This is a genomic window from Brachybacterium sp. SYSU DS0246 (genome assembly GCF_059391765.1).
In genome coordinates this window covers 1-54410 of the sequence record NZ_JBZXYT010000014.1, presented here as the reverse complement: position 1 = coordinate 54410, position 54410 = coordinate 1, and the positions used below count along the sequence as shown (strand labels likewise).

Annotated in this window: 57 protein-coding genes, 2 tRNA genes and 1 pseudogene (1 of these 60 running past the window's edge); 33 read left to right on the top strand and 27 right to left on the bottom strand. The window is 69.1% G+C overall.

What is annotated here, in order from left to right; translation table 11 throughout:
- The 3 genes in view from AC5020_RS08825 to AC5020_RS08815 are tightly spaced (at most 49 nt apart) and all read left to right on the top strand, a layout consistent with a single transcriptional unit that may run on beyond the window.
- On the top strand, positions 1-126 hold the end of the coding sequence (locus AC5020_RS08825; RefSeq protein ID WP_464988004.1) for a carbohydrate ABC transporter permease. It extends 681 nt beyond the left edge of the window; only the last 126 of its 807 coding nucleotides appear in the window; its start codon lies off the left edge, out of view; its stop codon occupies positions 124-126.
- Positions 127-175: 49 nt separating this feature from the next.
- The gene (locus tag AC5020_RS08820; protein WP_464988003.1) at positions 176-3289 is read left to right on the top strand and encodes a glycoside hydrolase family 38 N-terminal domain-containing protein; all 3114 of its coding nucleotides are present in this window, start codon (positions 176-178) and stop codon (positions 3287-3289) included.
- Positions 3286-4467, top strand: a complete 1182-nt coding sequence (locus tag AC5020_RS08815) for a glycoside hydrolase family 76 protein (protein WP_464988002.1) — start codon at positions 3286-3288, stop codon at positions 4465-4467. The genes AC5020_RS08820 and AC5020_RS08815 overlap by 4 nt, the downstream gene beginning before the upstream one ends.
- A gap of 1 nt (position 4468) precedes the next feature.
- Here the strand turns inward: AC5020_RS08815 and AC5020_RS08810 are convergent, their stop codons facing one another.
- Together AC5020_RS08810 and AC5020_RS08805 are read right to left on the bottom strand one after the other, a co-directional pair.
- On the bottom strand, positions 4469-5506 hold the full coding sequence (locus AC5020_RS08810; RefSeq protein WP_464988001.1) for a LacI family DNA-binding transcriptional regulator: 1038 nt from the start codon (positions 5504-5506) through the stop codon (positions 4469-4471).
- A 9-nt stretch (positions 5507-5515) separates the two neighbouring features.
- Positions 5516-6064 (bottom strand): TetR/AcrR family transcriptional regulator, encoded by a 549-nt coding sequence (locus AC5020_RS08805; protein ID WP_464988000.1) that lies wholly within the window; start codon positions 6062-6064, stop codon positions 5516-5518.
- An 89-nt stretch (positions 6065-6153) separates the two neighbouring features.
- On the opposite strand from AC5020_RS08805, the gene AC5020_RS08800 reads away from it, so the two are divergent.
- Complete coding sequence (locus AC5020_RS08800) at positions 6154-7311, top strand: FAD-dependent oxidoreductase (protein ID WP_464987999.1); 1158 nt, start codon at positions 6154-6156, stop codon at positions 7309-7311.
- Between the two features lie 10 nt (positions 7312-7321).
- Here AC5020_RS08800 and AC5020_RS08795 read toward each other — a convergent pair whose 3' ends face one another.
- Positions 7322-8113, bottom strand: coding sequence for an SDR family NAD(P)-dependent oxidoreductase (locus AC5020_RS08795; RefSeq protein WP_464987998.1), 792 nt, complete (start codon positions 8111-8113; stop codon positions 7322-7324).
- Positions 8114-8259: 146 nt separating this feature from the next.
- Between AC5020_RS08795 and AC5020_RS08790 the strand changes: the two genes are divergently transcribed.
- Complete coding sequence (locus AC5020_RS08790) at positions 8260-8874, top strand: TetR/AcrR family transcriptional regulator (protein WP_377018042.1); 615 nt, start codon at positions 8260-8262, stop codon at positions 8872-8874.
- Positions 8875-9057: 183 nt separating this feature from the next.
- Here AC5020_RS08790 and AC5020_RS08785 read toward each other — a convergent pair whose 3' ends face one another.
- The gene (locus AC5020_RS08785) at positions 9058-9660 is read right to left on the bottom strand and encodes a TetR/AcrR family transcriptional regulator (RefSeq protein WP_464987997.1); all 603 of its coding nucleotides are present in this window, start codon (positions 9658-9660) and stop codon (positions 9058-9060) included.
- A gap of 75 nt (positions 9661-9735) precedes the next feature.
- Here AC5020_RS08785 and AC5020_RS08780 point away from each other — a divergent pair, with 75 nt between their 5' ends.
- On the top strand, positions 9736-10566 hold the full coding sequence (locus AC5020_RS08780; protein WP_464987996.1) for an SDR family NAD(P)-dependent oxidoreductase: 831 nt from the start codon (positions 9736-9738) through the stop codon (positions 10564-10566).
- Here the strand turns inward: AC5020_RS08780 and AC5020_RS08775 are convergent.
- Together AC5020_RS08775 and AC5020_RS08770 are read right to left on the bottom strand one after the other, a co-directional pair.
- Complete coding sequence (locus AC5020_RS08775; RefSeq protein WP_464987995.1) at positions 10554-12056, bottom strand: FAD-dependent oxidoreductase; 1503 nt, start codon at positions 12054-12056, stop codon at positions 10554-10556. The genes AC5020_RS08780 and AC5020_RS08775 overlap by 13 nt on opposite strands.
- Positions 12053-14161 (bottom strand): molybdopterin oxidoreductase family protein, encoded by a 2109-nt coding sequence (locus AC5020_RS08770; protein WP_464987994.1) that lies wholly within the window; start codon positions 14159-14161, stop codon positions 12053-12055. Before AC5020_RS08770 ends, AC5020_RS08775 begins: the two co-directional genes overlap by 4 nt.
- Before the next feature lie 220 nt (positions 14162-14381).
- Between AC5020_RS08770 and AC5020_RS08765 the strand changes: the two genes are divergently transcribed.
- A complete protein-coding gene (locus tag AC5020_RS08765) occupies positions 14382-16001 on the top strand; it encodes an inorganic phosphate transporter (RefSeq protein WP_377018035.1) in 1620 nt (539 codons plus the stop codon).
- Positions 16002-16003: 2 nt separating this feature from the next.
- On the opposite strand, the gene AC5020_RS08760 is transcribed toward AC5020_RS08765, so the two are convergent.
- The 9 genes from AC5020_RS08760 to AC5020_RS08720 form a co-directional block, all read right to left on the bottom strand.
- Positions 16004-16780, bottom strand: coding sequence for a GvpL/GvpF family gas vesicle protein (locus AC5020_RS08760; protein ID WP_464987993.1), 777 nt, complete (start codon positions 16778-16780; stop codon positions 16004-16006).
- Entirely contained in the window at positions 16777-17103 is a 327-nt protein-coding gene (locus AC5020_RS08755; RefSeq protein WP_377018033.1) for a gas vesicle protein K, read from the bottom strand. Before AC5020_RS08755 ends, AC5020_RS08760 begins: the two co-directional genes overlap by 4 nt.
- Positions 17084-18013, bottom strand: a complete 930-nt coding sequence (locus AC5020_RS08750) for a gas vesicle protein (RefSeq protein WP_464987992.1) — start codon at positions 18011-18013, stop codon at positions 17084-17086. The genes AC5020_RS08755 and AC5020_RS08750 overlap by 20 nt, the downstream gene beginning before the upstream one ends.
- Positions 18014-18023: 10 nt before the next feature.
- Entirely contained in the window at positions 18024-18452 is a 429-nt protein-coding gene (locus AC5020_RS08745) for a gas vesicle protein (protein ID WP_377018031.1), read from the bottom strand.
- 30 nt (positions 18453-18482) lie between these two features.
- The gene (locus AC5020_RS08740; protein ID WP_464987991.1) at positions 18483-18821 is read right to left on the bottom strand and encodes a gas vesicle protein GvpO; all 339 of its coding nucleotides are present in this window, start codon (positions 18819-18821) and stop codon (positions 18483-18485) included.
- A complete protein-coding gene (locus AC5020_RS08735) occupies positions 18818-19072 on the bottom strand; it encodes a gas vesicle protein GvpG (protein ID WP_377018027.1) in 255 nt (84 codons plus the stop codon). The genes AC5020_RS08740 and AC5020_RS08735 overlap by 4 nt, the downstream gene beginning before the upstream one ends.
- A 5-nt stretch (positions 19073-19077) precedes the next feature.
- The gene (locus AC5020_RS08730; protein ID WP_464987990.1) at positions 19078-19821 is read right to left on the bottom strand and encodes a GvpL/GvpF family gas vesicle protein; all 744 of its coding nucleotides are present in this window, start codon (positions 19819-19821) and stop codon (positions 19078-19080) included.
- Between the two features lie 14 nt (positions 19822-19835).
- Positions 19836-20249 (bottom strand): gas vesicle protein GvpJ, encoded by a 414-nt coding sequence (gvpJ, locus tag AC5020_RS08725; RefSeq protein WP_464987989.1) that lies wholly within the window; start codon positions 20247-20249, stop codon positions 19836-19838.
- Between the two features lie 75 nt (positions 20250-20324).
- Entirely contained in the window at positions 20325-20999 is a 675-nt protein-coding gene (locus tag AC5020_RS08720) for a TetR/AcrR family transcriptional regulator C-terminal domain-containing protein (RefSeq protein WP_464987988.1), read from the bottom strand.
- Positions 21000-21110: 111 nt separating this feature from the next.
- Here AC5020_RS08720 and AC5020_RS08715 point away from each other — a divergent pair, with 111 nt between their 5' ends.
- Positions 21111-22088, top strand: coding sequence for an NAD(P)-dependent alcohol dehydrogenase (locus AC5020_RS08715; protein WP_464987987.1), 978 nt, complete (start codon positions 21111-21113; stop codon positions 22086-22088).
- Between the two features lie 106 nt (positions 22089-22194).
- Here the strand turns inward: AC5020_RS08715 and AC5020_RS08710 are convergent, their stop codons facing one another.
- Positions 22195-22560, bottom strand: coding sequence for a MerR family transcriptional regulator (locus tag AC5020_RS08710; protein WP_464987986.1), 366 nt, complete (start codon positions 22558-22560; stop codon positions 22195-22197).
- Positions 22561-22617: 57 nt separating this feature from the next.
- On the opposite strand from AC5020_RS08710, the gene AC5020_RS08705 reads away from it, so the two are divergent.
- Positions 22618-23343, top strand: a complete 726-nt coding sequence (locus AC5020_RS08705; RefSeq protein WP_464987985.1) for an SDR family oxidoreductase — start codon at positions 22618-22620, stop codon at positions 23341-23343.
- Positions 23344-23353: 10 nt separating this feature from the next.
- Here AC5020_RS08705 and AC5020_RS08700 read toward each other — a convergent pair whose 3' ends face one another.
- On the bottom strand, positions 23354-23626 hold the full coding sequence (locus AC5020_RS08700) for a DUF1905 domain-containing protein (protein WP_464987984.1): 273 nt from the start codon (positions 23624-23626) through the stop codon (positions 23354-23356).
- 5 nt (positions 23627-23631) lie between these two features.
- Complete coding sequence (locus tag AC5020_RS08695) at positions 23632-24267, bottom strand: maleylpyruvate isomerase family mycothiol-dependent enzyme (protein ID WP_464987983.1); 636 nt, start codon at positions 24265-24267, stop codon at positions 23632-23634.
- Positions 24268-24363: 96 nt separating this feature from the next.
- Between AC5020_RS08695 and AC5020_RS08690 the strand changes: the two genes are divergently transcribed.
- Both AC5020_RS08690 and AC5020_RS08685 read left to right on the top strand, forming a co-directional pair.
- Complete coding sequence (locus tag AC5020_RS08690; protein WP_464987982.1) at positions 24364-25050, top strand: winged helix-turn-helix transcriptional regulator; 687 nt, start codon at positions 24364-24366, stop codon at positions 25048-25050.
- A gap of 255 nt (positions 25051-25305) precedes the next feature.
- A complete protein-coding gene (locus tag AC5020_RS08685) occupies positions 25306-25692 on the top strand; it encodes a hypothetical protein (protein WP_464987981.1) in 387 nt (128 codons plus the stop codon).
- A gap of 195 nt (positions 25693-25887) precedes the next feature.
- Here AC5020_RS08685 and AC5020_RS08680 read toward each other — a convergent pair whose 3' ends face one another.
- Positions 25888-26484: a TetR/AcrR family transcriptional regulator gene (locus AC5020_RS08680; protein ID WP_464987980.1), complete on the bottom strand. Its 597-nt coding sequence runs from the start codon at positions 26482-26484 to the stop codon at positions 25888-25890.
- A gap of 165 nt (positions 26485-26649) precedes the next feature.
- Here AC5020_RS08680 and AC5020_RS08675 point away from each other — a divergent pair, with 165 nt between their 5' ends.
- On the top strand, positions 26650-27252 hold the full coding sequence (locus AC5020_RS08675) for a hypothetical protein (RefSeq protein WP_464987979.1): 603 nt from the start codon (positions 26650-26652) through the stop codon (positions 27250-27252).
- Entirely contained in the window at positions 27252-28730 is a 1479-nt protein-coding gene (locus AC5020_RS08670; protein WP_464987978.1) for a dihydrolipoyl dehydrogenase family protein, read from the top strand. Before AC5020_RS08675 ends, AC5020_RS08670 begins: the two co-directional genes overlap by 1 nt.
- Positions 28731-29265: 535 nt before the next feature.
- Here AC5020_RS08670 and AC5020_RS08665 read toward each other — a convergent pair.
- Positions 29266-29829: a MarR family winged helix-turn-helix transcriptional regulator gene (locus AC5020_RS08665; protein WP_464987977.1), complete on the bottom strand. Its 564-nt coding sequence runs from the start codon at positions 29827-29829 to the stop codon at positions 29266-29268.
- 65 nt (positions 29830-29894) lie between these two features.
- On the opposite strand from AC5020_RS08665, the gene idi reads away from it, so the two are divergent.
- Genes idi through AC5020_RS08620 form a run of 9 tightly spaced genes read left to right on the top strand, consistent with a single transcriptional unit; the run spans position 29895 to position 38595 of the window.
- Entirely contained in the window at positions 29895-31475 is a 1581-nt protein-coding gene (gene idi, locus AC5020_RS08660) for an isopentenyl-diphosphate Delta-isomerase (RefSeq protein ID WP_464987976.1), read from the top strand.
- Positions 31454-32338: a phytoene/squalene synthase family protein gene (locus AC5020_RS08655; RefSeq protein ID WP_377804245.1), complete on the top strand. Its 885-nt coding sequence runs from the start codon at positions 31454-31456 to the stop codon at positions 32336-32338. The genes idi and AC5020_RS08655 overlap by 22 nt, the downstream gene beginning before the upstream one ends.
- Positions 32335-33894: a phytoene desaturase family protein gene (crtI, locus tag AC5020_RS08650; RefSeq protein ID WP_464988050.1), complete on the top strand. Its 1560-nt coding sequence runs from the start codon at positions 32335-32337 to the stop codon at positions 33892-33894. Before AC5020_RS08655 ends, crtI begins: the two co-directional genes overlap by 4 nt.
- On the top strand, positions 33891-34214 hold the full coding sequence (locus AC5020_RS08645) for a lycopene cyclase domain-containing protein (RefSeq protein ID WP_464987975.1): 324 nt from the start codon (positions 33891-33893) through the stop codon (positions 34212-34214). The genes crtI and AC5020_RS08645 overlap by 4 nt, the downstream gene beginning before the upstream one ends.
- Entirely contained in the window at positions 34211-34537 is a 327-nt protein-coding gene (locus AC5020_RS08640) for a lycopene cyclase domain-containing protein (protein WP_464987974.1), read from the top strand. Before AC5020_RS08645 ends, AC5020_RS08640 begins: the two co-directional genes overlap by 4 nt.
- Positions 34534-35424 carry a prenyltransferase gene (locus tag AC5020_RS08635; protein ID WP_464987973.1) on the top strand — a complete coding sequence of 297 codons (891 nt, stop codon included), beginning with the start codon at positions 34534-34536 and terminating at the stop codon, positions 35422-35424. The genes AC5020_RS08640 and AC5020_RS08635 overlap by 4 nt, the downstream gene beginning before the upstream one ends.
- Positions 35421-36893 carry an SDR family oxidoreductase gene (locus AC5020_RS08630; protein ID WP_464987972.1) on the top strand — a complete coding sequence of 491 codons (1473 nt, stop codon included), beginning with the start codon at positions 35421-35423 and terminating at the stop codon, positions 36891-36893. Before AC5020_RS08635 ends, AC5020_RS08630 begins: the two co-directional genes overlap by 4 nt.
- Entirely contained in the window at positions 36890-37378 is a 489-nt protein-coding gene (locus AC5020_RS08625) for a pyrimidine dimer DNA glycosylase/endonuclease V (protein ID WP_464987971.1), read from the top strand. The genes AC5020_RS08630 and AC5020_RS08625 overlap by 4 nt, the downstream gene beginning before the upstream one ends.
- Positions 37375-38595 (top strand): ferrochelatase, encoded by a 1221-nt coding sequence (locus AC5020_RS08620; protein WP_464987970.1) that lies wholly within the window; start codon positions 37375-37377, stop codon positions 38593-38595. Before AC5020_RS08625 ends, AC5020_RS08620 begins: the two co-directional genes overlap by 4 nt.
- 598 nt (positions 38596-39193) lie before the next feature.
- On the opposite strand, the gene AC5020_RS08615 is transcribed toward AC5020_RS08620, so the two are convergent.
- From AC5020_RS08615 to AC5020_RS08605, 3 genes are all read right to left on the bottom strand, one after another.
- Entirely contained in the window at positions 39194-39601 is a 408-nt protein-coding gene (locus tag AC5020_RS08615) for a hypothetical protein (protein WP_377017988.1), read from the bottom strand.
- Between the two features lie 80 nt (positions 39602-39681).
- The gene (locus tag AC5020_RS08610) at positions 39682-41799 is read right to left on the bottom strand and encodes an FtsX-like permease family protein (protein WP_464987969.1); all 2118 of its coding nucleotides are present in this window, start codon (positions 41797-41799) and stop codon (positions 39682-39684) included.
- On the bottom strand, positions 41796-42590 hold the full coding sequence (locus AC5020_RS08605; RefSeq protein ID WP_464987968.1) for an ABC transporter ATP-binding protein: 795 nt from the start codon (positions 42588-42590) through the stop codon (positions 41796-41798). The genes AC5020_RS08610 and AC5020_RS08605 overlap by 4 nt, the downstream gene beginning before the upstream one ends.
- Before the next feature lie 143 nt (positions 42591-42733).
- Between AC5020_RS08605 and AC5020_RS08600 the strand changes: the two genes are divergently transcribed.
- Together AC5020_RS08600 and AC5020_RS08595 are read left to right on the top strand one after the other, a co-directional pair.
- A complete protein-coding gene (locus AC5020_RS08600) occupies positions 42734-43924 on the top strand; it encodes a sensor histidine kinase (RefSeq protein WP_464987967.1) in 1191 nt (396 codons plus the stop codon).
- The gene (locus AC5020_RS08595; RefSeq protein WP_464987966.1) at positions 43921-44556 is read left to right on the top strand and encodes a response regulator; all 636 of its coding nucleotides are present in this window, start codon (positions 43921-43923) and stop codon (positions 44554-44556) included. The genes AC5020_RS08600 and AC5020_RS08595 overlap by 4 nt, the downstream gene beginning before the upstream one ends.
- A gap of 86 nt (positions 44557-44642) precedes the next feature.
- Here AC5020_RS08595 and AC5020_RS08590 read toward each other — a convergent pair whose 3' ends face one another.
- The 4 genes from AC5020_RS08590 to AC5020_RS08575 form a co-directional block, all read right to left on the bottom strand.
- A complete protein-coding gene (locus AC5020_RS08590; protein ID WP_464987965.1) occupies positions 44643-45245 on the bottom strand; it encodes a MerR family transcriptional regulator in 603 nt (200 codons plus the stop codon).
- Between the two features lie 208 nt (positions 45246-45453).
- Positions 45454-45526: transfer RNA gene (locus AC5020_RS08585), tRNA-Ala, on the bottom strand.
- A gap of 32 nt (positions 45527-45558) precedes the next feature.
- Positions 45559-45735 carry a hypothetical protein gene (locus AC5020_RS08580; protein WP_464987964.1) on the bottom strand — a complete coding sequence of 59 codons (177 nt, stop codon included), beginning with the start codon at positions 45733-45735 and terminating at the stop codon, positions 45559-45561.
- A gap of 20 nt (positions 45736-45755) precedes the next feature.
- Positions 45756-45829, bottom strand: a tRNA-Ile gene (locus tag AC5020_RS08575).
- 272 nt (positions 45830-46101) lie between these two features.
- Between AC5020_RS08575 and AC5020_RS08570 the strand changes: the two genes are divergently transcribed.
- The 9 genes and pseudogenes from AC5020_RS08570 to AC5020_RS08530 form a co-directional block, all read left to right on the top strand.
- Positions 46102-46806 carry a fasciclin domain-containing protein gene (locus AC5020_RS08570; protein WP_464987963.1) on the top strand — a complete coding sequence of 235 codons (705 nt, stop codon included), beginning with the start codon at positions 46102-46104 and terminating at the stop codon, positions 46804-46806.
- A 91-nt stretch (positions 46807-46897) separates the two neighbouring features.
- The gene (gene sigK, locus AC5020_RS08565; RefSeq protein WP_464987962.1) at positions 46898-47524 is read left to right on the top strand and encodes an ECF RNA polymerase sigma factor SigK; all 627 of its coding nucleotides are present in this window, start codon (positions 46898-46900) and stop codon (positions 47522-47524) included.
- Positions 47521-48447, top strand: a complete 927-nt coding sequence (locus AC5020_RS08560; protein WP_464987961.1) for an anti-sigma factor — start codon at positions 47521-47523, stop codon at positions 48445-48447. The genes sigK and AC5020_RS08560 overlap by 4 nt, the downstream gene beginning before the upstream one ends.
- Positions 48447-50021, top strand: a complete 1575-nt coding sequence (locus AC5020_RS08555) for a molybdopterin-dependent oxidoreductase (protein ID WP_464987960.1) — start codon at positions 48447-48449, stop codon at positions 50019-50021. The genes AC5020_RS08560 and AC5020_RS08555 overlap by 1 nt, the downstream gene beginning before the upstream one ends.
- A 228-nt stretch (positions 50022-50249) precedes the next feature.
- The gene (locus tag AC5020_RS08550) at positions 50250-51020 is read left to right on the top strand and encodes a GVDTG sorting domain-containing protein (protein WP_464987959.1); all 771 of its coding nucleotides are present in this window, start codon (positions 50250-50252) and stop codon (positions 51018-51020) included.
- A gap of 43 nt (positions 51021-51063) precedes the next feature.
- Complete coding sequence (locus AC5020_RS08545) at positions 51064-51759, top strand: class F sortase (RefSeq protein ID WP_464987958.1); 696 nt, start codon at positions 51064-51066, stop codon at positions 51757-51759.
- Between the two features lie 466 nt (positions 51760-52225).
- Positions 52226-53179: a hypothetical protein gene (locus AC5020_RS08540; protein WP_464987957.1), complete on the top strand. Its 954-nt coding sequence runs from the start codon at positions 52226-52228 to the stop codon at positions 53177-53179.
- 76 nt (positions 53180-53255) lie between these two features.
- A complete protein-coding gene (locus AC5020_RS08535; RefSeq protein WP_464987956.1) occupies positions 53256-54044 on the top strand; it encodes a ferritin-like domain-containing protein in 789 nt (262 codons plus the stop codon).
- Positions 54045-54250: 206 nt separating this feature from the next.
- Positions 54251-54410, top strand: a pseudogene (locus AC5020_RS08530) (IS1634 family transposase); the annotation flags it as partial.

The window sequence follows — 54410 nt, the reverse complement described above, 5'->3', positions numbered from 1 at the left end:
GGTCAGTACGCCGGCCTCGGCCCGCCGGTCATCCTGGCGGCGGGGATCATCGCCTCGCTGCCGACGGTGATCCTGTTCCTGTCCTTCCAGCGGTTCTTCGTCGGCGCCCTGCGCCTGGCGCCCTGAGCACCGCTGGCCCCCGACCCACCGCACCTGACGACGATTGGTCCCCTCGATGACAACCGCACTGGTCAAAGACGAACCCTGGTCCCTCGACCGAGCCCGCGCCGGGCTCGTCGACCGCGCCGTGGCCGCCGAGGCCGTCCTCGGCGGCCGCCGCCTCCGCGCTCTCCCCGAGCCCCTGCTGCGTCGCGTCGACGGGCGCATGCACCAGTCGATCCGCCTGCTGATCGACGGCGAAGTCGACCCCGGACACATCCGCCAGGTCCGCCTGCGCGAGGCCGACGGGTCGTCGGTCCCCGTGCAGACCCTGCCCGGGCCGGCCGGCAGCGTCCGCGCGCTGGTCCCGGCCACCGAGGAGACCCGGCAGATCACCCTGGAACTGCCGGACCTGGGCGCCGACGCCGCCGTGACCCTCGAGCAGGCCCCGGTGCGCGAATGGTCCATCCACCTGGTCCAGCACTCGCACTACGACATCGGGTACACCGATACGCAGGGCATCGTGATGCGCGAGCAGCTGAACTTCTTCGACTCCTGCGTGGAGTTCGCCCGCGCCTCCCGCGACCTGCCCGCCGAGGCGCAGTTCCGGTGGACCGTGGAGGCGCTCGAACCGTTCGTGGCCTGGATCGAGTCCCGGCCCCGCGCGCACGTCGAGGCGTTCATGGATCTGGTCCGGGCCGGGCAGATCGAGCTGACGGCTCTGCCCTACAACCTGCACATGGACACCTGCTCCACCGATGAGCTGCACGAGCTGCTGCGCATCCAGCGCGACCTGCGCCGCGAGCACGGCGTGGAGATCCACTCCGCCATGCAGACCGACGTGCCCGGCCAGCCCGTCGGCCTGCCCGCGGCGCTGGCCCAGCAGGACATCTCCTACCTCTCGGTGGCGCACAACTGGGCCGGCCGCTCGGTGCCCCAGCTGATCGGCGGCCAGCATCTGCCGCGCCTGTTCCGGTGGGCCTCCCCCTCCGGCGAGAGCGTGCTGGTGTGGATGACCGACTCCCCGCACGGCCTGGCCTACATGGAAGGCGCGAACGTGGGCCTGTCCAGCGACTACGACAGCGTCGAGGAGTACCTCCCGGCCTACCTCACCTCGCTGGCGACCAACGGCTACCCCTACGCCCCGGGCGCCTTCGGCTGGCACGGCCCGGCGGTGGAGGACCGCGAGCCGTACCCGCACGACATCCTGCACATGCGGGTCCTGGGCCGGCACAGCGACAACGCCCCGCCCACGCTGCTGCAGTCGCGCATCGTGGAGCAGTGGAACCGGACCTGGGACTTCCCGCGGCTGCAGATGTCCACCCACACCGACTTCTTCCGCGCCGCCGAGGAGCGCGTGGGAGAGCAGATTCCCACTCTCACCGGCGACTGGGGCGACTGGTGGGTCGAGGGCATCGGCAGCGGCGCGCGCCCGCAGGCCATGGCCCGCCGCGCCCAGGCGCTGCTGACCGACGCCCAGCTGGTCAGCGCCGTCGGCAGCGAGCTCGGCGGCGAGTCGATCCCCTCCGAGCCCGAGCGTGCGCGCCGGCTGCACGAGGAGATCTCGCTGTTCAACGAGCACACCTGGGGCGCCTCGGATCCCTGGACCACCGCTGACACCGGGCGGAATGCCGGCGAGGAGCAGTGGCACTGGAAGTTCGCCCGGGCCCTGGAGGCCCGTGACGATGCTGAGCTGCTGCTGGACACGGCGGCCGCGCACGCCGGCGTCGGCCTCCGGGAGGACCCGGAGGCGATCGCCACGTTCGCGGCGATCAACCCCACCTCTCTGGTGCAGAGCGGCACCGCCTCGCTGTTCATCAGCGAGGCCCGCTCCCCGCTGGATCAGCCGCTGGTGGTGCGCGATTCCCGCACCGGCGAGGCGCTCCCCCACGAGGCCGTGCCGCAGACCAACCCCGACAACCGCGCCGCCGGGCACTTCCTGCGGGTGCGGGTGCCGGACGTGCCGGCAACGGGCGCCGTGCGCCTCACCGCCGAACTCGGCCCGACCGAGCAGCCCGAGGAGCCGGCCCCGTCGGACACCGGCACTGTCCTGGAGAACGAGCACCTCCGCGTCGAGGTCGACCTCGCCCGCAGCTGCATCGCCTCGATCCTCGACAAGGCCACCGGCCGCGAGCTCGTCGCCCAGGACGCCGTGGTGGGCATGAACGCCTACCTCTACGACACGTACACCTCGGCGCCCGGCTACAACCATCAGTCGAACAAGACCTCCTCCTCCGAGGAGCTCGAGCTGCTGGGCAGCCGCAGCCTCGCCAAGCCCGCGGTGCTGCTGGAGCACACCAGCACCCCCGTCGAGCAGCGCCTGACCTACGAGTTCCCGGCCGACGGGGTGGACTGGGCGCGGGTGACCCTGCGCCTGCCCCGCGACTCAGCGCACGTGGAGATCGAGAACCGGCTGGCCAAGCCCACCACGATGACGAAGGAGAGCGCCTTCTTCGCCTTCCCCTTCGCCCTCGACGCGCCGCGCACGCGCTACGAGATCACCGGCGGGGTGACCGGCCCGGACCTGCCCGAGGTGCCCGGTGCCCCGCAGCACATGAAGGCGATCCGTGACTGGGCGACCTTCGAGGACGAGTCCCTGGCGGTCGCCTGGTCCACGGCCGACGCGCCGCTGGTCCACCCCGAGGTGGTCGCGTTGCCCTACGCCCCGTTCCCCGAGAGCATGTCGCCCCGCCAGCCGGGAACCGTGTACTCGTGGATCCACAACAACGTGTGGGACACCAACTTCCCCGTCGAGCAGGCCTTCGAGACCACGTTCCGCTACGCGATCGGCGTGCGCCGCGCTGGCGAAGACGTCTCCACGCCCGCTTTGGCGCACCGGACGGCCTCGCAGCTGACCCATCCCCTGCTCGGGGTGCTCGCCACCGGCGGGCAGGGCGGCGCAGCCGCTGCCCCGGCCGAGTGGTCGCTGTTGGAGCTGGACGACGACCGGGTGCGCCTGATCGGCGTGACACCGGGCGGGAGGACGGGCACCCGCCTGGTGCGTCTGCAGTCCTATGCCGAGGAGCCCGTCACCGTGCTCCTCCGCCCGACCGGCACGGTCGCCGCCGCGCACCGTGCCACCTATCTGGGTGATCCGCTCGCCGACCTCAGCGTCGGCGAGAGCGGGATCGCCGTGGACCTCGCACCGTGGGAGATGACCGCGGTGCTGCTGACAAGGAGCGATTCATGACCCGCGTGCCCCGACCCTCCCGCCGTTCGCTGACCCTCGGACTCGGTGCCACGGGCCTTGCCGCGATGCTGCCGTGGGCGGCGGCGCCCGCCTCGGCCGCTCCCGCCCGCGGCCGCTGGCGCCGGCGCGCCGCGGACACCTACGCCGCCATGCAGCGCCACACGTATCTGCCCGAGCAGCGACTCCACCTCGAGGAGAAGGGCGAGGCCGGCGACCCGTACGCCTTCGTGTGGACCGCGAGGGAGACCGCCGCAGCCACCGTCGACCTCGACCGGCTCCCGCCGGCCGGCACACGCTACGGCACCGATCTCGAGGCACGCTTCGACGCCCTCGAGCACTACTGGGACGATGAGAGCGGGTCGTACGCCTCCTATCCGGTGCCGCCGCTCGGTGCGGGCGGTGACTCCTACTTCGACGACAACGCGGTGATCGGCCTCGAACAGATCCGCCGCTACCGGATCACGCAGGATCCCGACGCCCTCGCCGCCGCCGAGCGCATCTTCGAGTTCCTCCCCCGCGCCTGGGACCCTGCCGGCGGCATGCACTGGGTCGACGCCGACTGGAACCCCCATCGCGGGGCCACCAACGTCACCTCCCTGACCTCGGAGCTGGCCGCGCACCTGTACGAGCTGACCGGGGACGAGCAGTACCTCGAGTGGGCCCACCGCACGTGGAGCTGGGTGCACGAGACCATGCGCCGCGGGCCCGGCCTCTACGCCAACAGCATCGACACCGACGGCAGCGTCAACGAGACGCTGTGGACCTACAACTCCGGTGCGATGATCGGGGCGGCGGCGCTGCTGCACCGCACCACCGGGGAGGCCTCCTACCTCGAGGCCGCCCGGGAGGACCTGCGCGGGGCGCTGGACCACTGGGGCGCGCAGGAGACCCTGTACGCCCAGCCGGTCATCTTCAACGCGATCCTGTTCGCCAACCTGCTGCTGTCGACCACCGTCGTGCCGGAGACCCTGAGCGAGATCGAAGGCGTCATGGAGCCCTACGCCCAGCGGCTCTGGGACGAGAACCGGGACGCCGAGAGCGGCCTGTTCTCCTTCCAGGCCGGAGGCGGCGGCGCGCCGGATCCGTCCGCCACCGCGCAGACCCTGCACCAGGCCGGGGCGATCCAGGTGTTCGCCCTGCTCGGCTGGAGGCCGAAGGACTACCCGCTGGCGACCTGAGTCAGACCGGTGCGGCGGAGCTGCGGCGGCGCGTACGGATCCGGGTGGGAAGCTCGATCGTGCGCGTCGGCCGGTCCGTCCGCTTGCCCTGCAGGCGCATGACCAGCAGCTCCGCGGCGGTCCGGCCGAGCTCGCGGGCGTCGTGGGTGACGATCGAGATGTCCCCGGGGACCAGCTCCTCGAGGTCGAAGTCGTCGAACCCTGCCAGCCGGACCTCATCGAACAGGTCCACGCCCCGCTCGCGGCCGGCGGCGTGGACGGCCTTCACCACGCCGACCATGTTGCGGTTGTTGGCGCTGAAGAAGGCCGTCGGCGCCTCCTCGAGCGCGAGCAGCTCCCCGGCGGCGACCTCGGCGGCGCGCACGTCCTGCTGCGCCCGGCGCACCAGCTGCGCCAGCACCGGGACGCCCGCGGCGCGGTGGGCCCGCTCGAAGCCCTCGTACCGCCGCTGACCGGTGAAGACGGAGAGCGCGTTGCCCATGAAGGCGATGCGCCGGTGGCCCTCGGCCAGCAGCTGCGCGGTGGCCTCCTCCGCCCCGCGGATGTCGTCGACCAGCACGGAGTCGACGTCGACCCCGTCCTCCCGGCGCGAGGCGAGGACCAGCGGCACGCCGTGACGCTGCTCAGGCTGGAGGTGCTCGGTAGAGCCGCCCGCGGGGACCACGATGAGCCCTTCGGCCTGCCGGCCCACGAAGTCCGCGACTAGCGTGGCCTCCTGCGCCACGTCCTCGTGCGAGATGCCGACGAGCACCCGTCGGCCGTCCTCCCCGAGGATCTCCCCGATGCCGTCCAGCAGCTCGGCGTAATAGGGGTTGGTGAGGTTCGTGATCACCACGCCCACCAGGCCGCTGCGGTGGCCGGGGCGCAGGCTGCGCGCATTCTCGTTGCGCCGGTAGCCCAGCGCACGGGCGGAGGCTTCGACCTTCTCCCGCATCCCGGGGCTGACGTTCCCGGTGCCCGACAGCGCGCGGGAGACCGTCATCGCGCTCACGCCGGCATGACGCGCCACGTCGCTGATCGTCGGGTGCGAAGAAGCCATGCGGCCAGCTTATGGCACCAGGTAGCGCTGGAGCGTGGGCCCGACGGCGTCGATGACCTGCCCTCGGTCCATCTCGACCACCGGGGGCAGCTGGAGGATGTAGCGGCACATCCCCAGCCCCAGCATCTGGGTGGCGACCAGCCCGGCGCGGTGGCGGGCGTCGGCCGGCTCGATCCCGAGCTGCTGGACGGCCCGCACCACCTGCTCGGCGAAGATCGCCCGGAGCCGGTCGGCGGCAGCGGGCGTGGTGGCGGCCGAGCGCAGCAGGATCATCAGCAGCTCGTCCTCCCCCTCCCAGCGGTCCAGGAAGTGCGCGGTGAGCACGGCGCCGATCTCGTCGGCGGGGACCTGAGAGAGGTCGGGCAGGCGCAGATCGAGGTCCACGGCGTCCGCGAAGAGGGCTTCCTTCGATCCGACGTGACGCATGACCAGGGCCGGGTCGATCCCGACGTCCTGTGCGAGCGCCCGGATCGTGGTGCCCTCGTACCCGTCGCGGGCGAAGCGCTCCCGGGCGGCGGCGCGGATCAGCTGCTTGGTCTCGGCGGCGGAGCGTCTCATGGCCCCATCCTAGGTCAACGCGTGTTGACATACCCGCCGGGCGGTGATCCACTGAGGTCAACACGCGTTGACCGACCGAAGGAACCGCCATGCTGCCCGCCACCACCCGAGTCCTCGTCGTCGGTGCCGGACCCGTAGGACTGGCCGCCGCCGTCGTGCTGCGCCACCACGGCCATGAGGTGACCGTCGTCGATTCCCAGGCCGAGGCCGCGAACACCTCCCGCGCCGCGGTGGTCCATCCTCGGACCCTGGAGCTGCTCAGCCCCTACGGGGTGGTCGAGGAGATGGTCGAGCGCGGTGTCCACACCCCTCGCTTCACCGTGCGCGACCGGGACGCGATCCTGGTGCCGGCGCCGTTCAGCAACCTCCCGACCGACTACCCGTACGCGCTGATGCTCTCCCAGGCGGACACCGAGGCCTACCTGCTCGCCCGGCTCCGCGAGCTCGGGGGCGAGGTGGTCCGGCCCGCCACCGTCGAACGGCTCGACCGGGAGGCCGACGGGGTCATCGCGACGTTCGAGGACGGACGGCAGGTGCGAGCCGAGTACGTCGTCGGCGCCGACGGGATGCACAGCACGGTGCGCGAGCAGTCCGGCATCAGCTTCACCGGAGATACGGTCTCGCAGCCCTTCAGCCTCGCCGACGTGCGGCTCAGCTCCGGCGTGCCCGGCCGGGACGCCATCCTGTACTTCTCCCCGGCCGGGACGCTCGTGTTCGTCCCGCTGCCCGACGGGCTGCACCGCGTGGTGGCCACCGTTCCCGAGGCGCCCGAGCATCCCGACGTCCCCTTCGTCCAGCGCCTGCTCGATACTCGCGGCCCGAAGCGGCGGCCCGCGGTCGTCGAGGAGGTCATCTGGGGCTCCCGCTTCCGCGTGCACGAGCGACTGGCCGATTCCTTCCGCGCCGGGCGGATCCTGCTCGCCGGCGATGCCGCCCACGTCCACTCCCCCGCCGGCGGCCAGGGCATGAACCTCGGTCTCGATGACGCCGTCCATCTCGGCCGGGCCCTCGCGCAGGTGCTCGACGGTGCCTCGGACGCGGTGCTCGAGACCTACTCCGACGTCCAGCTGCCCAAGGCCCGCCACGTCATCCGTCTCGCCGGGCGGCTCACGTCGCTGGCCACCGTGCCCGGCGCGGCGCGTCCGGTGCGCAACATCGCGCTGTCCCTGGCGGGCCGGATGCCGGCCCTCCAGCGAACCCTGGCGCGGCAGCTCGCCGGGCTGGATCGGCCCGACCGTGCCCCCTGAACAGGCACCCTCACGCCGGCATCTTCAGTGATCCGCCGTGCACGGCCCAGTTCGAGCCGACCGCGCTGGGCATGGTCGGCGACGAGAGCAGGATGATGGTCCGGGCGATCTCATCGGGTTCGATCAGCTTGCCCGTGACCATCCCGTTCTGCGCCGGGAACTGCTCGAGGAGCTCTTCGTGCGTGACCCCCATCTCGGCCGCCAGCTTGGCCACCAGGCTGTCCGCTCCGGTCAGCAGCGGCGTGCGGGTCGCCGACGGAGTGACGACATTGATCCGGACCCCGGACGGCGCCACTCGTTCCGCCAGTCCACGGGAGAACGTGATGAGCGCGGCTTTGGCGGCCGGGTACGGCGCGGGGACGCTCCCCGGAAGCAGCACCGAGTCCGAGCCGATGTTCACGATCGCCCCGCGGGTCGCCGCAAGTGCCGGCAGCGCCGCACGGATCGTGCGCACCGCCGAGTAGAGGGTGAGCGAGAAGGTCGCGTCCCAGATGCCGTCGTCCCCGCCGAAGGGATCGCCCAGCACCCCATCCGGTACGTCACCTCCTCCGGCGGCGTTGACCAGGACGTCGAGTCGCGGATCGGCCGAGAGCACCGCGTCGACCATCCGTCCGGGGCCCTCCGAGGTCGCCAGGTCGGCCGCGACAAAGGCAGCCCCCGAGGCCTCCAGCTCAGGCGTGCTGCGACGAGCGACCGCGGTGACCGAGGCCCCTTCAGTGAGGAAGGCGCGCACGGTCGCCAGACCGATTCCCTTGCTCGCTCCGGTGACCAGTACGCGCTTGCCTGCGAGGTCGAGATCCATGGTGTCTCCGATGTCCGACTGAATGAGGTACGAGTAGTGAAACCCCGGGATCGAAGTTATGTCAATAGCTGAGGCATAGCTGTCTCAGTTGCAGGCTGAACACGGTAGGCTTCGGCGCAGTACGATGCCCTCATGGAGCGCAGCCGATGAACGACGCCGATCGGACTCGACCGTTGCGTGCAGATGCGCGGGAGAGCATCGCCCGCATCCTCGATGCCGCGCAGGAGGTCTACGCCGGCGACCCCAACGCGTCCCTGGACCGTGTCGCGCAGGTCGCCGGGGTCGCTCGCGCCACCGTGCACCGTCACTTCAGTTCGCGCCAGGTGCTGCTCGACGCGCTGGTGCGGGACCAGAACCGGCGCTACCGGGAGGCTCTCGAGCAGGCCCGCGTCACCACCGTGCCGCCCCTGGTCGCGTTCTATCGCGTGGTCGAGCGGATCTTCGAGCTCAAGCTGGCCCGTCCGTTCGTCCTCTCCATCACTCCGGGACCGGAAGAGCCCGGTTCACCGGCATCGGATCCCGAGATCGCGCAGAGCCTGGATCTGCTGCTCAGGCGCCTGCACACCGCGGGAGACATCACCGTCGATGACACCGCGTGGGGCCGGCGGGTGTGCTTGGCACTTCTGCACGAAGCCCACGAGCTCCCGGCCGGCTCCCCCGCCCTCTCGGCACCGGGCAGCACCGCGCCGGACGATGTGGGGGCACGGGTGGACCTGGTCGTCAGGTCCGTCATCGGCGCGCTCGGCGGGGACAGCAGATAGTCCAGGGCCGGCGCCTGGGCATGGCTGCACGCCGCCCTGCGTGATCGCGCCCATCATGCCGCGCCCGAGTCCCGCCGCCCCTGCTCACGGCCGGCCTGCTCATGGCGCAGCGCCCGGGACGACGCGACAGCAGCGCGACCTACGCGAGATCAGTGTTGAGCGCGCGCTGCCCCGACACGGCGGTCAGCTTCGGACGGCGGCTACGGCGTCGTCGTAGAGGCGCTCGAGGGAGACCGCGCCGTTCTGCTGGATCCAGTGCTCCCCCGCGACATCGAGGCAGGTGAGCGAGGCGACCACGATGGCGGCCGCGGCGAGCTCGGGCTCGATGGCCGAATCCGGATCCGCCGCCCGGACGCGCTCGGCCATGATCGGGACCAGCAGCTCCTGCCAGCTGAGCTGCTTCTCCAGGTGGCGTGCCCGCAGGGACGGGGTGTCGTACAGGATCCGGCCGAACTCCAGTTCCATCTCGTCACTGACTCGCATCGACGCCTGCAGCTCGAGCAGGGCCGCCTTCATCGCATCCCACGGCGACTCCTCCGCCGGGCGCTCGGCGAGCGCGGCCGCCATGATCGCTCCCCGATCGGCCAGCTCACCGACGACGACGTCCTCCTTGCTGGCGAAGTACCGGAAGAACGACCGACGGGAGATGCCTGTCTGCGCCGCGATCTGGTCGACCGTCGTGGCCTCGAAACCCTGCTGGACGAACAGCCCTGTCGCTGCCTGGGCGATCTGCCGGCGAACCTCCCGCCGGGTGCGGTCGCGAAGGCTCTCCGGGGAATCGGTCATCCGGCGATGATATCGACCAGCAGACCTCTGCGCCACTTCTGGCACTCAGTGCCATACGTGACGTATGGTGGCGTCATGACGAACCTCGACTTCTCTTCACAGACCACCCTCATCACCGGCGCCAGCTCGGGTATCGGCCGTGCCGTGGCTCGGGAGCTTGCCGCCCGTGGCTCCGACCTCGTTCTGGTGGCGCGCCGGATCGACCGGCTCGACGCCCTCGCCCATGAGCTGCGGAACGCTCACGACATCCGCGTCGAGACCGTCCCGGCCGACCTCTCCGTGCGTCGTCCCGGCCCGGCGATCCGCGACGAGCTGGCGCGGCGCGGAGTGGGCGTCACCAGCCTCGTCAACAATGCCGGTTTCGGCAGCGACGGAGCGTTCGAGGACGAGGACCCCGAACGACTGGCCGACGAGATCGCCGTGAACATCGCCGCCGTGGTCGACCTGTGCCACACCTTCCTCCCCGACCTGCGCGCGGCGGGTCACGGCATGCTGATAAACGTCACCAGCGAAGCGGGGTACCAGCCGATCCCGGGCATGGCCACCTACGCCGCGACGAAGAACTTCGGGATCGCGCTGACCGAGGCCCTGTGGTGGGAGCTGCGCGGCAGCGGTATCCGCACCGTGGCCTTCGCCCCCGGCCTGACCGCCACCGAATTCTTCGACCGGATCGGCGGCGAGCAGTACAGCGGGAACCGGAAGACCCCGGAGCAGGTGGCGACGGCCATGCTGCGCGCCGTCGAGAGACCCGTCCCCGGCCCGACCGCCGAGGCGAACCGGTCGACGGGTCCGGTCGCGTGGGTCGCGGGACTGCTGCCGCGGCGGGCGCGGCTCGCCCTGGTCGCGCGGGTCGCGGGCGCCGATCGGCTCATGCAGGCTCGCCGGCCCGTCGCTCAGGCCGGCTGATGCTCCGCGGCGGCCGAGGGGTCGAGGATCGCCGGCACCTGACCGTCGTCCGTCGCGATGAGCTCCTCGAGCTGGGAGCGGCAGGTGCCGCAGCCGGTGCCGGCGCGGGTGGCCTTGGAGACGGCCGCCGGGGTGGCGCATCCGGAGCGGATGGCCCCGCAGATCGTGCCCTTGGTGACCCCGTTGCACTGGCAGATCACGTCGGCGTCGTCCATCTCCTGCGGCCGGCGCACGGGAGCCGCCGCCTGGGACGCCAGTGGCCTGGCGAGCAGATGCACCGGGTCGCGCGGGACCGGCGTGCGGCGGGTGAAGGCCGCGCTGAGCGAGGCCGCCGCCTCGTCATCCCCGATCACGGTGGCGGCGATCAGCCGGCCTTCCTGCACCACCACCTCGGTGTAGCGGCCGCCGGAGGGGTCGCTCAGGCGTACTGACCGCGGCGCATGTGCTTCCGGCTCGGGCCGATCTATGCGGCCCATCGCCACCAGCGCGAAGCCGACGGCTTTGACGCGCACCAGCTCGCGCCCGCGCAGCGAGTCCGTCGCGGCGGCCGGTGCGACCGGCGCGTCCGCGCTGCGCGGTGTCCAGGACTCGACGAGCCGGCGGGCATGCTCCCAGCCCTGCGCGACCAGGCCGCTCGCCCCTTCCGGCGGCTGGGCGCAGTCCCCGATGGCGAACACGGCTGGATCCAGCGTGGTCGCGAGATCATGGCCGACGACGATGCCGCGATCGCACTCGAGCCCCGCCTCGGAGGCCAGCGCCACGTGCGGGACGGTGCCGGCGCACAGCACCATCAGCTGCGCCGGGTGCGAGCTGCCGTCGGAGAGCTCCACGCTCGCCACCCGGCCCCTCTCGAGGGTGGCGCGAGCAGCGGTGACGCCGGTGACGACGTCGATGCCGAGCCGCTCCAGGGAGGTGCGGGCGATCTCGGAGGCATCCGGGTCCAGCTGCCGCTCCATCAGCCGGTCGCGGTGGTGGACCAGCGTGACGCGCAGTCCCCGGGCGGCGAGGCCGGTGGCGACCTCGAGGCCGAGCACGCCGGCTCCCAGGACAAGAGCCCGTTCGGCGCGCCCCGCGGTCTCGAGGATCCGTCGGGCGTCGTCGAGGTCCTTCAGGGCGCTGATGCCGCCGGCGAGCCCGTCGGCGGCGCGCAGGCCGGCCACGTCGGGGATCCGCGGGGCGGAGCCGGTGGCGAGCACGAGCCGGTCGTAGGTGTGCAGCTCGCCGCGGGCGTCGGTCACCTCGCGCCGGGCGCGGTCGATGCTGACGGCGCGCACCCCGCGCAGCACCCGCAGGCGGTCGCTCGACTCGGTCTCCAGCGCGAGGGATCCGGCATCCGTCTTCCCCGCGACCAGGGAGGAGAGCATCACGCGGTTGTACGGCTGGTGGTCCTCCTGGCCCAGCACGGTGACCTGGGCCGACGGGTCGGCGCGCACGATGTCGGCGGCGAACCGGGAGCCGACCATGCCGTGTCCGATCACGACGATCCTCATGCGGGACTCCTCTCCTGGGGGGTGATCTCGACGGCGGTCATCTTGAATCCGGGCATCCCGGAGAACGGGTCGGTGGCGTCGCTCGTCAGCAGGTTGGCGCTGCCCGGCCCGGAGTAGTGGAAGGGCATGAACACGGTGTCGGGGCGGATGGCCTCGGTGATCCGTGCGGGCGCGGTGGTCTCCCCGCGACGCGTGCGCAGGTGGACGCCGTCGCCCTCCTCGATGCCGAGCCGGTCCGCGAGCAGGGGGTGCATCTCGACGAACGACTCCGGCCGGGCCGCCAGCAGCGACGGCACCCGGCGGGTCTGCGCCCCGGACTGGTACTGCTCGAGCAGGCGCCCGGTGGTCAGGTGGATCGGGGCGTCGGTGCGCACGTCGTCGTGCGAGAGGTGGTGCTCCACGGGGATCAGGCGTGCACGGCCGTCGGGCGTGGGGAAGCCGTCGAGGAAGACCCGCGGAGTGCCGGGATGATCCGGAGCCGGGCACGGCCACTGGATGCTGCCCTCGCGGTCGAGGCGCTCATGGCTGAGACCGGCGTAGTCGGCGCGGCCGCCGGCGGAGGCGAGGGCCAGCTCGTCGAACATGGCCGAGGCGTCCGTCGGGAAACCCTCGGGGTGGCCGAGACGGGCGGCGAGCTCGTGGAAGATCCACAGCTCGCTGCGGGCCTCACCGGGTGCCGGCCGGGCGCGGCGGCGACGGATCACGCGACCCTCGAGGTTGGTCATGGTGCCCTCCTCCTCGGCCCATTGGGCGACGGGGAGGATCACGTCGGCGCACTCGGCGGTCTCCGAGGGCACGGTGTCCAGCACCACGAGGAGATCGAGCGAGGCCAGACGCTCCCGCACCGCCGCCGAGTTGGGGGCGGAGACGACGACGTTGGCGCCGCTGACGATCAGGGCGCTGGGGCCGTCCGGGGTGCCGAGCATGCTGAGCAGCTCGACGGCGGGCACGCCGGGGCCGGGCAGGGAATCGGGGTCGATGCCCCAGACACCGGCGACGTGCTCGCGGGCGGCGGGGTCGGCGATCTGGCGGTAGCCGGGCAGCTGGTCGGACTTCAGTCCGTGCTCGCGACCGCCCTGGCCGTTGCCCTGGCCGGTGATGGGCCCGTACCCCGAACCGGGCCGGCCGATCAGTCCCAGCAGCAGGGCCAGGTCGATGGCGGCGGTGACCGTCGCGGTGCCCTGCGTGGACTGCTCCACGCCGCGGCCGGTGAGGATGTAGGCGCCACCTCCGCCACGGGACGGGGACGCCGCGGCGAGAGAGCGCGCGACGCCGCGGATCTGATCGGCGCCGATCCCGCACACGGCTTCGGCGCGCTCGGGCCACCACAGGCCCGCGGCGGCGCGCAGATCCTCGAGCCCGCTGGTGCGCTCGGCGACGTATTCCCCGTCGACCAGTCCCTCGGCGAGGACCACGTGGATCAGGGCCAGGATCACCACCAGGTCGGTGCCTGGCACAGGGGCGAGGTGGGTGCCGGCCCCGTCGGACGTCAGCGCCGCGGTGGCCGAGGCGCGCGGGTCGAGCACGACGAGCCCGCCCCGTTCCCGCACTCCGGCCAGATGCTGGACGAACGGGGGCATGGTCGCGGCGACGTTCGAGCCCAGCAGCAGCACCGCGTCCGCGCCGCCGAGATCGGCGAGCGGGAACCCGAGACCGCGGTCCAGCCCGAGAGAGCGGTTCGAGGCGGTCGCGGCGGCGGACATGCAGAAGCGGCCGTTGTAGTCGATGAAGCGCGAGCCCAGCACGACCCGCGTGAACTTGCCCAGCGCGTAGGCCTTCTCATTGGTCAGGCCCCCACCGCCGAACACCGCGACCGCGTCCGCGCCGCGGCGGGCCTGCTGCTCGCGGATGCCGGAGGCGACGACGTCGAGGGCCTCGTCCCAGCTCGCGTCGCGGAATTGCCCGTCGGCCGTACGCAGCCGGGGCGTCGTGATCCGGTCCGGGGCGGTGAGGACCTCCGCCGAGGTCCAGCCCTTGCGGCACAGGCCGCCGCGGTTGGTGGGGAAGTCGCGGCCGTCCACCTCCAGCGGCTCCCCATCGGTGGCGGTGAGCGTCTGGGCGCACTGCAGGGCACAGTACGGGCAGTGCGTCGCAGTGCTGGACATATACCCGAGACTGGGCCGGGGCGAGGATCCGATCAGTATTCGGCCACCGCCCGGGACGCGCTGTCACGGTTCGGTAACTGTCGCGCTGACCGCTGTACGCCTCGAGCTTCCCGGAGTTCGGCGGTCCGTCCTCAGGTGTCCACTGAGAGGTCACCTGGATTCTCCCCGCGCGGCGCACCCTGTGGGCGGACAGTCCTCTCATCCCTCGGGAGCTCCTCACATGTCTCAGGACACCGCCCCGCCCCGCGCAGACATCCCCACCGAGAAGGCCGGGTTCCTCGGCCCGGACCGCTGGTGGCATGTCAGCTTCGGCCTGCTGATGGCCATCGCACTGATCGGCTTCACCCTGTGGTCCTTCGACTACATCGGGGACGAGGCGAACCGCACGATCCTGATCACCACGATCATCTTCGGGCTGTTTATGGCCTTCAACATCGGCGGCAACGACGTCGCCAACTCCTTCGGCACCTCCGTCGGCGCCGGCACCCTGAGCATGAAGCAGGCCCTCATGGTCGCGGCGATCTTCGAGGTCAGCGGCGCCGTGCTCGCCGGCGGCGAGGTGACCGACACGGTCCGCAGCGGCATCGTGGACCTCGGCGCCGTGGACCTCGCCCCCATGGACTTCGTGTTCATCATGATGTCCGCCCTGCTGGGCGCGGCCGTCTGGCTGCTGATCGCCACCCGCATGGGCTGGCCGGTCTCGACCACCCACTCGATCATCGGCGGCATCGTCGGGGCCGCCCTGACCCTCGGCGTCGTCACCGGTGCGGGCGGCGCGGAGATGATCCAGTGGGGCCAGATCGGCCAGATCGCCTTCTCCTGGGTGCTCTCCCCCGTCCTCGGCGGAGCCGTCGCCTGGTTCCTGTTCGGCCGGATCAAGCAGCACATCCTGGTCTACAACGAGGAGGCCGACGCCAAGCTGCGCGAGTTCAAGCAGAAGCGGGCCGAGCTGCGCCGCGAGCACCGCAGGGACTTCGAGCGGCTCGACGAGCTCCAGCAGATCTCCTACACCAACGCGATGACCCGCGACGCCGTGACGGTCACCCAGCACGATGTCGATCCCGAGGAGCTCGAATCGGACTACTTCCGCCGCCTCCACGAGATCGAGTCCGATCGGGACGCGGTGGACACCCATCGGGCGCTGGAGACCTGGGTGCCGCTGCTGGCGGCGTTCGGCTCCATCGTCATCTCCTCGATGCTGCTGTTCAAGGGGCTGAAGAATCTCCACCTGGAGATCAGCTCGGTGGGGAACTTCCTGATCATGGGCATGATCGGGGCCGCCGTGTGGATGGCTGTGTTCATCTTCGCCAAGACCCTGAAGGACCAGACGCTCTCGCGCTCGACGTTCCTCATGTTCAGCTGGATGCAGGTCTTCACCGCCGCCGCGTTCGCCTTCAGCCACGGCTCCAACGACATCGCCAACGCCATCGGCCCGTTCGCCGCGGTGATCGACGTGCTGCGCAACCAATCCATCGACGCGGAGGCCGCCGTGCCGCTGCCGGCCATGGTCACCTGCGGTGTCGCGCTGATGGCGGGGCTGTGGTTCATCGGCCGACGGGTGATCCGCACCGTCGGCACGAACCTCACCACGATGCATCCGGCCTCGGGCTTCGCCGCCGAGCTCTCCGCCGCGGGCGTGGTCATGGCGGCCTCGGTGCTGGGCCTGCCCGTCTCCAGCACGCACATCCTCATCGGCGCCGTGCTCGGCGTCGGCATCGTCAACCGGGCCGCGAACTGGAAGCTGATGCGGCCCATCGCACTGGCCTGGGTGATCACCCTGCCGTGCGCCGGACTCATCGGCGCCATCAGTGTCGTGACACTGCGAGCGATCTTCGGCTGAGGCTACTGCGGCGCGCCGACGTCCGCGAAGGAGTACGGGGGCCAGGGGCCCAGGAAGCGGATGCGGGCGGCGGGAAGGGAGTCGTCGATCTCGGCGAGCTCCGCGCCCAGGGCCCGGGTCGCATCGGCCCGGACCAGGCAGGCGGCAGTGATCACCGGCACCAGAGAGGCCTCGCGGACCGGCGCGCGGTACTCCTCGATCTCGAGGCAGTGGGCGGCGATCCGCGAGCGCCACGAGGGATACAGCTCGTCGGCCGCCGCATCCGTGCGCTCCTTCGAGGTCTTCTCGAGCTTCTTCTCCATCAGCCGGCGCACCCCGGCGGGACGATCGGCCAACTCCTCCAGCTGACGCGCGATCTCCGGGTCTGCCTGCGTGTGCTCCTCACGGTCCAGGGAGATCTCGATGCGCAGCTCGGCGGTCCCGTCGAGCTCGCCGAGCCGGCGCGCCAGGCCGTCCCCGGTGGACTCCAGCCAGGCCCGCAGCTGATCGGCGGCCGAGGCGCCCGTCTCGTCGTCCGGCCGCACGATCACGTTGAAGGACACGGGCAGTACCGCGCCGGCCCCGTTCCAGGCGTCCTCGACCACGTCGCTGTGCTCGAGGATCCAGCGCTTGACCTCGTCGTCGGGCCCCTCGTACGGCGGCGCGTCATGAGCGTGGACGACGGCGGCGACGCCGGCAGCCTCGGAGGTGACGACGTCCAGCTCCTTGCCGTCGATGCCGCGGACGCGTGGGCGGAACGGGCCGGCCGGAACGACCGCATAGACGTACAGCTCGCTCATCCAGTGGTGTCCTTCCGCTGCTCCTCGGCCCAGCGGGCGGGATTGATCAGTTTGTCGACCACCTCGTCGACGACGTCGTCGAGTCCGTGGTGGAGGTCGGTGACGGAGTCGGTGATGCCGTGCTCGGCCTTGATCTGCTCCATGGCCTCATCGAGCTCGAGCAGCGCCTCGCCCAGCCGGTCCTGCTCCTCCTCGGTGAGATCGCCGCCCTCCATCCGGCGCACGGCCTGGGTCTCCAGCGCCTCCTGGATCACCTCGACCAGCGTGACCACCAGGGTGAGCACGCCGTGCTTGAGGCTCGCCTCATCGACTTCCAGTGCCATGGGAGACCTCCTTCCGCTCCTGGAGCTGCTGCTGCCATTGTGCGATGTCCGGGGCCGAGAGGCGGATCGTGCCGTCGGCGGTGGTGAGCTCGAGGATCGTCGCGTCGGCCGTGGGGTCGGGCACGTCCGTGAGCTCCGCCGCGGTGATCTCGGCCGGCTGGATCCGCACCGGTGCCCGCATGTCCAGCGGCGATCTCCACACCAGGCCCTCGTCGGCGCTGAGCACCGCCCGGCCGGTGCGCCAGATCCCCCCGTCGGCCCGCGGTTCGAGGTACCACATGGGCCCCTCGCGCAGAGGGCCGACGTCGACGGGCTCGTCGTCGCCTGTCAGCCCGGTCTGCTCGCGGACGAGTGAGATGAGGCGGTCGGGCTCGACGGCGGAGAGCTTGGACTCGGTCCCGTCCTCGAGCGTGACCAGGATCCGGGTGCGCTGCTCGCCGCCGACGGAGTCCTCGCGAATCGGGCGTATCGCGGTGATCGCTGCCAGCGGCGCCTGCCAGAGGGTCTCGGCGGGATCGCGGCGCTGGATGATCAGGCGCCGGTCGGTGAGGTAGGCGCTGCCGGGGCGCCAGGTGCGGTGGAAGCCCTCCTGGTAGTGGCCGCCGGCCATCTTGGCGATCAGGTCCTCCCCGTCGGCCAGCGGCAGGTGGCGGGCCATCGAGGCGCGCACCCAGGCGCGGGTCTGCTCGTCCCACTGGCGCATCATGCCGTACTCCAGCATGGTCTCGATGCCGGCGATGGTCGCGCGCAGGTTCACCCCGATCAGCGGGATCTCCGCCACCGAGATGATGAGGTCCAGGTCCAGGTGGACGCCCTTGTTCAGCAGGACCTCGATGAGATCCGGCAGGGTCGCGCGGGGGTCGCGCGTGGGTTCCAGGGCGCGCTGGGATCCCTCGGAGGGCTCGGCCACGACGGCGGCCTCAGTCGTCCCGGGTCCCCGCGTCGGCCTGCGCCGCGGAGTCCAGCTCCCGGGTCTCCCCCGCCTCGAGGCTCTTCGACTTCGCGCTCTGCCAGCCGCACCAGGGGCAGAACTCGTTCATCAGCTGCTTGAGCTCGGCGCGCTTGCCGCACTGCGGGCAGGTGTCCTTCTGCTCGATGGCCTCGCGCCAGGCGACGGTGTCGCGGTCCGTGCCGGCGGGGAAGTCCAGGCCGTAGCGGGCTGCGGTCTCGAACGAGGCCAGGGCCGCGCGGATCCGGATGCCCAGCAGCTCGACGCCGGCGACGGAGACCATGATGTCGGCGTTGAGGACGAGCCCCTTGTCCAGCAGGGTCTCGACGACGTGCAGGAGGGTCCCCTCGCGGTCGCGCTGGGGCTCCATCGCGCGGCCGGACTGGTTGACCATGCTCATCACTGACTCCTGACTGTCGGGACCCGGGACTCAGTCCGAGGGGCGGCCGCGGACGTATCGGTCCTTCCGATCATAGGAGAGCAGGTCGCCTCCGCCGTCGAGATCGACCTCGTACTCGGCCAGCAGATCGGCGCTGTCCGGGACGCGGCGGGACTCGACCACCTCGAGGCGCACCTTCCAGCGGTCCTCGTGCCAGCGGACGCCGACGACGGACTCGGGGGCCCGGCCGGTCAGAGTGCTGAACTGGTCGAGGGCCTTCTTGACGGCGTCGACGGCGGAGACGCGGCGGCTCTGCTGCTCGCCCTGGCCCTGGCTCTGCTGCTCGTCGTCCTCGCCGTGGCCCTGCTGCTGGTTCTCGTCGTCGTTCATGGTGTCTCCTTCGCGCGGGCTCGGCGGGTCGATTCCATCAGCCGGGCGACCAGTTCGCGTTCGAGCCGGTCGGCCTCGTCCTCGTCGATGCTGCCGGCCTGGCGGGCGTCGGCGACCTCCTCGAGGGCGCGGCGGATCGCGGCGGGATCGTAGTACTGGCGCTCGGCTTCCTCGAGCACCTGCTCGGCGACCCAGACGGTGCCCCGCATCGGCAGCAGCGGTGCGCCCAGGAGGGCGGAGAACAGTCCCATGCTCCCTACACCTCCGGCACGAAGTCGTACGGGGCCTGCGGCCCCACCAGTCGGAAGCGCAGGCGTTCGTGGTGCTCGCGGGCGAGGTCCTCGATCGCGGCCTCGAACGGCTCGAGCTCCGCCCGGGGCACCAGCACCGCGGCCTCGACCACGTCGTCCGCCCCGCCCGTGCTGCGCACGGAGACGTCGGCGGTGACCTCGCGGAGCCGGGCCAGGACCATGTCGGATTCCGCCGGCTGCCAGCTCTCCAGGGTGCGCACGATGATCTCGCCCAGCCGGATCCGCTGCGGACGGGTCTCGTCCTCGCTGGTCCCGGCGATCGCCTCGCGCAGGCGGGCCGCCTCGTCGTTGCCGGTGACGATCTCGCGCAGTGCCTGGTCGCGGTCGAACCGCACGGCGAGCGTGTACTGGGTGTGTCCCTCGAGGTGCTCCAGCGCCTGGACGTAGACGTCCTCGCGGGGTGCGAGCACGTCGGCCTCGACGTCGGCGTCACCCTCCAGCACGGTCGCGAAGGCCATCGGCAGCACCGGACGCGTCCGGCCGATGGCATCGAGCACGCGCGTGTGCGCCATCAGGTCGTCGGGGGTGCCCAGTGCCTCGGTCGGCTCCAGCTCGCCCACCACTGCGGCGGTGCGGCCGGAGCCGACCGTGCGCACGGGCTTGCCCTGCACGCCCTGGAGGTCGCCCGGGACCTCGTAGTCCGACGGCACGACGCCGTACAGGTACAGGTCAGAGGTCTCGGTGGTCATGGCAGGGGTCGATGTCACTCGGACTCCGAGGCCTGCTTCTGCTTGTTCTGCTCGGCGCTCTGCTCATCGCCGTCCGAATCGCCCTTGCCGGGCATGACGGCGTCCTTCAGGCCCTGGACCGCGCCCTTGGTCTTGCCCTGGGCGCCGTCCTCGACCATGCCGCCCATCATGTCGGGCAGATCGCGCCCGCCCTGCTGGGTGAGGTCGAGCCGGTTGGTGGCCTCGGCGAAGCGGAGGTACGTGTCGACGCTGGCGATGACGACGCGGAGGTCGACCGTCAGGATCTCGATCCCGACCAGCGAGACGCGGACGTAGGCGTCGATGACCAGGCCCTTGTCCAGGATGATCTCGACGACGTCGGCCAGCGAACTGGACGACGGACGATCGACGTAGCTTCCTCGTGATCTCTCGACTGTGCTCGTGCTCATCGCGCTCCCTGCTTTCTGGGGCTGAGACTGCGTCGTGTGACTGTGCGCTCAATCTCCCCGCTCGGGGGACCGACGTCAAGAGGTGGGAACGTCCGGCCGGTCGGGGGCGAGGGAATCCAGCAGCATCGTCAGGCCGTGCTCGAACTCGGCGCCGAAGTCGTAGCCCTGCTGCAGCGCATGGGTCCGGGCGAACTCGGTGAAGAAGGGGTAGCGGCGGGCCGTCTCCTCGTCCAGGAGGGCTTCCGCGACGGCTTCGAGCTCATCGGGGATGGAGAACGGCAGGCTCACCTCCTGCAGCACGAACCCGTAGATATAGGCGTCCAGTGCGGCGACGGCGTGCGCGGTGGCCGGGACGGAGAAGCCGTGGGTGCGCAGGGAGCGCAGGGTCGCCTCGTGGTATTCGAGCGTGGCCGGGCCCGGCCGGCTGCGGGAGTCGAGCAGGCCGACGGCCCAGTGGTGGCGCGCGAGCACGGCGCGCGCGGAGCAGGCTCGCTGCTCCATCGCGGCCCGCCAGCCGGCCGCGGGATCGGGCGGGGAGATCTCGGAGAAGACGGCATCGACCATGTGGTCGAGCAGGGCCTCGCGGCCCGGGATGTGGTTGTACAGCGACATCGCCTGCACGCCCAGGCGGCCGGCGACCGCGCGCATGGAGACGCCCGCGATGCCGTCGGCGTCGGCCAGCTCGAGCGCCGCCGCGACGATGCGCTCCGGTGTGAGCGCTGCGCGCTGCGTCGACCGCCGCGAGTCCATCCGTCGTCCGCCCCCTCGTCCGTTCCCTCGGCCGCAGACCGCCCTTGACGTCCGCGCGAAGCCAGCCTACGTTGACTTACAGCGTAAGGCTTACGGCGTAAGGGGAATGTTATGCGCGCACTCGTCCAGGAGCGCTTCGGAGGGCCGGAGACGCTGCCGCTGCGGGAGCGGCCGATGCCGCAGCCGGGGCCGGGAGAGGTCGTGGTGGAGGTGGCGGCCGCGGGGCTCGATGCCGGCGTGGTCCATCTCCTCGAGGGCCGGCCGGCCATGGTGCGGCTCTCGCGCCCCGGGCGGGAGGGCCGTGTGCTGGGCAGCGATCTCGCCGGGCGCGTCCACGCACTCGGACAAAACGTCGAGGGATTCGCGGTCGGTGACGAAGTGTTCGGCCTGGCCTGCAGCGGTGACGGATCCCTGGCCGAGTTCGCGCGGGCCCGGGCCGACCGGCTCCACCGGCGCCCGGACACGCTGGGCGCCGAGGAGGCCGCGGCCCTGCCCGTCTCCGGCTGCGCGGCGCTGCATGCAGTGCGCGACGCGGCTCAGGTGCGGCCCGGTCAGCGGGTGCTCGTGCTCGGCGCCGCGGGCGGCGTGGGGCATCTCGCCGCTCAGATCGCACGGGCCGACGGCGCGGCGGTGACCGGGGCCTGCAGCACCGGGAAGGTCGAGCTGGTGCGCGAGCTGGACATCGCGGAGGTCATCGACCACACCCGGGAGGACCCGCTGGAGCGCGGCCCATTCGACGCCATCATCGACACCGGCGGCCACCGCCCGCTGCGGCGCCTGCGCTCGGCACTGACGCCGACGGGCACGCTGGTCATCGTCGGTTCTGAGCCCGAACGGGCCGTGGCCGGCGGGCTGGGCCGCTCCGCGCTGGCGGCGCTGCTGAACCCTGTCTCCCGGCAGCGCCTGGTCATGCTGGTCTCCCACGAATCCCGGGAGGACCTCGCCGCCCTGCTCGACCTGGTGGAGGGCAGCCGGCTGCGGCCGACGGTCAGCGCGCGCTATCCGCTCGAGCGCGGCGCCGAGGCCCTCGCGAGCCTGGGCCGGGGGCGAGGCACGGGGAAGGTCGTGGTCACGATGAGCGAGCCGTGATCCCCTCGGCGATCGCGACCCCGATGTAGGTCCCGCTGAAGGCGACGAAGCTGATCACGATGGCGATGGCCCCGCCCAGCAGGGCCGAGTGAGGTCACGGGCGGGCTCACGGATGGCCGTCGGTCACCGTGATGACGTCGTCGAGCCGGCGCAGGGTGTCCTGCAGCTCCTCGGCCCTGGCCCGGACCCGCTCACGCACGGCGCGGAGCATGCTGCGCTGCTCCGCGTCGGCGTGACCGGCCTCCTTGCACGGCATCAGCTGGGCGACGTCCCGGCTGGTCAGGCCCGCGGTGAACATCTCCTGGATGAACCGGACCCGCTCCACGACATCGGCGGTGTACAGACGCTGGCCCGACGGGCTGCGCTCGGCGCTGACCAGGCCCTGCTGCTCGTAGTAGCGCACCGAGCGCACGGAGACGCCGGCGCGCTGCGCCACCTCACCGATCCGCATCATTCCTTCTGTGGTGGTCATGGTGTGCTCCAGATCGCGTTGCCTCTAACATTGGTGTCAGCTCTTAGCGTTCCTCACATGGACATCAACAATTCAGTCGCACTCGTCACCGGCGCCAATCGAGGGCTCGGACGCGCCTTCGTCAGCGGGCTCCTCGACCGCGGGGCGCGCACCGTCTACGCCACCTCTCGCACGCCTCACTCCGTGGACCTGCCCGGGGTTCGCACGCTCACCCTGGACATCACCGATCCCGGCTCGGTCCGGGCGGCGGCGGAGATCGCCACCGACGTCGACCTGCTCATCAACAATGCCGGCGTGCAGGCGGGGACCTCTCTGGTGGACGGCTCCCTCGACGCACTGCAGGGCGAGATGGAGACCAACTTCCTCGGGCACCTGCGGATGATCAGGGCTTTCGCCCCGACTCTCGCCTCCCACGGCGGTGGCGCCGTGGTCAACATCCTCTCCGCCCTGAGCTGGTTCGCCACCCCCGGCGCCACGTCGTACCACCTGACCAAGGCGGCCGCGTGGGCGATGACCAACGGGTTACGCCTCGAGCTGGAGCCGCAGGGCACTCTGGTGACGGGCGTGCACCTGGGGCTGGCCGACACGGACATGACGGCCGGCTTCGATGCGCCCAAGCTCGCCCCGGCGGAGCTCGTGGCGGCAACCCTCGACGGGGTCGAGGCGGGGGCGGCCGAGGTGCTCGCCGACGACTGGTCCCGCGGGATCAAGTCCCGGCTGCACCAGCCCCCGGAGGAGTTCTACGAGACGTTGGCGCGCAACCTGGCGGCCATGGGCGCCTGATCGGTTGCGTTCATCGCAGCAGCGTCAGCTCGACCCGGTCGCCGACGTCCACCCCGTGCTGACGGCAGAAAGGCGCGCGGATCGGGAGCATGTGGACGCCTCCGCCGATGGGGAGCAGGGTGGCCTCGTAGGGGTGGCCGTTCACGCGCGCTGCGATGCGGATGGCCTTCCCGGTGCCCAGCAGAGCAGCGGAATCCGGCACCTGCACACTGGGCCATCCGCTGTTGCCTTCGGCCACGATCTCGAGGGTGAAGGTAGCCAGGGGCGTGTCGTCGTCCGTCATCAGGATCAGACCTCTCGTGTCAGCCGAGATGCGCCCGGCCCGGTGAGCAGTTCGGGGTCGACGCGGCGCCCGGAGACGGCCACCAGCAGGTCCACCGCTGCTCCGGTCACCTCGGGCCCGTCGCCCCAGGAGACGCCGCTGTCGGCGTCGATCAGCCGCACCCCGTCGGCCCGCTCCCGCCCGCCTCCAAAGGAAGTCGGTGTACGGAGCTGGTAGGCCATGGCCTCGTGCACCCCGGCGCGGGGGTAGTTCCCCGTGATGCCCAGAGTGCGGCGGATGTCCTCTCCGTGGACGATCGCTTCGACCAGACGCGTCGCCCGGTGCGCGGGTGGGATCCGCTCGAGGTGGCTCGCCGCGCGGAATGCCGCCAAGGTCTGCTCCGGCTGGTCGTGCCTGCTGCGGCGCACGCCGTTCTCGTTGGCGCGGTCGAAGTCACCCTTGGCCCGGACCATGCTCGCGGCGAAGCCGAGCTTCCCGGTGCGCGCCGTGTCGAGCAGGTGTGCCAGGACGTCGTGCACGCTCCATCCGCGGCAGAGGGACGGCGTCTGCCACTGCGGCCTCTCGAGCTCGGAGAGATCCTCCCCCAACCGGTCGCGCTCGGCATGCACCAGCGTCCACACCTCGGCCTTGGTCAGTGACATGTCCCCGCCCGCCCCTCGCTGTCGCCATCGTGATGGGCACTACAGTATGTGTAGTGCCCACTACAGGTCAAGTAGTTTCGGCGGTACGATGGTCCGATGAGTTCGCGGCGTTCCTACGGTTCCTACAACGACGGCTGCGCGGCCGCGCACGCCCTCGATCTGATCGGCGAACGCTGGACGCTGATCGTCGTCCGTGAGCTGCTGCTCGGCCCCAAACGGTTCGCCGATCTCCAGAGGGACATCCTGGGCATCAGCCCCACCGTGCTTTCGCAGCGGTTGCGGGACCTCGAGGCGCGGGGCATCGCCGTACGGCGCACACTGCCGGCTCCGGCGCGGGTCGACGTCTATGAGCTCACCGCATGGGGATCCAAGCTGGAGGCCGTCAACGCGGCTCTCTCGCTGTGGGCGGTCGACTCCCCCGATCTGCCGTGGGACGCCGACATGAGCCCCGACACCTTGGTCCTGGCCATGCGCGCCCACGCCCGGGCGGACGCCGAGATCTCGACACCTGCCCGGGTCGTGCTGCGGCTGTCCGATTCCCGGCTCGCCGGCGCCGATCCGGTCACCTACACCGCCCATGTCAGCCACGAGGGCGCCCGGGTCGAGCGGGAGCCGCCTGCCGGTCCGATCGACGCCGGGGTGGACGCGACCACCGCGGGGTGGAAGGCATGCGTCCTGGGCCAGGCCCCGCTCTCGGCTTCGCCCGACGTCCGCGTCACTGGCAGCATGGCCGCGGTCGACGTGCTGCTGCGGGCGACGAGCATGGAGTCCGCGGCGAGCTGACGGACCTCCGGGGCACCGTGCATCTGCGCGCCCTCGCTCCGCTGACAGCAGGTTGACCGTGCGTACGCGCGGCCCGCGGCCTCGGCCCGACGTCGCCGACTTACCCCTGTGTCGGATCGCGTTGCCCGTCCGTCCACAGTACCCGGGCCTGGTATCCGCCAACGGGCCGCCAGCAGCGCTTTCGCTTCGATCGTACCCGGGCGATCATGGTCGAGCACGCTCATACCGGCGGGGTCGATGCAGACAGGTGGCGCCATGCAGGATCTGAGGGTCGAGATACCCGCGCGTTTGTGGCAGGTCGTGGACGCGTGCGCGGACAACTCCGCGGCAATCGATGTGATCGAGGGCAACGAGGAATCGGTGGCCACGGCCTCGACCGTCCGGCGGGAGGGGTGGCGCGCTCTCCGCGCGTACCCGGGTGGTCATGATCAGTACGGCTGGCCTCCGCCGGACCATGTCCTGGCGATCACCCTCCCGCTCGCCCATTGGACCTGGGTGCTCTCGCAACTGGATCGGTGGAGACAGACCGATCCTGGTGGCGACCTCCTGGCGGCGCGACGACATCTCATCGATGTGATCGAGTCCCTTGACCGCGACGAATTCAGGCGTAGCCGCCGTTGGCGAAGATCGTCCGGCCGTTGATCCATCGGGCCCCTCCGGCGAGCGACGCGACGACCTCGGCGGTTGTCTTCGGGGGTGCCGAGCCGTCCCATCGGGGTGGCTCCCGTGAGGCGGTCGACCACGTCCTGGGGCTTGGCCTCGAAGAACACTTCCGTAGCATCGGGGACGGGCGCGACGGCGTCGGCTTCGGCCCAACGCGCGAACTCGTCGGCCGCCTCAACCTTCCGATGACGCCGCGTGTTCGCGACTGCGATAGCTGAGCAGGCCGTCCACGCCGCGGAGGAACGTCTCGCAGATCGGCGCCTTGTCATCCGCGAGGCATCCGGCTGCCATCGCGCCGTCCCGCAGCATCACGAAGTGCCGGGCGGCAGGTTCGGGATCGATCTTCCCCGTGGCGGTGAAGAGCTCGCACATCGTGGTCAGGAACCACTCTCGCTGCGTCAGGACCGCCTGGTGCACAGGGTGGTCGGGATCGGGATACTCGGCAGCGGCGTTCAAGAAGGCGCAGCCCCGGAACCCGGGCCGTTCGATGTCGCCGGTGATCGTCCGGCTGACGGCCCGGATGCCCTCATCGGCATCCGCAGAGTCCGCGCGGCCTGCGTCGATGCCGGCCCGGATGGCCTCATCGGCCCGAGTCAGGTAGGCGACGATCAGATCGTCCTTGCTGCGGAAATGCTTGTACAGCGTCGCCCGGGTCACCTGCGCCTCCGCGATGATCCGATCGATGCCGACCGCGTGGATGCCCTGGCCGTAGAAGAGCTCCGTCGCAGTGTCGAGCAACCGCGCGCGAGCCTGTGACGTCCGTGCTTCCATCTCGATCTCTCCTCAGCTCCCTCGCAGGTCCCGACGGTCCGGCAGGCAAAGCGTCGACGTTCCGGGCGATCCACGCTAACAGATAGAACGATCGGTCTTGACACCGCGCGACGGCCCGGTCACTATATCGGTGTACCGATCGTTCTATCTACCCGAGAGAACCCCATGTCATCCGATTCGCTGTCGTCCCCTTCCCTGCAGGTCCGCGCAGCAGACCCCGTCCCCGACACCACCGGCAGCACGAAGGCTCTGCGCAATCTCTACTTCGCGCGATTCGGGTTCGCCATCATCTGGGCGATCCTGCTGATGCGGATCGCGACCACGATCAATCCCGCCGCCATCGCCCTGATCGTCATCTACCCCGTGTTCGACGTCGCGGCCGCGATCATCGACTACCGCTCATCCGGATCCAGCCGACCGAAGGCGCCGCTCTACATCAACATGGCCCTGAGCCTGCTGACCGCCGTCGGCCTGGCCATCGCCGCCGGCTCCGGCGTGCCGAACATTCTGCGGGTGTGGGGCGCGTGGGCGATCACCGCGGGCATCGTGCAGCTGATCGTCGCCATCCTGCGCTGGCGCCTCGGCGGCCAGCTGGCGATGATTCTCAGCGGTGGGATCTCCGTCCTGGCCGGTGGCTCCTTCATCGCGATGGCCGGCGGCCCGGGCGCAGCCCTGACGGGTGTCGGCGGCTACGCGATCCTCGGCGGCATCTTCTTCCTGATCTCGGCCATCCGGCTGCACGTCGTCATCCCGAAGGCGGCCAAGTGATGACCGGGCCCGCCCGCCCTGCTGCCGACGTGATCATCATCGGCGGCGGACCGGTCGGCGAGAACGTCGCCGACCGGGTCGTCCGAGGCGGCCTCACCGCGACCGTCGTGGAGCAGGATCTCGTCGGCGGTGAATGCTCCTACTGGGCATGCATGCCGACCAAAGCACTGCTCCGCGACGCAGCCGCCCTCCGCGCCGCCCGTGCGCTCCCGGCCGCCGGCCGGGCGGCCCAAGGTTCCCTGGACTCGGCTGCGGTGGTGGCCCGCCGGGACCGATTCGCCTCGCAATGGAACGACGCCGGGCAGGTCGAGTGGCTCCGCAGCGCCCAGATCACCCTCGTCCGGGGACAGGGACGGATCACCGGCCCTCGTACGGTGAGCGTCACCGATGCCGACGGCACGACCACCACACTGCACGCGCGCCACGCCGTCGTCATCGCCACAGGCAGCAGTGCCCGTATCCCACCCGTCACGGGGCTGTCGGACGTCGCCCCGTGGACGAGCCGAGAAGCGGCTGCGGCGCAGCGGATCCCCGACCGGTTGGCGATCATCGAAGGTGGCGTCGTCGGCTCGGAGATGGCCACCGCATACAGCGCGCTGGGATCGCAGGTGTCCCTGGTCTCGCGCACCCGGCTGCTCCCGGGCACCGAGCCGTTCGCCGGCGAGCAGGTCGCCGCGGCGCTCCGGTCCTCCGGCGTCGCCCTGCATCTGGATGCCGGCGCCACCGAAGCTCACCGGTCCGCATCCGGCGAGGTGGAGATCCGACTGTCCGACGGCACGACTCTCACCGCCGACGAAGTGCTGGTCGCCACCGGGCGGAGAGCCAACACGGCCGACATCGGCCTGGACCGGATCGGACTGGAACCAGGCAGCTGGCTGACCGTGGACGACGCTCTCGCCGTCCTGGATCCCCACGGCAGGCCGGTGGCGGACGACTCCCCCGACGGGCCGGGCACCGCCTGGCTCTTCGCCGCCGGAGATGTCAACAACCGCGCTCCGCTGACCCATCACGGCAAGTATCAGGCCCGAGCGCTCGGCGACGCCCTTGCCGCAAGGGCCGGCGGCACCCCACCGGACTTGCGTCCGTGGGGACGGCACGCGGTCACCGCGGATGCCCAAGCGCCTACGCAGGTCATCTTCACCGATCCCGAGGTCGCGGCCGCAGGCATCACCGCCGAGGTCGCCGAGGCGGCCGGGAAGAGAGTCCGCGTGATCGACCACGACCTGGGGGCCGTCGCCGGTGCCGCCCTGCATGCCGACGGCTACCAGGGCCAGGCACGCATGGTCATCGATGCAGATCGGAACATGCTGATCGGATTCACCGCTGTCGGCCCCGATGTCGCCGAGCTGCTGCATTCCGCGACCGTCGCGATCGCCGGAGAGGTCCCTCTGGACCGGCTCTGGCATGCGGTCCCGGCCTACCCGACGATCAGCGAGATCTGGCTTCGCCTGCTGGAGTGCGATGGTCGGGATCACTGAACCGGATCATTCCCAGCAATCGCCTGGCCCGCTGCAGGGACCAGCGCGGGCGGCGGGTCCGTTTCGGTCACGGCAGTTGGTGCACGCTCTGAACCGTCATCACCTCGCCAGGTCGATGGGGAAGGCCGGTGCTGCGGGGGACAACACGGCAATGGAAGCCTTCTTCGCGCTGCCCCCGAATGAACGTGCTGGACCGAGGTCGTTGGCGCACCTGCGAGAAACTATGGTTTGCGATCATCACCCGGATCGAGCGGGCCTACCACCATCGCCACCGAAGGGCCCGGCCGAGCTCAATGGTACCGATCAAATTCGAGACCATCATAATCCCAAACGTATGCCTGGCGGCCTAACCCCAGCTGACACCTGAATGCGCATGAGTCCCGACGGCCCTGTGTGCCGGCGCTGAACATCCTCCCGTGCGAGCGCTATAGGCCGTCGGCGTTGGGCCGGCTTGGTCGCTCTGAGCGCGTCTCGCGGGCCTCGCGGCAGACGGAGGTTGTCCGCGCCGCGAGTCGGTTGCGATAAGCCTGAGGCGTCATTGCTCGGCCTCGTGCGAGGCGTTCAAGAGGTCCCCATACGGAGCATCCGCCCGGGTCATCGCTCTAAAGAATCGGATCAGGATATCGCGCTCGCTGGGCGTCATCGCGGCCGCTGCAGCAAAGCGGCGGGAGTGCTGCCTTCCGAGAGTGGCCCGCGCGGAGCGACGCGTCGACTCGGTGACGCGGATCTCGGTCGTCCTGCGGTCGGAGGGGTGCTCCGTGCGTGTGAGATGCCCACCGTCGACGAGGCGGTCGACGAGTTTGGTCGTCGACGCGCTCGAGATGCCGACGTCGTGTGACACGTCTTTCGGAGTGACGATCTCTCCGCGCTGCTGCGCCCGCATGATCATGCGGATCGCACGCATGTCGGTCTCGTTCAGTCGCATGTATCGCGCCGAGATCTTCGCGAGTAGGCGAGACGCCTCCTGCCATTCGGCCAGCGCATCCATCACCTCGAACGTCTGTGCGATGTCACTCTCGGCGAGTTCGGCGACATCCAGGAGGCCAGGGTCGATCGACGCATGGCGCGCGTTCATCCTGGACTGCTTCTGATCGACCACACGTACATCGTACATATCTTATGGTAGGTTGATGTCTCGCTAGGCGAACGAAATGGAGCTGGTCCGTGGAGCACGTGGTTCTCGTTGATGATGATGGCGTCGCTGTCGGCACCCACCCCAAGGAGACCGCTCACGGGGAGAAGACCCCGCGCCACCTTGCCTTCTCGTGTCATGTGGTGCGATCGGACGGTCACGTGCTGATGACGCGTCGCGCGCTCGGCAAGCGCACCTGGCCGGGGGTGTGGACGAACTCGTACTGCGGCCACCCCGAGCCTGGCGAGAACCTCGAAGACGCTGTTCGACGGCGGGCGAAGTTCGAATTGGGCCTGGAGATCGAGATCCTTTCGTGTCCCCTACCTGAGTTCCGATATACGGCCCGCGACGCCTCGGGCATTGAAGAGAACGAGTACTGTCCGGTCTTCGTGGCCAGAGCAACGTCTTCTCTCGAGCCGAATCGCGATGAGGTGGCAGAGACCCAGTGGATCTCGCCCGACGACTTGTCGGCGGCCGTGAGCGCGGCGCCGTGGGCGTTCAGCCCGTGGCTGGTGTCCCACCTTCCGGGCGTCATGTCCGCACTCACTCCGCGCAGAGAGTGCGCGGACCCTGTTCCACTTTTCCCTGTCTTCGAAGCTCGGATGACGGAGATACTTCGCTCTGGCCGTGACGAAGCCCCACGCTTTACACCGTCGTACGTACGCCTGTGGGAGACGGTCGAAACAATCGCGCACGGGGGAAAAAAGGTCCGCCCACGTCTTCTTCTCGACGCCTACCGCGCGCTCGGCGGCGAGGACGATCGCGCGGCTGTCGACGCCGCATGTGCGATTGAACTGCTGCACGCAGCGCTGGTCATCCATGATGACGTGATCGACGGCGACCTCACGCGGCGCGGTCGTGAGAACGTCGCGGGACGATTCGCCTCCGAGGCGCAGGCGGCCGGTGCGACGCAACGCGACGCGCGTGCGTGGGGAGATGCGTCGTCGATCATCGCGGGGGACCTGCTTATCACGCGCGCCCACGGACTCATCGCGACGCTCGACGTCGCCGAAGATCGGCGTCGGTCCGCGCTCGAGATCTTCAGCGAGACGGTCCTGGAGAGCGCGGCTGGCGAGCATACCGATGTGCTTCTCAGCATGCACTTGTCCGACCCGACCCCGGACGACGTCATTGCGATGATCGAGCACAAGACGGCGGCGTATTCGTTCCGCGCGCCGCTGGCTCTCGCTGCGGCGCTGTCAGGGGCACCTCGTCGCGTTGCCGATGCGGTCGACGTGATCGCGCGGCAGATCGGGGTTATCTACCAGCTCCGTGACGATGTGCTCGGCACATTCGGCGACGAGTGTGAGACGGGGAAATCGGTCCTGAGCGACCTCCGGGAGGGCAAGGAGACACTGCTGATTTCGTACGCGCGCCATGATCCTGCGTGGTCCGACATCGCGCGTCACTTCGGCGACGAGAGCCTGACGCCGGCGGATGGCGCGCGCGTCCGAGAGGTCGTCGAGCGATCGGGTGCGCGCGCATACGTCGAATCCCAGATCGACGCGCGACGCGATGAGGTCCGTCGGCGCATTCACGCCGCTGATCTGCCCGTGAAGCTGGTGCGACTGCTGGAGGAGGCGAGCAACGAATGCAGCGCGCGCCGGGCCTGAGCGTCACCGATCTGAGCCTCTACAACCGAGCCGCAACGGATAGCGCGACTACCGTACTGCGCCGCTACTCGACTTCGTTCGCCTGGGCGAACCGGCTCATGCACCCTCGTGTCCGCACCAATATCGCTCGGATCTACGCACTCGTCAGGATCGCCGACGAGCTCGTCGACGGCCCCGCGGAAGCGGCGGGAGTCGATGAGAACGAGCGGCGCGCGCTCCTGGACGCGCTGGAGACCGAGACGACGCGCGCGTGTGAGCGCGGGTACAGCACCGATCTCATCGTCCACGCATTCGCACTCACCGCGCGAGAGTACGGAATCGGCCGAGATCTCATTCGGCCCTTTTTCGCGTCGATGCGTGCCGATCTCGGTGCCGTCGAGTTCGACGACAAGGCGCTCGCGACCTATATCTACGGGTCCGCGGAAGTCGTCGGACTGATGTGCCTGGCTGTCTTCGAGGGAGATCGACCTCGCTCCGACGGCGAGCGTCAGGAGTTGCGGGCGGGTGCGCGCCGGCTCGGCGCTGCGTTCCAGAAAGTCAATTTCCTGCGGGACTGGGCAGACGATCGCGACTCGCTGGGGCGGCGCTATCTCCCCGGCACGGGCGATGGGCTCACGGACACGGCGAAGGACGGTCTCGTGCGCGAGATCCGCGACGACCTCGCGGAAGCTGACGTCGCCATCTCGCTGTTGGATTCATCGTGTCGCTCTGCCGTCTGGGCCGCGCGCTCGCTTTTCGGCGAACTCGTCGCGCGCATCGATCGCGCCCCGGCCGCCCTCGTCGCCCGCGAGCGCGTGCGTGTGCCCGACCCGGTGAAGGCGCAGATCCTGGTGCGTGCGTGGGCGCGGAAGGTCGCACGATGAGCCGCTCACAGGTGGTCGTCATCGGGGGCGGCGTCAGCGGGCTCGCGACAGCCGGTTTGCTGGCGCGCGACGGACACGACGTCACGCTCGTTGAACGCCGCACCGATCTCGGCGGTCGCGCCGGAGCCTGGGAGTGCGACGGCTTCTCATTCGACACGGGGCCGTCGTGGTACCTCATGCCCGAGGTCTTCGAGCACTTCTACCGCCTGATGGGCACGACAGCCTCGGAGCACTTCGACCTCGTCTCGCTAGACCCCGGCTATCGGGTCTACGGCGAGCCCGACGGGTCCGCGGATCGCGCGCCGATCGACGTGCGGTCGGGGACGGACGCCGTCGCAAAGCTGTTCGAAGCGCGCGAGCAGGGCGCCGGACGGCGTGTACGACGATACCTCTCTTCGGCGACGCGGACCTACGAGGCAGCGCGCGAAGCGTACCTCTACAACACCTTCTCCTCCTGGCGGTCCTTCGCCGCGCCCTGCGTGCTGCGGAACGCGCCCGCGATCGTCCCCCTTCTCACGCGCTCGCTCTGGTCGATGATCTGCCATAGGGTCGCCGACCGTCGGCTGCGACAGATCCTCGGCTACCCGGCAGTGTTCCTCGGCACGTCCCCGTTCGACGCGCCGGCGCTTTACCATCTGATGAGCCACATGGATCTCGTCGACGGTGTGCGGTACCCGCGAGGCGGCTTCCGCGGCTTCGTCGGCTCGCTCGTCGAACTCGCGCGTGCCCACGGCGTCCGGATCGAGACAGAGAGCGAGGTCGCCGAGATCCTCTCGGGTGATGGCGCTGTACGCGGCGTCACGGTCGATCGTGCCGGCGTGCGACGGACGATCGAGGCCGATATCGTCGTGTCGGCGATCGACGAGCACCATGCGGAGACCGCGCTGCTCGCCGAGAGCGACCGCTCATATCCTGACCGCCGCTGGACCGAGCAGGTCTCCGGACCGGGGGCCGTGCTGGTCATGCTCGGTGTGCGCGGCGAACTGCCGCAGCTTCGGCACCATACGCTGTTCTTCTCCAACGACTGGCACGAGAACTTCGACGCGATCTTCGGATCCGAACCGCGGGTGCCCACGCCGCCGTCTCTGTACGTGTGCATGCCGAGTGCAAGCGACGAGCACGTCGCCCCCGACGGCCACGAGAATCTTTTCGTCCTCGTGCCGGTGCCGCCCGACGTGAGCATCGGACGCGGGGGGGCGAACGGTCTCGGCGACGTCGCCGTGACCGAGATCGCCGATCACGCCATCACACAGATCGCCGAGTGGGCGACAATCCCCGATCTCGCGGACCGCATCGTCGTGCGCCGCACGATCGGACCCGGGGATTTCGCCGTCGAGTTCCATGCGTTCCGCGGTAGCGCGCTGGGGCCCGCGCATACGCTCCGGCAGAGCGCCTTCTTCCGCGGGGTGACGCGGTCGCGGCGTGTCGGCGGACTGTTCTACACCGGAGCGACCGCGGTGCCGGGCGTCGGGCTGCCTATGTGCCTGATCGGCGCGGAGCTCGTGCTGAAGCTCGTCCGCAATGACCGATCTCCCGGGCCGGTGAACGTGCCATGAGCGCTTTCTACGCCGTCTCCCTGATCGTGAGCGGCGCGTGTGTCGGCCTCGTGGACGCTCGCTATCGGCTCGCGTTCGGCGGCGCTCCGGTCGGCACGGGAGCCGCGCTCGGCGTCGGCACCGTGTTCTTCCTCGCGTGGGATGCCGTGGGCATAGGCTTTGGGGTCTTCCGTCATCTCGACTCCCGATGGGCGACCGGCGTGCTGCTGGCACCACACTTCCCGCTCGAAGAGCTTCTGTTCGTGTCGTTTCTGACGTATCTGACGCTCGTGCTGCTGGGCGGCTGGCAACGGCTGACGGAGAGGAGCGAAGCGCGATGACGTACCTGCTCATGTCGCTTCCGTTTATCATCGTCGGCCTGATCGTGTTCTCGGTCGGGGCCGCTAACGCGCACGGCCGCGGCCGTCTTCGGACGTACGTCACGACGTGGGCAGCGACGACAGCATGCCTGACGATCCTCACCGCTATCTTCGACAACATCATGATGGCAGCCGGTTTGTTCGATTTCGGGCATGGGCACACGCTGGGGTGGCGTCTTGGGCTCATGCCGCTGGAGGACTTCCTCTACCCGGTCGTCGGCTCGCTCCTGCTCGCCGGAGTGCGTGAGCTTCTCGCCTCGCGTCAGCGCGGAGCGCGCCGATGAGCGGCTACCTCTCCACCCTCACCACGCTCACTGTCGCCTCGCGTCCTCTCAGCTGGATCAACACGGCCTATCCATTTGCTGCGGCCTATCTGCTCACCACGGATGGCCTGGGCGCGGCATTCCTCATCGGCACGCTCTTCTTCCTCGTGCCTTACAACTTCCTCATGTACGGCGTCAATGACGTCTTCGACTACAGCTCGGATCTCGCCAACCCGCGAAAGGGAGGGGTGGAGGGCGCGACGCTGCCTCCGCGCCTGCACCGAGTGACGCTCATCGCGGCAGTGGCCCTCGCCGTCCCGTTCGTGGTCGCGCTGGTGGTGCTCGGATCCGACCAACCACGGTTCTGGGCGCTGCTTGCGATCAGTCTGTTCGCGGTCATCGCCTACTCGGCCCCCGGCCTGCGCTTCAAGGAGATCCCCTTCCTCGACTCCGTGACATCGAGTCTGCACTTCGTGCTCCCTGCGCTCTGTGGACTGGCTCTCACCGGAACCACCGTGACGGGGCCGATCGTCGTCACGATGACGGCCTTCTTCCTGTGGGGCATGGCGAGTCACGCATTCGGAGCCGTGCAGGACGTCGTTCCCGATCGCGCTGCGGCGATCGGGTCCGTGGCGACCGCGCTGGGCGCGGCCGCCACCGTGAGACTTGCCGTCGGACTATGGCTCGGTGCGGGCGCGCTCATGCTGTTCACTCCGTGGCCCGCATCGCTCGCCGCGGCCGCCGCGGTGCCCTACGTCGTGAGCGCAGCGCCGTATCTGCGCGTGACCGACGACGAGTCAGGAAACGTCAACGCTGCGTGGCGGCGCTTTCTCGCCATCAACTATGTGACCGGATTCGCAGTCACCATGATTCTCATCGTCAGCTTCCTGGAGGAACTCCACCTATGACACGTGTGCTCGTGACGGGAGCCACCGGGTACGTCGGCGGGCGGCTGGTGCCGCAGCTGCTCCAGGCAGGCTACGAGGTCACCTGCCTGGCGCGCTCGCCGTGGAAGCTGACCGACGTGCCTTGGCGCGGTCGTGTCCGTATCGCCGAGGGCGACCTGTCGAATTCTGCGGCCGTGCGGCGCGCGATGACCGGTGTCGACGTCGCCTTCTACCTCGTGCACTCCATGCGGGCCGGCAAAGATTTCGGGGCAGCGGAGAGACGCGATGCCGAATCGTTCGCGCAGGCGGCGGAGGATGCGGGCGTGGGGAGGATCGTCTACCTCGGCGGGCTGCATCCGTCCGAAGCCGCACTATCGCCCCATCTAGCATCGCGCGCCGCTGTCGGTCAGGTTTTCCTCGATAGCGACGTCCCGGCGATCGTGTTCAAGGCAGGGATCGTGATCGGATCTGGCTCGGCGTCGTTCGAGATGATCCGGCATCTCACCGAGGTGCTGCCGTGCATGCCTGCCCCTCGCTGGGTGCGCAATCGCGTGCAGCCGATTGCTGTGCGCGACGTGCTCCGCTACCTCGTCGAATCGGTCGCGCTGGATGAGCGCATCAACCGGACCTTCGACATCGGTGGACCGGACGTGCTGACTTACGGCCAGATGATGAACGACTACGCTGTCGAAGCCGGGTTGCCTCGGCGGCCCATTGTTGCTCTTCCCGTCCTCACTCCGTGGCTCGCCTCGCAGTGGGTGAACCTGGTCACTCCGGTTCCACGCCGGATCGCGGTACCGATAATCGCCTCGCTCCAGAACGACTGCGTGGCGGACGAGCGCGACATCGACCGCATCATCCCGCCGCCCCGAGACGGGCTGATGTCCTACCGAGGCGCCGTGCGGCTGGCGCTGAGCCGCGAGCGCGACGGCCAGGTGGAGACCAGCTGGCAGAGCGCCACCGTTCCGGGGGCGCCGAGTGACCCGTTGCCGAGCGACCCCGATTGGGCAGGGGGTGCCGTGCGCACCGACGTGCGCGAGCGTCGCAGCGAGGCGCCGCCTGAAGAGGTCTGGAAGATCATCGAATCGATCGGCGGAGACAATGGCTGGTATTCCTCCCCGTTCGCCTGGGCCGTACGGGGGTGGATCGATCGGCTGTCCGGGGGGGTCGGAATGCGGCGCGGACGACGGCACCCGTCCCGCCTTCACACAGGCGATGTCGTCGACGTGTGGCGCGTGGAATGGCTCGACCGCGGCCGCGCGCTGCGCCTATCCGCAGAGATGCGGATGCCGGGCCGCGGGTGGCTCGAGCTCGGGGTCGAGCCGGACGGACGAGGATCCGTCTATCGTCAGCGGGCTGTGTTCGTTCCGAAGGGACTTGCGGGGCGGGTATATTGGGTGACATTGTTGCCGATGCACGGCGTGATCTTCGGCGGTATGGTCACGAGCATCCTGCGTGCAGCCGAGCGCTCATCGGGAGCGGCCTCATGAGACTCTGGTCGCTCCATCCACAGTATCTCGACCGAGTAGGACTCGTCGCGGCGTGGCGGGAGGCGCTCCTCGCCCAGGCCGTGGTCCTGAACCCGGGCCGCGCGTATTCGCACCACCCGCAGCTGCGGCGCTTCCAGCAAACCGATGATCCGCTCACGGCGATCGGCGACTTCCTCACGGCGATCGTCGATGATGCCGATGCGCGGGGCTATCGATTCGCGCGCGAGAAGATCCTCGCGACGGGGTCCCGCGCGGAGATCACAGTGACGACAGGGCAGCTCGCATACGAGTGGTCGCACCTGTCCGAGAAGCTGCGGCAGCGCAGTCCCGGCGTCTGGAAGCACTGGCAGGGGATTCACGCGCCGCACCCGCACCCGAGCTTTGTCGTCGTCGACGGGCCGGTCGCCGACTGGGAGAAAGTGCCACCGAACGAAGTGACCGTCGCTCGACACTCTGGTTCCCCCGATAACAGGAGACACGCATGACAGATCCCTCAGCTTCGACCCCTCGACGCGAGACAAAACCACCGCAGGCCACGGGCGTGCACCTCGAGCCAGGAGCTGTCGTCGCCTCGGCGACGTCGGCCGCGCAGTCCGGTTCAGCGCACATCACAGAGCCGGTCTCCTACGACGCCGTGCTCCTGTCCGGGTTCGGCGGTCCGGAGGGACAGGAAGACGTGCTGCCGTTTCTGCGCAACGTGACCCGCGGGCGCGGGATCCCCGATGAGCGTCTCGAAGAGGTCGCGCGGCACTACCGTGTCTTCGGAGGTGTCAGCCCGATCAACGAGCAGAACCGGACGCTTCGCACAGCGTTGCAGGAGGCGCTCCTGACCGCCGGACTGGACCTCCCGGTGTACTGGGGCAATCGAAACTGGGCGCCCTATCTCGACGAGGCGCTCACTGCGGCCGCGCGGAATGGCGCGCGGCGCGTCATCGCGATTCCGACGAGCGCGTACTCGTCATACTCTTCGTGCCGCCAGTATCGCGAAGACTGGGCGGACGCGCTCGAGTCCGCCGGACTCAGCGAGGTCCTGCAGATCGACAAGGTGCGCCAGTTCTTCTCGCATCCCGGGTTCGTCGAGCCGTTCGCGGAGGGGCTGCGCGAGGCCGTTGTCTCGGCCGAGTGCGCGGGCCACCGTCGAGACGCGATCGAAGTGCTGTTCACGACGCACAGCATCCCATCGGCCGATGCGGCGCTCTCGGGCGCGGGCGCATCCGATGATGCCGACGGCGAGGGTTACGTGGCGCAGCATCTCGCGGTCGCCGAGCAAGTCGTCGCCGATGCCGCTCCCGACGTCTCGTGGCAGCTGGTCTACCAGTCGCGCTCCGGCGCACCGTCGACTCCGTGGCTCGAGCCCGATATCAACGACGCAATCGCGGCGCTCGATCGGCGCACTGCGGTCGTCGTCGTGCCCATCGGGTTCGTGAGCGATCACCTCGAGGTGCTCTGGGACCTCGACCGCGAGGCACGAGAGACGGCGGAGGATCACGGGCTGTGGATGACGCGCGTCCCGACTCCCGGCGTGCACCCGACATTCGTCGACGCTCTTGTCGATCTCGTGCGCGAGCGCATCGTGGGGCGCCCGGTCGACGAGCGGGCAAGCGTCACGCGGATCGGCCCGTGGTTCGACGTGTGCCGCCCGGGCTGTTGTGCGAAGGCGGAAGCGAATGCCCGCCCGGCGATCGCGGGTATCATGCCGTGACGGCCGGAACCCCCGGCGGCGAGTCCCGCTGCTCTCCGATTCAGCATCGTGTACACGTCCGGGAAGCGGCTCCGGCCGCGGACGAGGCGTTACTTTTATGTCGGTGACGAGGGGGGCCTCGTTCTGTTCGTCGGGGCTTACTGCTCATCGATATCACCGTGTCGCGGTGACATTTTTGCTCGGACGCTTTGATCTCACCGACCTGGTTCCGCGTCGACTCGTTGATAATTCGAGTGAGCGAGCCGTAACCGAAATGAACGACAATGTCGCCTCGGTCAGTGCTCTGCTCACAGTGTCAGCGGTCTACGCGGTGATCCGCTTCGTGCAGGTGATGTTGCTCAATTATGGTCACAACGTGCTTGAAGCGTCTGTCCTGGGCAGTTCGCCGCTCGCTGACCGCGAGAGCTACTCGGCCCGGGAGCTCTCCGGGGCGATTGTCCCTCGTGCCGGACGTGGCTTACAAGTACCTCTCCTACTCCCGGCACAATATGCACGATACCGGTACCACGGCTCGCCGCGACGCGGCGAGGGTCGACCGCGACCGCGGCTGGCTCCGACGAACTCGATGAGGCGTCCGAGGGTCGGTGCGAACGGCGCGTCAGTTCCAGGCGTAATGAACGTCTCCGCTGTGCACGACTGTCCAGGTGCCGCAAATATGGCCCTCATCGGGTAATGACTCCGGTAGCCATTGGGCGTCGATTCGCGGTTCGGTGGAGACCGCTCCTTCGGTGCAGAGCTCCGAGGTGAACGGCGTAGGGCTAGTCCACTGGAACACGTTCTCATCACTGTCGAGCTGCGCGACGAGTCTGATGTCGGTGGCGTCGTCGGGAAGGAATCCTTGGAAGCGAAAAGACTCGCTCGACGCCTTCGCCTCGGCGGCGGTGTCGAAGGTAAATTCCCTCTTTCCTATCTGGAAGGCGTCCTGAAAGATCGTGCAGCCGCTGAGGAGCATCGTGGCAGCCGCTCCAACGGCAGAAAGCTGAACGGTTCGACGTGGGGTGGCCATGGTGTGCCTCCGTGCGGTGTGGGAGAGATCGACCGCTCACAGCGGTCTCGGAGCGGCGGGCGGGGCGGCTCGGTGTCGAATCACCCCGCCAGCCCGATGGCGGGTGGGACGCGGCTGGCGTTCCACATCGGGATCGCCGCGGCCGCGATCGCAACAGCGATCACTGCGAGGAACAGCAGAGCGAGGGCTCCGAGGGGTGGCGTCCCCACATCCATACCGAGGATGTGCAGAGCGAGGGCGCCGAAGATGCTTCCGAAGCCGACACCCGTGCTGGCGCCGACCGCTGCTGCGAGTGCGGCCTCGGCACCGATCGAACGACGTGTCACGGCCCGGGTCAGGCCCAGCGCTCGCAGCAGTGAGATCTCTTGGCGCCGCTCGGTGACCGAGAGGGCCAAGGTGACCGTGACGCCGATCAGTGCGACGAGGATGGTCACGCCGGTCATCGCGCCACCGACGGCTTGTCCGATGAGGATCATCTGGTCGATACCCGACTGCACATCTGCCGCCCAGAAGACGTCTGTGCCAGGGTCGGTGGTCTCGAGCACCGCCGTTCGCAGCTCGTCGGCGCTCGTTCCCGGGCTCGCGTCGATGAGAATGTCGAGATCGTCGATCCGTGCCTCGACGGAGGGGTGCTCGTCGAGTTGAGCGACAAGGGCGTGCGGGTCCTCGACCATGTCGGTAGGGATGATCGCTGGTGCGGGGAAGTTCCGAGCGACCCCTTCGCGGGCGTCCTGCGTGGCACCTGCGACTCCCACGGTGAGCGCCGCGGTGAGCCCTACTCCGAGAGTGAGCACGGTGGTTATCGCGGCGGTGCGCCGTGACGCGCGACCGGCGTTCGCGACCGCAAGACTCATCGACGGGAACCGGGACGCCAGTGGCCTCAGCACGGTGGCGGCGAAGCTCACCAAGAACGGTCCGACGAGCACGAGCGCGAGGAACACCAGGGTGCCGCTGAGCGCCACGAGCGCCAACCCGAGGAACTCCTGCTCGGTAGAGACGAGCACCCCGAGGCCGGCGGCTGCCACCGCCGCGGCCGTGAGAGCGATGGCGAGGACGAGGCGCAGACGTCGTCGCACCGGACGTGCCTCGGTCGAACGAGAGCTGCCGAGCGCTTCGACGGGTGACGCCTGCCCGGCGGCGCGAGCCGCGGGCAGCGCCGCGACCAGCGAGGACACCGTGGCCAGGGCAACGCAGCCGATCAGTCCCGCCACGGGCGCGCTGAATGGGTCGGCCAACAGTCCCGCGTCCCGAGCGATCGCGATCATCGCCGCACCGACGCCGGTGCCGATGCCGACCCCGAGGATACCGCCGACGATACCGATGCATGCGGCTTCGACGAGCACGAGCCGACGCACCTGCGCCCGGGTCGCCCCGATGCAGCGCAGAAGGGAGAGCTCGGTGGCACGGCGAGCGAGGAGGATGCGGAAGGTAGAGCTCACGATCACCACGGCCGCCAGCATGGCCAGGGCGACGAACAGGACGAGACCGCCGATGACGCCGACGAGGGTGTCCGTCACCGTCCGCGCCTCCTCCGCTCGCTTTTCCTCGCCACTGAAGACCACGCTGCTCGGCGCCACAGCCTCGAGCTCGGTGAGGTCCACGTCGCCAGTGACAAAGATCTGGACGGGAGTCATGACGGAGCCGAAATCGGCGGCGTCCGCCTCGCGGATCAGTGCCGCGTCCCGCCCGAACTCGTGCACCGGTCCGATCCCGGCCACCGTCAGCTCACGGCCCTCCACGACAAGCGGGTCCCCCACCGAAACTCCGGATCGATCGGCTGTCCGTTCGCCCAGCACCACCTGGCCGAGCTCCGGCGCGCTGCCTGAGGCCAGGTCGGGCACCGCGGTCAGCGGACCAGAGCCCGGATCGCTGCTCAGCTTCCATGTCGAGGTGGTCCCGCCGATCTCCACCTCCACGTCTCCGAGGGATTCGACGACGACCTGATCCGTGTCGGGCAGCGCCCGGACGGTCTCCGCGATCCCGTAGACCTCCTCCGCCTCCAAGTCCCCAGGCGGGACGATCACGCCGTCCGCCGCCTTCGGGGTGGTGATCCCGAACGCTTCCAGGGCGACTCGTCCGTTGATGGCAAGGAGGAGCGCCGCGGCGGCAAAAGCGGTGGCGGCAACGACGGCAATCCCGATCAGGATCGCCTGGCGCGGGCGCCGGAGCGCGCTCAGAAGGGCGGTGCGCAGGATCATCGACTGCTCACCGCCTGACGGGTGGCGCTCTCGCCGACGCGCTCGAGCACTGCCTTGCTGCTCGCGGAGGGGAAAGCATCGACGGCCCGCCCGTCCTCGAGCAGGATCACCTCGTCGGTGAACGCCGCGGCGGCAGGGTCGTGCGTCACCATGACCACGGTCTGCCCGTAGTCGTCGACGCACCCGCGGAGCATCTCCAGGAGCTGGCGGCTCGAGGTGCTGTCCAGGGCGCCGGTCGGCTCATCGGCCACGACCAGGTCCGGGCGTCCCAGCAGCGCACGCGCGACGGCGGCGCGCTGGCGCTGCCCACCGGACAACTGCGACGGCAGGTGGCCGAGTCGGTCCACGATGCCCAGGCGCTCGACGAGCTGCGTGCGCCATGACCGGTCGGGACGACGACCCGACAGAAAGGCACCCAGGTCGATGTTCTCGCCTGCGGTGAGATGCGGGAGCAGGTTGCCGTCCTGGAACACGAAGCCGATCCTGTCGCGGCGCTCGGCGGTCAGTGCACGGTCATCCAGGGAGCCGAGCTCAGTTCTGCCCAGCAGGACCCGTCCGGAGGTCGGCGGGTCGAGGCCCGCCAGGCAGTGGAGAAGAGTGGACTTGCCCGAACCGGACGCACCCATGATCGCGGTGAAGCGATTCGCCGCCACGGCGATGCTGAGGCCGTCCAGAGCGCGGACCTTCCCGGTGCCGGAGCCGTACTCGCGCACGACGTCGAGCACACGGACGGCGTACTGCTTCTCTGTATCGTCGGTGGTCTCCGGAGAATCGTTCATGAGGGGAGGCATGTCTTCATGATGCTGAGCGGGCCCCTCCGTACGCCTCGGCCGCAGGAGCGATCTGCGCCGCCGCTGATCGTTCGTTCGGACGAGAATCCGTCCGGCCGCGACTGCCCCGCAGCCGCAGCCCGGCCCCGTTCTAAACTATTCGCGTGGTGGACATCATCGAGGGATGGCAGGTGCGGCGGGCCTCTCGCCCGGTATGGATGCGGCCTGTGTCGGTGGTGGTCGAGCTTCTGCTGTTGATGCTGCTCCTGGCGATGGACTTCGAGCTCGGCGTGCGGTCTATGCCCCCGGACCCCGGCATCGAGGCAATCGCCGGAGCGCTGGCTACGGCGCTCGTCGCGTTCATCGCCGCCGCCATCGCCCTCCTGCGCTGGTTGCTGCCCCCGCGCGCCACGGTGGTGACGATCCTTTCGCTCTCGCTGCTTGCCTCTCTGCTCGCGGCCTTCACCGGCCACCTCGCGCCGTCCGTGACCGAGGCTGCTGCGTTGCTCGTGGCCACCGTGGTCGGGATGCGGCGCGAGTCCTCGCCCCGCGGTGCGGTCGTCATCGGCGCCGCGACGCTGCTGGCGGTCCTCGCCGGTGTGCTGCTGCGTCTCGAGCCTGATGCCACCTCCGCTCTGCTCGGCATCGTGCTCTGGGGCTGTGCGGCGACAGCCGGGATCGCGGCGCGACACGTCCGGTCGACTCGACAGGCGGCGCTGGATGACGCTCGGCGCGCGGAGCGGCTGGAGCTCGCACGGGAGCTCCATGATGTCGTCGCTCATCAGGTCAGCGGCATCGTCGTGCAGGCCCAGGCGGCGAACGCTGTCGCCCGCACCGATTCCGAGAGAGCAGCAGCGGCGTTCTCCGCGATCGAGGAAGCCGGCTCCGAGGCGCTTTCCGGTATGCGACGCATGGTCGGCGCGATCCGCGATGAATCGGCACATCCCGCCCCGCTCTCCGTCCCCTACGGTCTGGCAGATATCCCGGCCCTCGTGGACAGCTTCGACCCGGGGCGGGAGCGGACCACACTCACCCTCGATGCTGCGGACGCCTCTCTCTCCTCGGGGCTCGGGGAATCTGCCTACCGGATCGTCCGCGAGGCGCTGACCAATGTGCGGCGGCACGCCCCGGCCGGACGTACCTGGGTCGATGTGCGGAGGGTCGGCGCAGAGCTGGTCCTCGAGATCCGCAACGACGGCGTCCGGCAGCATGCCGCTGGCCAGGGACCAGCCGGCTACGGACTGGCGGGCATCGCGGAACGGGTCGCGATGCTCGGCGGACGTCTGGACGTCGGGCCGGACGTGCCGGGAACCTGGTGCGTCCGCGCGTGCCTCCCGACAGGCGCGGCGCGATGATCGGCGTTGTCCTAGCCGACGACCACGAGATGGTCCGCACCGGCTTCCGCATGGTGCTCGAAGCAGAGGACGACATCGCCGTGGTCGGCCTCGTCGGGACCGGGCAGGACGCGGTGAGCGCGGCGAGACGGCTGCGCCCCGACGTGGTGCTGATGGACATCCGTATGCCGGGGATGAACGGGCTGGACGCGACACGGCTCATCACCACGATGCCCGAGGCTCCGCGCGTGGTCGTCGTGACCACCTTCGACACCGATGAGTACCTGCGCACCGCGATCCTGTCGGGGGCCTCGGGGTTCCTGCTGAAGGACGCCGGCCCGCGCCTCCTGGTCGAGGCTGTCCATGCTGCAGCCAGCGGTGACGCCCTCGTCTCCCCCTCGATCACGATGAGACTGCTCGGCGAGATCGCCGACAACCAGCCGGCGCCGGATCCCTCGCACGACCTCTCCTCGCGCGAACTCGAGATCGCGACCGCCATAGCCCGGGGTCGCACGAACGAGGAGATCGCAGCCGACATGTTCATCACCGTCTCCACGGTGAAGACCCACGCACGGAATATCAGCGTGAAACTCGGGGCCCGCAACCGCGTCGAGATTGCCGCGTGGGCCTGGCGCGCACAACTCATCCGGTAGGCCGTCGATACCCTCGGTGCGCTGTCGGGTCACGATGGTTTCGGCACGATCCGATTCGTGGATGTCCGCGCAACCGAGCTGGAGATCTACTGTTCCGCGGCGTCCCGGGCGGAGTCTGTGGGACCTTCGAGCGCGAGCCGGTGCGCCTGGCGCAGCACCTCTACCTGGGCGGGGTTATAGAGGTCGGTGACCGCCTGGGCGAAGTCTTCCAATGCGGCGCGACTGACGATGCCCGTCGGCGAGGTCCGCGTGCCCGGGTACTGCTCGTGGATCGCGCGGAGCACTGGAGCCAAACGTGCGTCGACAGCCCGGATCTCGTCGGCGGTGGCGTCCGGAGCGAGCTCGTCGAAGGCATCGTCGGCCTTCCGGTGGTGCGCGGCGATGGCCCGCATGTCCTGGCGGCCCTGCTCCTCGTAAAACTGGGCGCTGATCATGACCATCGCGCGGTCGGCAGGTGTGAGTTGGTCTGCGAGGTCGGCGAACCCGGCGGGGACGTCGGGGTCGGCGCGATGGCGCAGGAGGTCAGCGATCTCGACCCGCAACTGCTGCTGGTGGGCGATGGAGGCGGCGAGCTGGGAATCGAGGGCGCGCAGCGTCCGTGTGAAGGCCTCGCCGGTTTCTTCGAGCTCCGCGATGCTCGACAACGGCATGCCCAGCTCTTGCAGGCGTCCGATCTGCAGCAAACGCACGAGGTGGGACGTACGGTACTGCTTGTAGGCGTTCCCGGCCCGGGCAGGCTCCTCACGAAGGTGGAATTCCGCAAGGCCGCAGGGCCGCGGCGGCAGGCATCTACATGCTGCTGTTCGTGCTCGCCGGTGCCGATGTGAGCGACGCGGCGCACCATCTTGCGGGCCCCACGGATGCAGGAGTGCTCCGTCCCAATTCTCTCGACTTACGTGGAGCCTAGGGGACTCGAACCCCTAACCCTCTGCTTGCAAAGCAGATGCGCTACCAATTGCGCCAAGGCCCCTGAGCGCCGTAGCGCTGGGATGAAGCGGATGATCAGACCTCAACTGCGCGAGCGGACCGTTCCGCAGCTGCGTCCTGCTCTGCAGAGAGATGCTCGGCTTCGCTCCACAGATGGTTGCGTACGCGGTCGGACTCAACCTTTCGCCAGCCGAGGAGCCCGGTGACGGAGGTAACGATCAAGACGGCTGCGACCTTGACGAACGTCTTCACGGGTCCTCCGATCTTCGAAGTGGGCCTAACTGGACTTGAACCAGTGACCTCTGTCTTATCAGGACAGCGCTCTAACCGACTGAGCTATAGGCCCATGAGGCTGATCTCCGAAGCGTACCTGGCTCAGCCACCGACGCTCAACGCTACCCCGCCACCGCCTACCGCGTCCAACCGACCGGGGCGGGTGTACGGGAGGTCACAACGGGGTTCTCACCTGGGCGTCCACCGTACGTCGACGCGCGGTTCACGAATCTCACCAATCCGCTCCCACGTCAGCTTCGAACATCTGGCGTGACGCTCCTCCGGGAAGCGTTCGGCGCTGCTACCACCGGGCGCGACCTCAGTACATCCACGAAGGAGACTGTCATGAAGACTCGAAAGATCCTCCCCACGCTCGGTGCTCTCGCGGGCTCGGTCGCCCTGTTCAGCGCCTGCTCCGGCGGCATGAGCGATGATCCGTCCATGGATGAGGGCAGCGACCAACCCGCGACCTCCCAGAGCGACGCGTCCGACGGCGGCGGCATGGCCTCTGACGGCGGCGGCATGGCTATGGACGACCCAGCCGCAAACCTCGTCGGTCCCGGTTGCGCCGACTACGCGGAGATGGTGCCGAACGGCGCCGGCTCCGTGGAGGGCATGGCCCAGGACCCGCTAAGCGTCGCGGCCTCGAACAACCCGATGCTGACCGAGCTGACGTCCGCAATCTCGGGAGAGCTGAACCCCGACGTGGACCTCGTGGACACCCTCGATGGCGATGAGTTCACCGTGTTCGCTCCAGTTGACGAAGCTTTCGAAGCCATCCCCGAGGACGACCTGAACACGCTGGCCGCCGACTCCGAAGGCCTGACAGATGTTCTCACCTACCACGTGGTGCCCGGTCGGATCATGCCTGACGAGATCGCCGGCACTCACACCACGGTGCAGGGCCAGGATGTCGAGGTGTCCGGCAGCGACGATGAACTCATGGTTGGCGAGGGGGCCGTGATCTGCGGCGGAGTGCAGACCCAGAACGCTACTGTATACCTTGTCGATACCGTTCTGATGCCGCCGGCGATGGCGGATGCCAGCTGAGCGGGCCACACTGCATCGGCGCCCCGAGCGGGCGGACGGGGATGAACTGAACCACCGTTGCCCGCTTGGCACGTCACCGAAGGAGCAATGAATGTCTCCGGACCCCACCGAGGCAGGACGGACGCGGTCGCACGAGCCCGACATGAGAGCCATCGGCGCCGACGAGAGCGCCACACCCCCTCTCGCCGAGCTGTTGCGCCGTGTTTCGCTCGGGGAGGAGGACGCCTTCTCCTGTCTCTACGACGAGACGTCGTCGCTCCTCTTCGCGCTGATCAAACGCGTGGTGCGGGACGTGTCGATCAGTGAGGAGGTGCTACAGGAGGTGTTCGTGGAGATCTGGAAACAGGCCACCCGGTTCGATCCCCGGAGGGGCTCACCCCATGGGTGGATCTGCACCATCGCCCACCGCCGTGCGGTGGACACCGTCCGCGCCAGCGATGCCTCCCGGCGCCGCGACTCCCAGGAGGGGCTGCGGCTAATCGAGGGCAACGTCGCTGACGTGCAGGAGGAGGGGATCATGAGAGTCGAGTCGCAGCGCGTGCACACTGCGATGCGTTCCCTGACGCCACTGCAGGCTGACGCTATTCGCCTCGCCTATTTCGGCGGCTACAGCTACCGCGAGGTTGCCACTCTCCTCGATGTTCCCGTCGGGACGGCGAAGACACGAATACGTGACGGCATGATCGTCCTGCGGGACAGGTTGGGGGTGACCTCGTGAACGAACAGCAGCACAACATGACCGGTGCTTGGGCGCTGAACGCCCTGGATGCTGAGGAGCGCGCCCGGATCGAGGAGCACCTCGCCCAGGACGCCGACGCTGCCGCCGAGGCCCGCTCCTTCGAGGAGACTGCCGCTGAACTGGCCCGTAGCCTCGAGCCGCGTGCCCCGCGACCCGAGCTGAAGAACTCGTTGATGGCACAGATCTCCCAGACCCGTCAGCTCTCCCCGAATCCCGTCGAGGAGGACGACAAGGCCGCGTGCGAGGCTCTCGACGACGTCGCAGACCGTCGCGCATCAGCCGAACCCACCCAACGCGCCGAGGTGCCCGACGTTGATCCGTCGACCGACGGAAGGGCCTCCGACGAGCCGGCCGACGACGAGCACGATGCCGTGGTGGTGCCGCTGGACCGCTATCGCTCAAGCGTGCGGCGCACCCGGTGGCTGGCGGCCACCGCGGCGATCCTCATGGTCACCACCGTCGGGGGGGCTGCGCTGTGGGGCACGGAGCGAGCCGAGCAGGAGGAGGCCCGGGCAACCATAGAGGCGATGCAGGAAGTTCAGGCCACCGCGGAAGAGGAGCGCCAGATGGTCTCGACGATCCTCGCCTCCGATGATGCGGCCCACCTCTCGCTCTCCCCGTCGGACGGCGGGAACCTGAACCTGATGTACTCACGGGACCAGCAGGCGATGATCATCCAGTCCGCCGACCTGCCTCCCCTTCCCAGCAGCAGCACCTACCAACTGTGGCTCATCGACCCGGCCACAGGTCGGATCGAGAGCGCGGGGCTGATCACCGAGCCCGATCAGACCGTGATGGTGCACAAACCGATGTCGACCGAGGCGAACCTCGGCCTCACGGTGGAACCGGCGGGCGGTTCCGAACAGCCCACTACCGACCCGATTCTTCAGGAACCGCTTTGATGGCCGGGCTCAGTCGAGCTGACCGCGGTTCCGCAACCGGTCCCGGCATCCCCTGGTGGTCGGTGCTTTCAGGCGTGATCGCCGGCGCGGTGCTGCTGGCGGTCGCTGAGCTCGCTTCGCTGGCCTTCAGCTCGTCCTCGGCGCCGTTCGTCGCCGTGGGGGGCAGCTTCATCGACGTGATCCCCCCGTGGACCAAGGACCTGGCCATCGGACTGTTCGGCACGTGGGACAAGCCCGTGCTTTTCGCCTCGATGCTCGCGGTGTACGTGCTGTTGACGGCGCTGATCGGCATCCTCGGTGACCGCCGGCCACGAACGGCCGCAGCAGCTCTGGCCGGGCTCGGACTGTTCGCGGTCGCCATCGTGCTGACCCGTGCGCAGAACAGCACCATCGATACGGTGCCGACTGTGCTCGGCACCGTGGTCGCGGTACCGACTCTGCTGCTGATGTTGCGTAGTGTTCGGACACCGTTGATGGCTTCGGGTGCGGACGAGGCGTGGACGCGCCGCCGCTCCCTCGTGGGCATCGGAGCCGTCGGAGTGCTCGCCATCATCGTGGCAGCCGGGGCACGCGGCGCGAACGCCAGCCGTGAGGCGGTGCGTCGCGCAGCCGAATTCGCCCTGCCCACACCGCGCGTACGTGCGCCACAGATTCCCGAGGGTGCCCAGGTCACTATCGAGGGAATGCCGCCGTATGTGACACCCAACGCCGACTTCTATCGGATCGACACCGCGCTTGCCGTTCCCCGTGTGGACCCCACGACCTGGGAACTCCGGATCCATGGACTCGTAGACCGCGAGCTCACGATGAGCTTCGACGATCTGCTGGCAGAGAGCATGGTCGAGAAGCACGTCACACTGACCTGCGTCTCCAACTCAGTCGGCGGGGATCTGGCGGGCAACGCGACCTGGCTCGGCGTGCCCGTACGCACCCTGCTTGAACGCGCCGGGGTGAGAGACGGGGCGGACATGGTCCTGTCCCGCTCGAGTGACGGCTTCACTGCATCCACGCCACTGACGGCTCTGACTGACGAGCGCGATTCCCTGGTGGCCATCGGCATGAACGGTGAGCCGCTGCCGCAGGAGCATGGCTATCCGGTGCGGATGGTCGTGCCCGGGTTGTACGGGTATGTCTCGGCGACCAAATGGCTCACCGAGCTGAAGGTGACCCGGTTTGCCGACGACACTGCGTACTGGACCAACCGCGGCTGGTCGGAGCGCGGCCCCATCAAGATCGCCTCTCGCGTGGACGTGCCGCGCTCCTTCGCGAAGCTCTCGCCCGACGCCGACGGCGCGGTGATGCTAGGCGGAACAGCCTGGGCGCAGCGAAGGGGCATCGCCATGGTCGAAGTTCGAATCGACGATGGCGACTGGCGCGAGGCCGAACTCGGACCCGAAGTGACTGATGACACCTGGACCCAATGGTCATTACGCTGGGAGGGCGCCCGCTTGGGGGATCACTCGGTCTCGGTCCGTGCCACCGGCGGCGACGGCGAACAGCAGACGGACGAGCGCGCCGACCCGGTGCCCAATGGAGCGAGCGGGTGGCATACGATCGATTTCAGCGTCGTGTGAGCAGAGCGCTTCAGCGCTGTAGTACACCTTTAGCTCAGCTGACCTGCTGCTTCGTTCATAAAAGCGTGGTCGATCCCGTACACGATGCTCCAGCACGCCGTTCATGCGAACACGGCAGCTGAAAAAGGTTGGACCTGCACCAATCCATACCCCGACGTGCTCCGAACCACTCCTGGATGACCGTCCCCGGCGGCCGCCTGGCCGTCCGGTATCCACCAAAGGAGATTCATGATGCGCACGACGACGAAACGAATGCTTCCTCTGTTCGCGGCGACGGCCGCACTCGGCATGCTCGGCGCTTCCGGTGCCGCTCTCGCCGAGGGTCCTGAGGCCACCTCGCTTGAGGCGAACCTGTCTGAGCTGAATGATTCGGGTGCTTCCGGTACTGCGTGGGTCACGGTCGAGGGCAATGAGGTCCACGTCAAGCTCGACAGCTCCGGGATGCTCGCCGAGGCCCCCCATGCCCAGCACATCCACATCGGCGGCAAGAACCAGTGCCCGGATCCGAACATGGAGGGCACCGGGGCCGATGGGGCGATCCGCACCACCGATGCCGCGGGTGACTACGGTGGTATCGCTGTCTCGCTGACCACTGAGGGCGACTCGAGCCCGGACAGCGGTCTGGCCGTGGAGCGTTTCCCCACCGGTGACGCATCCTATGAGCGCACAATCGAGGTAGACGATGAGACTGCCGAGAGCCTGCGCAATGGCGACGGCTCCGTGGTCCTGCACGGTGTGGACCACAACGGCAGCGGCCAGTACGACGGTGACCAGATGTCCGATCTGGACGATTCCCTGCCGTCCGAGGCGACCGATCCGGCCGCCTGCGGTGAGCTGGAGATGAGCCAGATGGACGCCATGCCCGAGGGTGGCGCCGAGACCGGTGACGGCACCACCGCGGGTATCGAGAACTCCGGTGCGATGCTCGCCGGTGGCGGCCTCATCGCCGCCGCCGCAGCAGGCTCAGTTGCACTGCGCAAGCGTCACGCGCAGAAGTGATATGAGCCCTCAGGGATCATCTCTTCGGGGCGGCGGTCGTCGGATGACGGCCGCCGCCCTGGCGGTCCTCGCCCTGATCGGCACAGCGCTGCTGGTGTGGGCATTGACCAGTCAGGTCGGGGCACCGCCGCAGCCTGCGCTGAGCTCGGGCACCTCCGACGGCGACGGCAGCGCCCCGGTCTCCGACGGTGGGGGCGCGGCTATCGAGGACGACGCGACGTCCGCGGACCCCTCCGAGCCGCCTGCGGCCAATGACGAGGAGACTCCGGCAATCGCGGAACCGCTGGAGGCTTCTGAGCCCACGGCTCTGCGGATCCCGTCTATCGACGTCGACGAGCAGGTGTTCGGGATCGGTCTGGGGGACGAGGGTCAGCTGCTCGCCCCGAAGGGAGACCGCGCGAACATGCCGGCGTGGTTTACCGGCTCTCCGACGCCCGGTGAATCGGGCCCGGCGGTCATTGAAGGACATGTGACCTGGGGCGGTGACCCGTCAGTGTTCTTCGAGCTCGGCGGTCTCGGCAGTGGTGATCAGGTCGAGGTCGAGCGCCAGGACGGCACCACGGCGACCTTCGAGGTCTATGACGAAGCCCGCTTCCCCAAGGATGAGTTCCCCACTCTCGCCGTCTACGGACGCACTGAAGGCCCGGAGCTGCGGTTGATCACCTGCGGTGGCGAGCTGGGAGCGGACGGCCACCACACCGACAACACCGTGATCTTCGCCCGGCTCGTCGAAAGCTGAGCCCGGTATCTCATCACGCTGCAGCCGGAGAGAGTCCTCTGTCTCGAAGCAGGCGCGTTGCTTACGATGGTGAACCGCAGCTTTCTGGGACGTCAGGGCAGGATCACGCCAGGACGGCTTCGGTGCCGGCCGCGATCCCTCTCGCACGGGCGTTTGGCGACACCACCTCGTGAACACAACGGCGCGCAGCCTGCGCGGCGCAAGGCCGATCCATCAACTCGTCGCGCGACCGGTCTGGCGTCGGTCATAGTATGTGCTGTCATCAACTGGATACCGTCGGCCCTGCCCGGCTTGCCGGGGCCGTCAGTGCGCACAGTGGTCTGACCGAGTTTCACGTATATTCCGCGGTTGGCATTTCGCTGCTGACCAAGGCGTTCACACGACGATCTGAGATCGTCAATAATCAACCTTTGCCAGAGCAAGAACTGACAACCATCCCGCCCCCAGTGCTTGGAAGATTGAAGATATGCGCCCGCAGACGACGGCCACACCGTCCACCCTCTTGGCTGCGCGACGGCAAGTGCGCCCGGTCGCTTTCCATGACGACAGGGCACGAGACGGCGACCGGGTGTACGCTGACGATTCCGCGCCCCGTGTACTACGCACGTCATTCGACGTATCGGCATACACGCGCGAGGCGCGAGGAAAGATCGAAATCGACGTCAAGGACCTCGTCCGGTCTGTCTCCGCGTCGCAGGAGCTGACCATTCATCAACTTTCCGAGTTATGCCGCGACCTCCTTTTCGTGCAACGTCTGGAATCAAGCGCGCTTACCGAGACCCGTACGATGTACAGCTCTTGGACAGTCAACGAACCGCGCATTACTGCGTTTCTCGCTACCTGGATGTGGGAGCGCCACTGGTCGGCCGTGGCCTTGCAGGAGCTCTCCGATGCGCTGGCCAGCTCTGTAGCACGCAGTGACGACAACGACACGCACCATTCCCACCGCCGCCGGTTACTCCGACCCGCTGCCGCTCTGCGCGCGCTGTATGTTGAGCGCGCCCTGCCAATCGTCGGTCCCGGGTGGACGTTGCTTGCTGGGGAGAAGGTCACTGCCGGTCACATGGCCCGGATGGCCATTCAGGAGGGTTCGTGCCAGGCGGCCGTCACGGCGCTGTTGCCGCGCGTCCAACAGCTTCCCGAGGTCCACCGAGTGCTGAGCGAGCTGCTGGATCGACAGACCCGGACGCTCTCCTTCTTCTGTCTCGAGGCGATCGCGCGCATCACTCGTTCGCGGGGCGAGGCCATAGCCGCCCGCCTGGTACTCGCCGTCTCCGGAGGTCCGCTGCGCCCGGCCGGTCAGCCTGACGAGGACGAGAAGGTCGTCCTACGCAGCATCTTCCGGTCCGCCGCCGATCGCGCAAATCTACGCGCTGCGCGATTCGAGATCACTCGCCTACTCCCGCGCTTCGACCTATAAGCTCTGTAGAATCCGATGCAAGTATATCGGCGCAACACCCTGCCCGAAGTTGCTGATTTCTCAGAAGGAGATGCTCATGGCGTTCGACCATGAAAAATTTGCCGAGACGTCACAACCGGTGGGCTGGGACGACCTGGATTTCGACCTGTTCGAGACGAAGCCGCTGGATGGCGAGACGTTGCGCTCCTTGCGATACATGTGCGACATCGAGTACCACACATCGTGCTATATGCGGGATCTGCTCGTCACCCCCTCTCGACGGGAGCCAGCGACCGGCGGTTTTATGACCGTGTGGAACCGCGAGGAGTTCTGGCACGGCGAGGCTCTCGCGGCTGTACTTCAACGCCACGGCATCGTCGTGGACTACGACGAGCTCAAAGCGAAGCGGGTGACGCTTGGCTGGTCCCAGGTGCTCAGTCCGCTGAAGCAATCCGTGATCTCGAACCTCGCTGGTACTGATTTCGTGGCCGTGCACATGGCCTGGGGAGCAGCGAACGAACTGTCGGCGGTGTCCGCATACCGCCGGCTCTCGGCGATGACCGACCACCCGGCACTCAGCCCGCTGCTAAAACGTATCGCCCAGCAGGAGTCCCGGCACGTCGCCTTCTACACGACACAAGGCCGACAACGACTAGAGGCTTCGACGAAGGCCCGCGCCGCTACGCGGCTGGCACTGTCGAGAGCGTGGCGACCGGTGGGGTCAGGAGTTATGCCCGATACCGAGGTCGCGCACGTGATGGGTCATCTCTTCGCGGGCCGTGGAGACGAGATCGACGAACTCGACAGGAAGATTCAGAAACTTCCCGGACTGCAGGGCCTGACGATCTTTCGCAACGCCTTTCTTCGCATGCAGCTACTGGGGTAGCAACTCTCGTGAGCTTGCCTGGTTTTCAGAATTTTGTTCCTCCCGCGTCCAGGCTCACTCGCTCGTAACTCAGCTCAGTCTCGTCGACCACAGTGGGCTGCTCGTCGTCGAACCTGAGTTGGACCTCTTGAGCGAGGATCTGGTGGTTCAGCTGGTGTTCGTGCTGGTGAGGGGCTCGCGGTTGGCCGGGGTGACACACTAATGGGATGGTGTTTCTGCGGAAGGTGAGGACGGCGTCTGGAGCGACGGCCGTGCAGATCGCGGAGCGGAGGAACCGGCGGGACGTGGTCCTCAAGCATCTGGGGTCCGCGCATACCGAGGCCGAGCTCGCCGCGCTGATGAGCGCTGGCCGGGAGAAGATCCACA

Excerpts from the sequence above, each read along its gene's own strand:
- AC5020_RS08820 (WP_464988003.1), top strand. The coding sequence starts at position 176 with ATGACAACCGCACTGGTCAAAGACGAACCCTGGTCCCTCGACCGAGCC.
- AC5020_RS08815 (WP_464988002.1), top strand. The coding sequence starts at position 3,286 with ATGACCCGCGTGCCCCGACCCTCCCGCCGTTCGCTGACCCTCGGACTC.
- AC5020_RS08810 (WP_464988001.1), bottom strand. The coding sequence starts at position 5,506 with ATGGCTTCTTCGCACCCGACGATCAGCGACGTGGCGCGTCATGCCGGC.
- AC5020_RS08805 (WP_464988000.1), bottom strand. The coding sequence starts at position 6,064 with ATGAGACGCTCCGCCGCCGAGACCAAGCAGCTGATCCGCGCCGCCGCC.
- AC5020_RS08800 (WP_464987999.1), top strand. The coding sequence starts at position 6,154 with ATGCTGCCCGCCACCACCCGAGTCCTCGTCGTCGGTGCCGGACCCGTA.
- AC5020_RS08795 (WP_464987998.1), bottom strand. The coding sequence starts at position 8,113 with ATGGATCTCGACCTCGCAGGCAAGCGCGTACTGGTCACCGGAGCGAGC.
- AC5020_RS08790 (WP_377018042.1), top strand. The coding sequence starts at position 8,260 with ATGAACGACGCCGATCGGACTCGACCGTTGCGTGCAGATGCGCGGGAG.
- AC5020_RS08785 (WP_464987997.1), bottom strand. The coding sequence starts at position 9,660 with ATGACCGATTCCCCGGAGAGCCTTCGCGACCGCACCCGGCGGGAGGTT.
- AC5020_RS08780 (WP_464987996.1), top strand. The coding sequence starts at position 9,736 with ATGACGAACCTCGACTTCTCTTCACAGACCACCCTCATCACCGGCGCC.
- AC5020_RS08775 (WP_464987995.1), bottom strand. The coding sequence starts at position 12,056 with ATGAGGATCGTCGTGATCGGACACGGCATGGTCGGCTCCCGGTTCGCC.
- AC5020_RS08770 (WP_464987994.1), bottom strand. The coding sequence starts at position 14,161 with ATGTCCAGCACTGCGACGCACTGCCCGTACTGTGCCCTGCAGTGCGCC.
- AC5020_RS08765 (WP_377018035.1), top strand. The coding sequence starts at position 14,382 with ATGTCTCAGGACACCGCCCCGCCCCGCGCAGACATCCCCACCGAGAAG.
- AC5020_RS08760 (WP_464987993.1), bottom strand. The coding sequence starts at position 16,780 with ATGAGCGAGCTGTACGTCTATGCGGTCGTTCCGGCCGGCCCGTTCCGC.
- AC5020_RS08755 (WP_377018033.1), bottom strand. The coding sequence starts at position 17,103 with ATGGCACTGGAAGTCGATGAGGCGAGCCTCAAGCACGGCGTGCTCACC.
- AC5020_RS08745 (WP_377018031.1), bottom strand. The coding sequence starts at position 18,452 with ATGAGCATGGTCAACCAGTCCGGCCGCGCGATGGAGCCCCAGCGCGAC.
- AC5020_RS08740 (WP_464987991.1), bottom strand. The coding sequence starts at position 18,821 with ATGAACGACGACGAGAACCAGCAGCAGGGCCACGGCGAGGACGACGAG.
- AC5020_RS08735 (WP_377018027.1), bottom strand. The coding sequence starts at position 19,072 with ATGGGACTGTTCTCCGCCCTCCTGGGCGCACCGCTGCTGCCGATGCGG.
- AC5020_RS08730 (WP_464987990.1), bottom strand. The coding sequence starts at position 19,821 with ATGACCACCGAGACCTCTGACCTGTACCTGTACGGCGTCGTGCCGTCG.
- gvpJ (WP_464987989.1), bottom strand. The coding sequence starts at position 20,249 with ATGAGCACGAGCACAGTCGAGAGATCACGAGGAAGCTACGTCGATCGT.
- AC5020_RS08720 (WP_464987988.1), bottom strand. The coding sequence starts at position 20,999 with ATGGACTCGCGGCGGTCGACGCAGCGCGCAGCGCTCACACCGGAGCGC.
- AC5020_RS08715 (WP_464987987.1), top strand. The coding sequence starts at position 21,111 with ATGCGCGCACTCGTCCAGGAGCGCTTCGGAGGGCCGGAGACGCTGCCG.
- AC5020_RS08710 (WP_464987986.1), bottom strand. The coding sequence starts at position 22,560 with ATGACCACCACAGAAGGAATGATGCGGATCGGTGAGGTGGCGCAGCGC.
- AC5020_RS08705 (WP_464987985.1), top strand. The coding sequence starts at position 22,618 with ATGGACATCAACAATTCAGTCGCACTCGTCACCGGCGCCAATCGAGGG.
- AC5020_RS08700 (WP_464987984.1), bottom strand. The coding sequence starts at position 23,626 with ATGACGGACGACGACACGCCCCTGGCTACCTTCACCCTCGAGATCGTG.
- AC5020_RS08695 (WP_464987983.1), bottom strand. The coding sequence starts at position 24,267 with ATGTCACTGACCAAGGCCGAGGTGTGGACGCTGGTGCATGCCGAGCGC.
- AC5020_RS08690 (WP_464987982.1), top strand. The coding sequence starts at position 24,364 with ATGAGTTCGCGGCGTTCCTACGGTTCCTACAACGACGGCTGCGCGGCC.
- AC5020_RS08685 (WP_464987981.1), top strand. The coding sequence starts at position 25,306 with ATGCAGGATCTGAGGGTCGAGATACCCGCGCGTTTGTGGCAGGTCGTG.
- AC5020_RS08680 (WP_464987980.1), bottom strand. The coding sequence starts at position 26,484 with ATGGAAGCACGGACGTCACAGGCTCGCGCGCGGTTGCTCGACACTGCG.
- AC5020_RS08675 (WP_464987979.1), top strand. The coding sequence starts at position 26,650 with ATGTCATCCGATTCGCTGTCGTCCCCTTCCCTGCAGGTCCGCGCAGCA.
- AC5020_RS08670 (WP_464987978.1), top strand. The coding sequence starts at position 27,252 with ATGACCGGGCCCGCCCGCCCTGCTGCCGACGTGATCATCATCGGCGGC.
- AC5020_RS08655 (WP_377804245.1), top strand. The coding sequence starts at position 31,454 with ATGCAGCGCGCGCCGGGCCTGAGCGTCACCGATCTGAGCCTCTACAAC.
- crtI (WP_464988050.1), top strand. The coding sequence starts at position 32,335 with ATGAGCCGCTCACAGGTGGTCGTCATCGGGGGCGGCGTCAGCGGGCTC.
- AC5020_RS08645 (WP_464987975.1), top strand. The coding sequence starts at position 33,891 with ATGAGCGCTTTCTACGCCGTCTCCCTGATCGTGAGCGGCGCGTGTGTC.
- AC5020_RS08640 (WP_464987974.1), top strand. The coding sequence starts at position 34,211 with ATGACGTACCTGCTCATGTCGCTTCCGTTTATCATCGTCGGCCTGATC.
- AC5020_RS08635 (WP_464987973.1), top strand. The coding sequence starts at position 34,534 with ATGAGCGGCTACCTCTCCACCCTCACCACGCTCACTGTCGCCTCGCGT.
- AC5020_RS08630 (WP_464987972.1), top strand. The coding sequence starts at position 35,421 with ATGACACGTGTGCTCGTGACGGGAGCCACCGGGTACGTCGGCGGGCGG.
- AC5020_RS08625 (WP_464987971.1), top strand. The coding sequence starts at position 36,890 with ATGAGACTCTGGTCGCTCCATCCACAGTATCTCGACCGAGTAGGACTC.
- AC5020_RS08620 (WP_464987970.1), top strand. The coding sequence starts at position 37,375 with ATGACAGATCCCTCAGCTTCGACCCCTCGACGCGAGACAAAACCACCG.
- AC5020_RS08615 (WP_377017988.1), bottom strand. The coding sequence starts at position 39,601 with ATGGCCACCCCACGTCGAACCGTTCAGCTTTCTGCCGTTGGAGCGGCT.
- AC5020_RS08610 (WP_464987969.1), bottom strand. The coding sequence starts at position 41,799 with ATGATCCTGCGCACCGCCCTTCTGAGCGCGCTCCGGCGCCCGCGCCAG.
- AC5020_RS08605 (WP_464987968.1), bottom strand. The coding sequence starts at position 42,590 with ATGCCTCCCCTCATGAACGATTCTCCGGAGACCACCGACGATACAGAG.
- AC5020_RS08595 (WP_464987966.1), top strand. The coding sequence starts at position 43,921 with ATGATCGGCGTTGTCCTAGCCGACGACCACGAGATGGTCCGCACCGGC.
- AC5020_RS08570 (WP_464987963.1), top strand. The coding sequence starts at position 46,102 with ATGAAGACTCGAAAGATCCTCCCCACGCTCGGTGCTCTCGCGGGCTCG.
- sigK (WP_464987962.1), top strand. The coding sequence starts at position 46,898 with ATGTCTCCGGACCCCACCGAGGCAGGACGGACGCGGTCGCACGAGCCC.
- AC5020_RS08555 (WP_464987960.1), top strand. The coding sequence starts at position 48,447 with ATGGCCGGGCTCAGTCGAGCTGACCGCGGTTCCGCAACCGGTCCCGGC.
- AC5020_RS08550 (WP_464987959.1), top strand. The coding sequence starts at position 50,250 with ATGATGCGCACGACGACGAAACGAATGCTTCCTCTGTTCGCGGCGACG.
- AC5020_RS08545 (WP_464987958.1), top strand. The coding sequence starts at position 51,064 with ATGACGGCCGCCGCCCTGGCGGTCCTCGCCCTGATCGGCACAGCGCTG.
- AC5020_RS08540 (WP_464987957.1), top strand. The coding sequence starts at position 52,226 with ATGCGCCCGCAGACGACGGCCACACCGTCCACCCTCTTGGCTGCGCGA.
- AC5020_RS08535 (WP_464987956.1), top strand. The coding sequence starts at position 53,256 with ATGGCGTTCGACCATGAAAAATTTGCCGAGACGTCACAACCGGTGGGC.